The following is a 57,671-nucleotide window of genomic DNA, read 5'->3' on the forward strand; positions in this document are numbered from 1 at the left end:
CCGGATACCGAGCTTCATCGTGACATTGGCGGGCATGCTGATCTTCCGCGGCATCTGCCAAGCGCTGCTCGGCGGCGGCTCTTCGGTCGGCCCGCTTCCGCCCGACTTCAAGGCGCTGAGCTCCGGCTTCATCCCGGACGTCATCGGCCCGCTGACGCTGATCCCGCCGACGGTGAATGCCGCCGGCAAGACCATCGTCGGCAGCGGCTTGACGCTGCACATGACGACGATCGTGCTGGGTCTGGTCGCGGTGCTCGCCTACGCCTATTTCGGCTTCAGGACGCGGCGCAAGCGCGAGCGGCATGGCTATGAGGCGGAGCCTTTCCCGCTGTTCGTCGTCAAGACGCTGGTCGGCAGCGCGCTGGCGCTGTTCCTGGTCTTCCAGTTCGCGAGCTACAGGGGCCTGCCGGTCGTGCTCCTGGTGATGGGCGTGCTGATCTCGCTGTTCGTCTTCGTCACCAAGCGCATGACCATCGGCCGCCGCATCTACGCCATGGGCGGCAACGCCAAGGCCGCGCAGCTTTCGGGCATCAACACCGAGAGGCTGACGCTGCTGGTCTTCATCAACATGGGCGTGCTTTCGGCGCTGGGCGGCCTGATCATCGCGGCGCGCCTCGGCCAGGCCGTGCCGGCGGCCGGTCTCGGCAGCGAGCTCGACGTCATCGCGGCCGTCTTCATCGGCGGCGCCTCGGCGATGGGCGGCGTCGGACAGGTGATCGGCGCCGTCGTCGGCGGCTTCATCATGGGCGTGATGAACAACGGCATGTCGATCATGGGCGTCAATGTCGACTGGCAGCAGGTGGTCAAGGGCCTGGTGCTGCTCGGCGCCGTCATCTTCGACGTCTACAACAAGAACAAGGCCTGAAGGCCGGAAGCGGATTTAAGGAGGCATACGGGTTTCAGATCGCGAAGCTGCCGGCAACCCGTCGGCGCCGAGAGTCCAGCAAGGACCCGGGCTCGCGAACGCAATCCGGACGAAGCGTTTCAACCGTGGCGGGGATTGCTCCGCGCCGCGCCAGTCAAGGCTTGCCCGCGGGCGGCCGGCAAAATGAGAGAGGATTTCAACATGCTGATCTCCCAGATCCTCGACGACGCCGAGACGATCCGCGTCGTCGCCCGCAACGGCGGCGGCAAGACAAGGATCATCAACGGCGCGCGCAGCGTCTATTCGCTGGCGATGGAGGCCGCGCGCACCGGCACCGGGCTCGAAGCGCTGATCGAGCGCAAGGGCTATGGCGAGACGGTCGATCTCGATGCCGCCTACAAGAGGGGCAGGCTGGTGTCGCCGATCAACCACCCCGATCCCGCGCATCTGCATCTCACCGGCACCGGCCTGACGCATCTCGGCTCCGCGGCGACGCGCGATTCCATGCACAAGAAGCTCAGCGAGGGCGGCGAGGAGGAGCTCACCGATTCCATGAAGATGTTCCGCATGGGGCTCGAAGGCGGCAAGCCCGCCAAGGGACAGGTCGGCGTGCAGCCTGAATGGTTCTACAAAGGCAACGGCACGATGGCGGTGGCTCCCGGCGCGCCCCTGATGTCGCCGGCCTTTGCGCAGGACGGCGGCGAGGAGCCGGAGATCGCCGGCATCTATGTGATCGGCGACGACGGCGCGCCGTTCCGTGTCGGCTTCACGCTGTCGAACGAATTCTCCGACCACGTGACGGAGCGGGTGAACTACCTGTTCCTCGCCCACTCCAAGCTGCGCAACGCTTCGTTCGGTCCGGAGATCCTGATCGGCGACCTGCCGGCCGACATCCGCGGCGGATCGCGCATCTGGCGCGACGGCAAGCTTTTGTGGGAAAAGCCGTTCCTGTCCGGCGAAGCGAACATGTCGCACACCATCGCCAATCTCGAGCACCATCATTTCAAATATTCGGCCTTCCGCCAGCCGGGCGACGTGCATGTGCATATGTTCGGCACGGCGACGCTGTCCTTCGCCGATGGCATCAGGACCGAGGCCGGCGATACGTTCGAGATCGAGGCAAAGGATTTCGGCCTGCCGCTGCGCAACCCGCTGGAGATCGAAAAGCCGGTCAAGGTGGCGGTGAAGGCGTTGTGAGAGCGTGACCTCCCCCAAGGGGGAGATCAGCAGTTCAGACCTTAGCGCGCGGCGCGAAAATGCTTGGAGAGCTTCAGGCCCTGCGCCTGGTAGTTCGAGCCGAGATCGGTACCGTAAAGAGCCTGCGGGCGCTGCAGCATGTGCTCGTAGACGAGACGGCCGACGATCTGGCCGTGGTCGAGGATGAACGGCACCTCGTGGCTGCGCACTTCCAGCACCGCCCGGCTGCCGCTGCCGCCGGCGGCGGAATGGCCGAAGCCCGGGTCGAAGAAGCCGGCATAGTGGACGCGGAACTCGCCGACCAGCGGATCGAAGGGCGTCATCTCGGCGGCGTAGAGCGGCGGCACGTGCACCGCTTCGCGCGAGACTAGGATGTAGAATTCGTCGGGGTCGAGCACGAGTTCGCCGGCGCCGCTCTTGTAAATCGGCTCCCAGAAATCGACGACATCCTGCGCGGCACGCTTGTCGACATCGACCAGGCCGGTGTGGTGCTTGCCGCGGTAGCCGACAAGGCCGTCCTTGTCGCCGTCGAGGTCGATGGAGAGCGCGATGCCACCGCCTGAAATATTGGGCGGCTCGGTGGCGACCAGCATCTCGGCGCGGTGAAGGTCGTGCAGCTCGCTCTCCGAAAGCACCGCGTTGCCGGTGCGGAAACGGATCTGCGACAGCCGCGAGCCGGCCCGCACGACGATCGGGAAGGTGCGCGGGCTGACTTCGAGATAGAGCGGCCCGTGATAGCCGGCGGCGATCTTGTCGAACTCGTGGCCGCGATCGGTCATCACCCGGGTGAAGATGTCGAGCCGCCCGGTCGAGCTCTTGGGATTGGCGGAAGCGGACACATTCGAGGGCAGCGCCAAGCTTTCGAGCAGCGGCACGATGTAAACGCAACCCGTCTCCAGCACCGCGCCCTCGGCGAGGCTGAATTCATGCAACTTCAGCCGCTCGAGCTTGTCGGCGACCCGATGATCGGGCCCCGGCAGGAACGAGGCTCGCACGCGGAAGGCCGTGTCGCCGAGCCTCAGGTCAAGGCTGGCCGGCTGGATCTGGTCAGCGTCCAGCGCGCGCGGCGACTTCAGCGCACCGGACTGGAACAGCGCGGAAATATCCTGGTCGGGAAGAATGCCTGTCTGCCGCAAAGTCTTACTCCGCTCTGCTGGTACAAACCTCTTAATGAAGCCGGCAATTGACGCAAGCGCGGCGCGGGTCTAAAGGGTCGTTATCCCGTGGTGATTTGGCCGGTCGGCTTGCAGCCACGTTAAACAAGTCGCTAAAGGACCGTCGAGCCGCAAGGCTATATGGACCGGTTGCGACTTCGCGGCCGGTTTTTTTGTGTCTGGAAGCAGGGCTATGAGCACCAAGAAGCGCAACTGGAAACCTCAGACGGCACTCGTGCATGACGGAACGCTGCGTTCCGGCTTCGGCGAGACATCCGAGGCGATGTATCTCACCCAGGGCTATGTCTATGAGACCGCGCAAGCCGCGGAAGCCCGCTTCAAGGGCGAGGAGCCCGGTTTCATCTATTCGCGCTACGCCAACCCGACGGTCGACATGTTCGAAAAGCGCATGTGCGCGCTCGAAGGCGCCGAGGATGCCCGCGCCACCGCTTCCGGCATGGCGGCCGTCTCGGCCGCGTTGCTGTGCAGCGCCAAGGCCGGCGACCATATCGTTGCGGCGCGTGCCCTGTTCGGCTCCTGCCGCTGGGTAGTCGAGACGCTGGCGCCGCGCTACGGCATCCAGGCGACACTGGTCGACGGCACCGACATCACCAATTGGGAAAAGGCGATAAGGCCGAACACCAAGCTGTTTTTCCTCGAAAGCCCGACCAATCCGACGCTGGAAGTGGTCGACATCGCCGCGGTTGCCAAGCTCGCCAATTCCATCGGCGCGCGCTTGATCGTCGACAATGTCTTCGCCACGCCGCTGCAGCAGAAGCCGCTGCAGTTCGGCGCCCATATCGTCGTCTATTCGGCGACCAAGCACATAGACGGTCAGGGCCGCTGCCTCGGCGGCGTCATCCTGTCCGACAAGAAATGGATCGACGAAAACCTGCACGACTATTTCCGCCACACCGGTCCCAGCCTGTCGCCGTTCAACGCCTGGACGCTGTTGAAAGGGCTGGAGACGCTGCCGTTGCGCGTGCGCCAGCAGACCGAGAGCGCCGGCAAGATCGCGGATTTCCTCGCCGGCCGATCGGAGATAGCCCGCGTCATCTATCCGGGCCGGGCCGATCATCCGCAGGCGGATGTCGTCAAGAAGCAGATGTCGGGTGGCTCGACGCTGATCTGCCTCGACGTCAAGGGCGGCAAGCAGGCGGCCTTCGCCTTTCAGAACGCGCTCGACATCGTGCTGATCTCGAACAATCTCGGCGACGCCAAGAGCCTGATCACCCATCCGGCGACGACCACGCACAAGAACCTGAGCGACGACGCGCGGGCCGAACTCGGCATCGGGCCGGGCACGCTCAGGCTCTCCGTCGGCCTGGAGGACGCCGACGACCTGCTGGAGGACATCGAGCAGGCGCTGAAGGCGGCCAAATAAGACCTGTAGCGGCGACCGTCACTACACAGGACCTTAAAGCGCGTCGCGCTGAAGCGGATTCAGGCGACGCGCTTTGAGGCTTTGTTTCATGCATGTCGTTATCGCAAAACCGATGCACACTTTTGCGCGACATGCATTAGGCAAGCTCTTCCAGTTCGGTCATCGCCTTGGTGCGGATGGTCATGGCGTTGCCGCGCCATTCGACGGCGCCGCCGAACCAGGCGCGCGCCCAGATGGCGGGCAGCATCGCGTCGCGCGTGAGCATCGCGGTGACGCTGCGCGGCGACAGGTACCAGCCCTTCGCAAAGGCCAGCAGGCATTCCGGCAGGTAGGCGATCGCCAGCACGCCCAAGGCCGTCGTGGGCAGGCTGACGCCGGCGCTTGCCGCCGCAATCAGCGCCAGCAGCAGCGGCACCGCGGCGCCGGTCAGGATCTCCGGCGCGAAGAACAGCGGGAAGGTGACGCGGCGCAGCCGCGCCCAGCGCGCCTGGCGCGACCATATCTCGGCGAGCCGGCGCTGGCCGAGCGGCTGCTCGAAAGGCGAAGCGACGAGATTGACGCGCAGGCCCAGGCTGTTGACCAGCTTGGTGGCGGCCGCGTCCTCGGCGATCTCGGCGGCCAAAGCCTGGATACCGCCATTGGCATCGAGCATCGGCTTGTTCCACAGCATGCTCTTGCCTTGGGCGAAGCCGAGCCCAAGCGCCTCGCCGGCATACTGCCAGCGCGCCTGCAGCGTGTTGAGGAAGGCGCATTCGACTTCGGCCCAAAACCCATCCGGCCGCGAGCCGATCGGCGTCGAGCAGACGAGGCCGGTATCCGGGCGCCATGCCGCCATCAGGTGCTGGATATAGTCCTTCGGCATCAGAACATTGGAATCGGCAAGGACCACCCAATCGTGCCGCGCAGCCTGCCAGCCCTTGATGCAGTTGTTGAGCTTGGGGTTGGCGCTGACGCGGTCGTCGCCGATCAGGAGTCGCGCCGGCATCTTCGGATAGCGCGCGATCGCCGCATCGATCAGTTTGACCACCGGGTCTTCGGCATGCGCGACGCAGAAGATCAGCTCGTAGCGCGGCCAATCGAGCGAGAAGGCGCGCTGCAGGGTCTCCTGCGTGAACGGCTCGACGCCGCGCGACGGCACGATGATCGAGACCGGCTGTGCGCCGACGGGCGGCGCAATGACATGCCGCCATTTCAGCCGCGACGCGGCGAGCAGGATACTGGTGAGATTGGACAGAAGAAGGGCTGACGAAGCCAGGCCGGCTGCGATAGTCAGTTCCATCGAGATCTGGTCACTCTCTATCTCTTTGTTTTCACGCAATTCCGGAGGGAAAACTGCTCACACTTTTCCTGGAATTGCTCTCGGCCGCATGCGCCCATTTCATCAGTTACAGAGCGCCCGAGTCGCCCGGCACGGTTTGTGCACACCAACATTGTCATGTGTCACTTAAATGACATTGTTTTTCGGCACGTGCGCTACAAGGCTGGCAGGATGGTCGGCGTTGCGCGTCCAACAGCGAAGCGCAACGAATGTTCCGCAGCGGCAACCGGAGTGGCCCATGTATCGCGCAGTGACGCGCAACATCGAAGTGCTGGTCAGGCCCTTCTATCTGGAGGATCGCTCCGATCCGTCCGAGAACCGCTATGTCTGGGGCTATCAGGTGACGATCGACAACCGCTCCGACGAGTTCGTGCAGCTTGTGTCGCGCTACTGGCACATCACCGATGGTCGGGGCCGGGTCGAGGAGGTGCGCGGCGCCGGCGTCGTCGGCGACCAGCCGGAACTCAATCCCGGCGACAGCTACCAGTACACCTCGGGCTGCCCGCTCTCGACGCCGTCGGGCATCATGGTCGGCCATTACACGATGCGCAACGGCCGCGGCGAGACGTTCGATATCGCCATTCCGGCTTTCTCGCTCGATATGCCGGGGACAAGGCGCACGGTGAATTAGGCGACAGCGTCTTTCTCCCCGTCCACGGGAGAAATGCCCGGAAGGGCAATGAGGGGCAGCGCCAAACTTCTGGGATTTTTTGAGGCAGACGACCGCGTCGCCAGCGTGTCGCTATCACCACCAACCAAGGCGCCGCCCCTCATCCGTCACTTCGTGACACCTTCTCCCCGTGAAACGGGGAGAAGGAAAGGTTCCTACTTCACGAATTCGGCCGGGTCGAAGTCGTATTGCGTCGAGCAGAACTCGCAGGCGACGTGGATGCCGCCGTCCTCGGTCGAGTCCTTGATCTCCTGGGCCGAAAAGCCTTCGAGAATGCCGCGGATCTTGTCGCGCGAGCAGGAGCACTGGTCGGCGACCGGCACGCCGCGAAAGACGCGCACGCCATGTTCGTGGAACAGCCGGTAAAGCAGCCGCTCGGCGCCCACGGTCGGGTCGATCAACTCGGTCGGCTCGATCGTGCCGAGCAGCGCCAGCAACTCCTGCCAGGAATTGTCGGCCGGGTGGTCCGCAACGTCACGCGGATCGCCGTCGCCACCGGAAATATCGGGAACGCGCATGCGCTCCGGCGATTGCGGCAGGAATTGCGCCAGGATGCCGCCGGCGCGCCACTGCTCGCGTGCGCCCGCCGGGCCGGGCGTGACCAGCTTGGCGACCGACATCTTGATCTCGGTCGGGATCTGCTCCGACTGCCGGAAATAGGTACGCGCGGCATCCTCCAGCGAGGTGCCGTCGAGCTGGACGATGCCCTGGTAGCGCTGCGTATGCGCGCCCTGGTCGATGGTTAGAGCCAGGACGCCGTTGCCGAGCAGCGTCTGCTGCGAGGTCTCGCCGGCGGCGGTCAGCGCCTGCAGCCGGTCGGCATCGAAACGCGCATAGGCGCGCAGCGCATGCGGCGTGGTGAAATCGGCCACCAGCATGTCGACCGGACCGTCGGTGCGGGTCTGCAGGATGAACTTGCCTTCGAACTTCAGCGAGGTGCCGAGCAGCACGGTGAGCACGCAGGCTTCCGCCAGTAGGCGGGCGACCGGTTCTGGGTAATTGTGGCGGCTCAAAATAGCGTCGAGCATCGGCCCGAGCTGCACGGTGCGGCCGCGCACATCGAGCGGCGCGACCTCGTAAGGCACGACGTGATCGTCGCCGGCGAAGCCAAATTCACCGAGTTGGGGTTTATGCTCAGCCAAGGTCTGGGTTTCCAACATGACAAAACTCCGGGGCGCAGCCATGCAACCCGATGAGCCGCATGCGTCGAAGCGCGTTCAATTTACGTGATGGCCCGCAAATAGGCATCACATATCCCCAGATCAAGTTGAGCCCGATCGGGCCGGAAGCGGTCAGGTCGGCTCCTCTCAAGCGCCCAGGCACCAAGCCAGCACCGCCTTCTGGGCGTGCAGCCGGTTCTCGGCCTCGTCGAAGACCACCGAATGCGGCCCGTCGATCACCTCGTCGGTGACCTCCTCGCCGCGATGCGCCGGCAGGCAGTGCATGAACAAAGCATCGGGCTTGGCCTTTGCCATCAGCGCCACATTGACCTGATAGGGCAGGAAGACGTTGTGGCCGCGGGCGCGATGCTCTTGGCCCATCGAGACCCAGCTGTCGGTGACGACGCAGTCGGCCTTGTCGACGGCCTCCTCGGCGGACCTGGAAAACCGGACCTTGCCGCCATTGGCTTTCGACCAGTCGACATATTTCTCGAACGGTTCGCTGCCTTCCGGCACCGCGACATTGAGATTGAAGCGAAACCGCGCCGAGGCTTCCAGGAGCGAATGCAGCACATTGTTGCCGTCGCCGGTCCAGGCGAAGGTCTTGCCGGCCACCGGTCCGCGATGTTCCTCAAAGGTCATGATGTCAGCCATGAGCTGGCAGGGGTGCGTGTCGTCGGTCAGCCCGTTGATCACCGGAACGGTGGCGTTCTCGGTGAGCTCCAGCAGCCGGTCATGCGAGGTGGTGCGGATCATGATGGCGTCGACGTAACGCGACAGCACCTTTGCCGTGTCGGCGATCGTCTCCGACCGGCCGAGCTGCATCTCGGTGCCGGTCAGCATGATAGTCTCGCCGCCGAGCTGGCGCATGCCGACATCGAAGGAAACGCGCGTGCGCGTCGACGGCTTGTCGAAGATCATGGCCAGCACCTTGCCATCGAGCGGTTTTGAACGCTCGCCCGCCTTGAGCCTGGTCTTTCGCGCCACCGCGTCGTCCAGCATGATGCGCAGGTCGCCTGCGGAAACGGCGGATAGATCGGTGAAGTGGCGAACACTCATCGGCAGGTTCCAGAAATTATTTGGCGGCTTCGGCCGCAATCGCGTCGGTCAGGCTCTTGGCGCCACCGCGAATGCGCTCCAGCGCCTCGCCGATCTCCTCGTCGGTGACGGTGAGCGGCGGCAGGAGGCGGATGACGTTGTCGCCCGCCGGCACGGCAAGCAGGTGCTGGTCGCGCAGCGCCATGTTCACCTTGGTGTTGGGCATGGCGCATTTCAGGCCGAGCATAAGGCCGGTTCCCCTGATGCCCTCGATGACATCGGGGAATTCATCGGCCACCGCCGCAAGGCCCTGCTTCAGAAGCAGCGCCTTGCGCTGCACGTCCTCGAGGAAGCCGTCGGCCAGGACAATGTCGAGCACGGCGTTGCCGACGGCCATCGCCAACGGATTGCCGCCGAAGGTGGTGCCGTGCACGCCGGCCGTCATGCCGGTCGCCGCCTCGTCGGTGGCAAGGCAGGCGCCCATCGGGAAGCCGCCGCCGATGCCCTTGGCGATCGCCATCAGGTCGGGTGTGACGCCTGTCCATTCATGCGCGAACAGCTTGCCGGTGCGGCCGATGCCGCACTGGACCTCGTCGAAGATCAACAGCAGGCCATGCTTGTCGCAGAGTTGCCGCAGCCGCTTCAAGGACTGCGTCGGCACCGGCCGTATGCCGCCCTCGCCTTGCACCGGCTCGATCAGGATTGCCGCGGTCTCCGGCGTAATCGCCTTTTCCGCGGCGTCGATGTCGTCGAAAGCCACCTGGTCGAACCCCTCGACCTTCGGGCCGAAGCCTTCGAGATATTTGTACTGGCCGCCGGCGGCGATCGTCGCCAGCGTGCGGCCGTGAAAGGCGCCCTCGAACGTGATGATGCGGAAACGCTCGGGATGGCCCTTGACGAATTGATAGCGCCTGGCCGTCTTGATGGCGCATTCCAGCGCCTCGGCGCCGGAATTGGTGAAGAACACCTTGTCGGCAAAGGTCGCTTCGGACAGCCGCTCGCCCAGCCGGCGCTGTTCCGGGATCTCATAGAGATTGGAGACGTGCCACAGCTTGGCGGCCTGCTCGGTGAGCGCCGCCACCAGATGCGGGTGGCTGTGGCCCAGCGAATTCACCGCGATGCCGCCCGCGAAGTCGAGATATCGCTCGCCCTTGTCGGTGATCAGCCAGGTCCCCTCCCCGCGGTCGAAAGCCAGGGGGGCGCGAGCAAAGGTCTCGTAAAGCGCCGAACCGCTCATTATATGCGTCTCCGGAACCGGAAATCAAAAAAGCCGCCAATGCGGCGGCCTTTGCGGCTTATCATGTTTTTCGGCCATGAAGTCAACGAAAACGTCACGCAGAAGCGCGTGGCGAACCTCCGACGCCACGCCGGCTCATAAGTAGACCGGCAAGTTGGGGAAAACCGAAAAAACCGAATCGTGTTGCCCTGGGGACTCTTGTCACCGAGTCAGCGCATAAGGTATTTGTAGTCGAGAAATAACTAGATTTCGTGCGGCGGACCTAATCACCCGGTATATGTGGTGTCGTTTGCCCGGCGGGAGCCGGGTCGGGAACGGATTCTGACTACCGCACGCCTCAGCAGGAGCGCGGCCCCATGAACTGGACTGACGAGCGGGTAGAACTTCTCAGGAAACTGTGGTCGGAGGGCCTGAGCGCCAGCCAGATTGCCGCACAGCTTGGCGGAGTGAGCCGCAACGCTGTCATCGGCAAAGTGCATCGCCTGAAGCTGTCGGGCCGCGGCCGCGCGACGGCCGCCCCGGCGCGCCAGAAAAAGGCGACGCAAGGCGCCACAATGCAGAAATCGGTGACCCGCGCCGCAAGTGCTACGCGTCACGTGACGGCCACCATCGGCGCCACCGCGCTGCAGGTGCAGTTCGACGCAGAGCCGGTCGCGCGCCACTATATCCGACCGGTCGAGAACGTGGTCGTGCCGATCTCGCGGCATCTGCAGCTCGTCGAGCTGACCGAACGCACCTGCAAATGGCCGAACGGCGATCCGCTGTCTGAAGACTTCAACTTCTGCGGCAACGACGCCGCCGAAATGGGACCCTATTGCAAGTATCATTCCCGGGTGGCGTTCCAGCCGGCGGGGGAGCGGCGCAGGGCAAGATAGGGGAATAGGGGAGTAAGGCAGTAGGGGAGTAGGGGAGTAGGGGAAAGAGCGCTTCATGCGCTACGTTTCGCAGTCAGTCGCTCCCTATTACCTACTCCCTTACTGCCCTACTCCCTTACTCCCATATTTCACAGCCACCCATTCTTCTTGAACCGCCAGTACAGGAACGAGCAGATCGCGGCCATCACCAGCAGGATGATTGGATAACCGTATTCCATCTTCAGTTCCGGCATGTCGGAGAAGTTCATGCCGTAGATGCCTGCGAAGGCCGTGGGCACCGCCAGAATGGCGGCCCATGAGGCGAGCTTCTTGGATATTGCGGTTTCCTGGCTCTGCCCGACCAGCAGACTGGCTTCGAAGGCGAAGGCCAGAACCTCGCGCAGTGAGTCGATCTTTTCCTGCACGGTGCGGATATGGTCGGTCACGTCGCGAAACAGCGGATGCATGGCGGCATGGATCTGCGGCAACTCGGCACTGGTCAGCCGACGGCAGACCTCGACCAGCGGCAGCGCCGCATTGCGCAGGCGCAGCAGATCGCGGCGCAGCATGTAAAGCCGCTCGATATCGGAACCGGTCATCGGCTTCAAAAGCACCTTGTCCTCGATCGCCTCGACCTCGTCCTCGATCTGCTCCAGCACCGGCATGTAATTGTCGACGATGAAATCGAGGATGGCGTAGAGGACGAAGTCCTCGCCCTTGGCGAGCGAATGCGGGCAGCTCTCCCAGTGCTGGCGCACGGCGGCGTAGGAGGTCGACGGGCCGTGCCGGACGCTGACGATGTAGCCGGCGCCGACGAACAGATGAGTCTCGCCGAACGTGACGCGGCCGTCGATCAATTGCGCGGTGCGGGCAACGATGAAGAGGGCGTCGCCATATTGCTCGATCTTCGGGCGTGCATGCGGATGCTCGGCATCCTCGATCGCCAAATCATGCAGGTGGAATTGCGCCTGCACCCGGAGCAGCAGGTTGCGATCGGGCTCGAGCAGGCCGATCCAGACGACATGGCCGGGTTTTGCCGCCCATTCGCCGGCTTGTTCGACGGCGATGTCGGCGACGCGCTTGCCGCCCGAATAGACGCTGGATGCAATGATGCCCGACGTTGGGGCCGGGGTCAGGTTCCGAACTTGTTCCATCGCAAACCTCCCGAGACTGCGACTGACAAAATCGCTGTGTCTGGAGGAGCTTATCCTAAATCAGGAAGCCGTTCGAGAGGCGCCGGTTCACTTAGCCGGCACCGTGGCGGGAAGCACGACCTTGTCGGTCTTGTCGCCTTTCGGCCGATCGGCCGGCATCTGGTCGCCGGTGACGATGTAATAGATCGTCTCGGCGATGTTGGTCGCGTGGTCGCCGATGCGCTCGATGTTCTTGGCGCAGAACAGAAGATGCGTGCAGGGCGTGATGTTGCGCGGATCTTCCATCATGTAGGTTAAAAGCTCGCGGAACAGCGAGGTGTACATGGCGTCGATCTGGTCGTCCCGATCGCGCACGAGGCCGATCCTCTCGACCGAGCGCGAGGCATAGACGTCGAGCACTTCCTTGAGCTGCGTCAGCGCCAGATTGGCAAGGGCCTCCAGGCCGCGGAAAAGGCTATTCGGCTGGCGGCCGTCGACCGAGGCCACGCGCTTGGCGACGTTCTTGCCCAGGTCGCCGACGCGCTCGATATCGGCCGAGATGCGGATCGCGCCGACGATCTCGCGCAGGTCCGTCGCCATCGGCTGGCGCCTGGCGATGATGATGATGGCCTTGTCGTCGATCTCGCGCTGTCCTTCGTCGAGGACGAGATCGTCCTGGATGACCTTCTGCGCGAGGCCATGGTCGACATTCACCAGGGCCGCGACCGCCTGTTCGACCATGCGCTCGGCATGGCCGCCCATCGCAGCGATGCGCTTCGATAGGAACTTCAGCTCTTCATCATAGGCACTGGCGATATGGACGGACTGCATGGATATGCCTTCCCGGTTTGTGCCGGCTGGTGCGTTCCCTCAATCCGTCGCTGATACGCGAACCGCATGACAGAAAGAAGAAAATCCCGGTTGGCAACCGATACACGATCAGCGAGCCGGCAAATGAACCGTGAACGCCGCGCCCTTGCCGACTTCCGACTTGATCGACAATCTTGCGTTATGACGGGTCAATATATGCTTGACGATCGAAAGGCCAAGCCCGGTGCCTTTCTGGGTGCGGCTGTTTTCGACATCGACGCGGTAGAAGCGCTCGGTGATGCGCGGGATGTGTTCTTCGGCAATGCCCGGACCATAGTCCCTTATCGTGACGTCGAAGCCCGGCTGTTGGCTATCCTCGCCGCCGGCGATCGATACGGTGACATGCCCACCTGACTGGCCGTATTTGCAGGCGTTCTCTAGGAGATTCTCGAAGACCTGGAACAGTTCGTCGCGATCGCCGGGAACGACGAGCGGCCCGTTGGCGAACTCCCGCTCGATGACGACGCCGTTCTCACCGGCCAGCGGCCCGAGCGAATCGATGACGCTATCGATCGTCTGGCGAAGATCGACCTCCGTGCCCGGCCTCAGATAGGGTTTCATCTCCAACCGCGACAGCGAGAGCAGATCGTCGATCAGGCGGGCCATGCGGCCGGTCTGGTTCTGCATGATCTGCAGGAACTGGTCGCGCGCCGCCGGATCGTTGCGGGCCGGCCCACGCAGCGTCTCGATGAAGCCGGCGATCGAGGCGAGCGGCGTGCGCAGCTCATGGCTGGCATTGGCGATGAAATCGGCTCGCATGCGATCGATGCGACGCGTCTCGCTCTGATCCTTGAACACCAGCACGTAAAGGCCGGTGGCATGGCCGACCGTGGACGCGCTGACCCGATATGTCCGCTCCACCGGCAGCTTCTCGGTGTAGTCGACCGCATCGGCGGCGACCTGACCCGACAGAATGCCGTCGAGCAGCGCCTGCATTTCCGGCGCGCGAAACTTCAATGCCAGCGACATCCCCGGAGCCAGCCCGCCGAAGGCGGCGAAGGCGGCGGCGTTGGCGTGAACCATGGCGGCGGAGCGATCGAATATGATGAGCGGATCGGCGACCGCGGCCGCCAGATACTCGCCGGAGAGCCGCTGCAGCCCGCTTGCCTCGATCGCTGCTCCCGTATCGGCTGGCTGGCGTTCGGCATTTGCCGGCAGCATCGCGGCGGCCGGCAGCGCGGCCAGGGCCAGCATCAGCACATAGACGGAGACGCCGGCGAAAAAATAAACGGCAAGGACCGCGAGAACACCCGCGCCAAGCAGCCAGCGGTTGCGTGACAGCCGCGCCGCCAAGGCCTGCCCCCTGTTGTTTTGTCCCGCGCCCGTCTCTGCCATAGGCCCGCGCCACCCCGCATCCCGTTCGACCGGCCAGCGGCTCGCTGGACCGGCCTGACGCATGGGACCGTGAAAATCAGGATCGATTTTCGCGAAGGTTCATGCGCAAAATCAAAATGCTACAGCGTTTTTGCACCCGAATGCGCGCTGCGCTGCACAGGCTCCATAGCATGAGTCCGCAAACTGGAAAGGTTCGTCTGGATGAAAAAGGCCAAGGAAACGGCTGAAGCGGTGCCGGCCACCGCACCGATCAAGATCAAGATCGGCGGCAAGGAGCGCGAGTTCGACATCGACAATCCGGTGCTCCCGGACTGGATCGAGGACAACAAGCTCACCGCCGGCGGCTATCCTTACGACAAGAAGATGAAAGGCGAGGAGTACGAAAAGGAACTCGAGTCTCTGCAGATCGAACTGGTCAAGGCCCAGGCCTGGCTGCAGGCCACCGGCAAGCGGGTGATGGCGCTTTTCGAAGGGCGCGACGCGGCCGGCAAGGGCGGCACGATCTTCGTGCTGCGGCAATATTTGAACCCGCGCACGGCGCGCAACGTCGCCCTGACCAAGCCGACGCCGACCGAGGCGGGGCAATGGTATTACCAGCGCTATGTCGACCATTTCCCGACTTCGGGCGAGTTCGTCACCTTCGACCGCTCCTGGTACAACCGCGCCGGCGTCGAGCCGGTCATGGGGTTCTGCACGCCGGAGCAGCACGAGAAATTCCTCGACGAGACGCCGCACTTCGAGCGGATGATCTCCAACGAGGGCATCCATTTCTTCAAATTCTGGCTGAACATCGGCCGCGAGACCCAGCTCGAACGGTTCCATGACCGCCGTTGGTCGCCGCTGAAGAACTGGAAGTTCTCGCCGATCGACATCGCCGGCGTCGGCAAGTGGGACGACTACACCAGGGCGCGCGACCAGATGATCGAGCGCACGCACAAGGAGTTCTCGCCCTGGATCGCCGTGCGGGCCAACGACAAGCGCCGCGCCCGGCTCGCGGTGATGCAACGTATCCTGCTTTCCCTGCCCTATGACGGTCGCGACCTCGAAGCCATCGGCAAGCCCGACAAGAAGATCATCGGCGAGGGACCGGAATTCCTGAAGGACTAGTGCTTTTCCCCGTTTCATGGAAACGGCGAAACGCCTATCTCTTTGTTTTTACGCAGTTCCGGACGAATTACAGCGCCGCGCGCCTTTCGGCTCGCGCGGCGCTGAGGTTTTTAAGCCAGGCGCTCAGGCAGCCAGGCGGGCGATCCGCTGCAGCCGCTTCAGCGTGGCGTCATCCTGAAGCGCCTGCTGGAACAGCGTGATCTCGTGGTCGATGCGGTCGCACAAGACGTCCGTGTCGCCCTTGAGCAGGCTGCGCGTCTGCAGCAGGGCCGCCACGGGCTTCTTGGCCAGCTGTTTCGCCCTCGCCAGCGTCGCTTCCTCGGCGCTGCCTTGCATCACGATCTCGCCGACCAGGCCGAGCGCCTTGGCGTCTTCGACGCCCAGCGTGTCGCCCAGGCAAAAGAAGCGGAAGGCGCCGGCATAGCCGAGCTTCTGTGGTGCCAGGATGCTGGTCGCCGCGTCCGGCACCAGGCCGAAATCGACGAACGGCACCCTGAAGGTGCTGCCCCGGGAAGCGATCACCATGTCGCAATGGAACAGGATGGTGCAGCCGACACCGACGGCGTCGCCGTCGACGCAGGCAAGGACCGGCTTGGGGAAGGTCGCCAACATGCGGAACATGTCGGTGACGGCGGCGATCAGCTCTCGGTGCTTGGTGGCGTCGAGGAACTCCGAGAAGTCGCCGCCAAGGCAGAAGCATCCGGCAAGGCCGCGCAGCATGACGACGCGGACCTCGTCATTGACGGCTGCCTCGTGCAAGGTCCTGGCAAGGCTCGCATAGGCATGCCTGTCGAGCACCGGCCGGCCATCATGCGAGGACACGGTGACGACCAGCGTATGGCCGCGCAATTCCGGTTCGGGATGGAAACTCATGACCGCCTCCATCACGAAGCCTGCTTGAGGCCGAGCAGACCGGGATAACCCCGGTTCAGCACCGGCAGGTGGTGGTTACGGCGGGCCCGAACGACATCGAGCGTATGCTCGGTGAAGGTGAGCAGCGTCGCCACGACCTGCTGGTTGCCATAGGTGCGCTGGTAGCCGAGCGGCTTTGCCAGGAAGTGCAGTTGCAGCGCCCGCAGCACCCACATCGGCTCGAACTCGATGATGACCTGATTGACGGAGCGCTTGAGGCCCCATTCGACGAAGCCGGCGATCAGTTCGGTGCCGACCGTCGAGACGCCGCGCTTGCCGTCGCGAAAACCCGGAGCCACCGCGTAGCGGGTCAGTTCCCAGACATTCGGCCCCGAGGGAGACGGTCCCTCACAGAGATCCGACAGCACGTCCGTGAGCAGATGCGGCCGTGTGGTCGGCAGCATCCGCTGGTAGCCAGCCAGCTCGCCGTTGCGGATGACGAGGTGGTGCTCGGCCTCGTCATGATCGAACTGGTCGATCTCGAGCTGGTCCGGACGATCAAGATCGGTCCATCCCATCTCCTCGACGAAGATCTTGTAGCGCAAGCGATGGACCGCCTCCCAGAGGTCGGGACGTTCCATCAATTCCTGAGTGGTAAGGGCAAAAAGCATTAGCCGTCTCCTAGGCTTAAGAGGAAGATACGGCCGTGATGTCCCTTAAAATATTGCGCGAATGCGCAGGCAAGAATTTCTAGGTCGGCACGGCCGACCTAGCTAATATAGCCACGTCTAATCGCCTCCGCGACTGCCTGCACCCGGTTGGCTGCGCCCAGTTTGCTCTTGGCGTTAAGAAGATGTTTCTCAGATGTGTGTTCCGAGATGCCTAAAATTTGAGATATCTCCCATTCAGACTTGCCGACTGCGGCCCATTGCAGGCATTCCCGCTCACGCGCCGTCAATTCTATGTGATCGATGACGCTCTCGGCCTTGGTGTGCAGTTGCATGGCGCGGCCGATCGCATAGGTCGATGCGAGCGACACCATTCCGAATTCCGCATCCGACAAGTCAACGGATTCGCCACCCAGCGAGACCATGACGATCTGGCCGTCGAGCGTGACCAGCGGAAATGCCAGGCCGTCGCGCAGCTTGAACTCGCGGGCGTCGCCCATGACTTCGTCGCTGCTCTTGTCGATCAGGGCGTTTTTTGAAGCGTCCCGCCATTGGAACGGCGCCTGAAGCTGCTTCATGTGACTGACGACCGGATCGTGGTCGACATAGTTGCGCGCCACATAGCGCTCCAGCCAATCGCCGGGCCAATCGCAAAGCATCACATGCTGTTTCTGCCGGCCACGCGGCGTGCCCGGCTGCGGCACGGTTCCCGCCATCAATGCGGTCAGGCCGAAGTTCGAGGTGACGCCGAGCAACCTCTCGCAGACCGCGGCCGCGGTGCCAGCATGCTGCAACTGGTCTATGTATTCCAGAGTTCTGTCAAACAGGCCCATCGCAACATCTACCCCATGTTGCTTCTATTTTTCTCATTGCCGACGGTAGATGCCCGAACACCCCTTCGCCATCAACCTCGGGTCGCAATTGCCTCAGCAAAGCCGGTAGCTTCCCCCTTCCGGCACGCAGGTCACTTGCAAACACGCCGAATCATACGCTTAATTCGGCCGCCTGAAATCAAAAACCGTTGTGCCTGCCCCATTTTCATACGAAAAGCCGAGGAACGGGGACAGGCGCGGAGCCATATCGTGATCTTGCGGTGGATATTTCTGGCCCTGATGTCGCTGGTGGGCGGCGCGTTGCTTCTCGCCGATGCGACTCAGGCGGCGGAGCCGCAGGTGCCGGTGCTGTGGGACGCCAAGGAGCGGCTGCCGAAACCCGACCTCTCCGCGCTGCCGCGGCTCAGATTCCTCACCACCACCGATTTTCCGCCCTTCAACTTCCTCGATGGCGCTGGCCGGCTGTCGGGTTTCCACATCGATCTGGCGCGGGCGATCTGCGCGGAACTGGACGTCGTCGAGAAATGCCAGGTCCAGGCCTTGCCGTGGAACGAACTGGAGGGCGCTCTCCAGAAAGGCGAAGGCGAGGCCATCATCGCCGGCATCGCCGCGACGCCGGAGAGCCGTGAGAAATACGCCTTCTCGCGCTCCTACATGCAATTTCCAGCCCGCTTCATCATGCCCAAGGCAAAGGCCTTCGCCGAGCCGATCCTCGACAAATTGCGCAGCAAGCGGGTCGGCGTCGTCGCCGGCTCGGCGCATGAGAAAATGCTGCGCGATTATTTCAACACCGTCCAGGTGGTGACCTTCGACACGCCGGAAGACCTCTATGCCGACCTCAAGGCCGGCAAGATCGACGCCGCCTTCGGCGACGGCATGCGCTTCGCCTTCTGGCTGGGCGGTTCGGACGCCGCCGGTTGCTGCCGCTTCGCCGGCGGTCCGTATCTGGCGCCCGAATATCTGGGCTCGGGCATGACGATCGCCACCCGCAAGAGCGACACCGCGCTTGCCGCCGCCTTCGACTATGCGCTGCAGGAGATCTCGATCAAAGGCAGCTTCGCCGAGTTCTATCTGCGCTATTTTCCTGTCAGCTTCTTTTAAGTCTGCAGCCTTCTTCAGGTGAGCGTGCGCAGGCGGGCTTTCGCCGCACGCGCGATCGCGGCGACGGTCAGCGTGTCGAGGTCGAGCTTGAGGCGGATGAGCTGCAGCACCCTGACTTCCTCCATACGCATTTCGAGATCGACGGCGGCTACTTCAAAGGCAGCGGCATAAGCAGTGTCGCGCAGCCGCTCGGGTAGCGCTTCGGAGACGCGCGCCAGCACGCCTTCCAGCCCGTCCTTGTCGTGCAGCGCCTTCTGGCAGGCCTGCGCCACCGCAATTAGCCTGTCCTGGTTGAAATCGACGAAGACCGGCCAGGAGCGGACGACATCGCCGATCCGCGCCAGCTCGACATCCGTCATGTCGCGATCGGAAGCCGACGTGATGACCATCAGGTGGATCAGGGCTTCGTGCGGCGTCAGCAAAGGCATTCAAAACTCCTTGAAAGTGAGGCTCGAACGTAAGAGCGCGATTGTGGCGCCGCAAGGAAAACCGCCGCAAATCGTTGACGCTCCGATCTCGCGCGCCTAGAGACCGGTCGACAAACCTTATCCGCCGCACAGACGGCCATGACTGGAACTTTGACATGACGGGATCAAACATCATCGATCTCAATCCCGAGATGCTTGCCGCGGCGGCCGAGAGCAAAGCCTGGCCGTTCGAGGAAGCCAAGAAGATCATCGCCCGCTACAAGGGCAAGGATTTTCCCGAAACCGTGCTGTTCGAGACCGGCTACGGCCCGTCCGGCCTGCCGCATATCGGCACGTTCGGCGAGGTGGCGCGCACGACCATGGTGCGCCACGCCTTCCGCGTGCTGACGCAGGACAAGGTCAAGACCAAGCTTCTGTGCTTCTCCGACGACATGGACGGCATGCGCAAGATCCCGGAGAACGTGCCGGACCGCGCGGCGCTGGAACCCTGCCTGCATATGCCGCTGACCTCGGTGCCCAATCCGTTCGGCGGCGACTATGCGAGCTTCGCCGACCACAACAACGCGATGCTGTGCCGTTTCCTCGATACGTTCGGCTTCGATTACGAATTCGCCAGCGCGACGCAGTATTACAAGGCCGGCCGCTTCGACGAGGTGCTGCTGCGCGCCGCGGAGCGCTATGACGAGATCATGGGCGTGATGCTGCCGACGCTCGGGCCGGAGCGCCAGGCGACCTACAGCCCGTTCCTGCCGATCTCGCCGAAGAGCGGCCGCGTGCTCTACGTGCCGATGATAAATGTCGACGCCAAGGCCGGCACCGTCACCTTCGACGACGAAGGCACGGAGACGACGCTGCCGGTCACCGGCGGCCATGTGAAGCTGCAGTGGAAGCCGGATTTCGGCATGCGCTGGGCGGCGCTCGGCGTCGACTTCGAGATGTTCGGCAAGGACCACCAGACCAACGCCGGGATCTACGACCGCATCTGCAACATCCTCGGGGGCCGCGCGCCGGAGCATTTCGTCTACGAGCTGTTCCTCGACGAGGAAGGCCAGAAGATCTCGAAGTCGAAGGGCAATGGCCTGACCATCGACGAATGGCTGACCTACGCGCCGACCGAGAGCCTCGGCCTCTATATGTACCAGCGGCCGCGGCAGGCGAAGAAGCTCTATTTCGACGTCATCCCGAAGGCGGTTGACGAGTATTACGCTTTCCTTGGCGCCTATCCGCGCCAGGACTGGAAGGAGCGGCTCGGCAATCCTGTATGGCACATGCATGACGGCAACCCGCCGGCTATCGACCTGCCGGTACCGTTCGCGCTGCTGCTCAACCTGGTGAGCGCCTCCAACGCGCATGACAAGGCCGTGCTGTGGGGCTTCATCTCGCGGCACGCGCCGGGCGTGACGCCGAAGACGCATCCGGAACTCGACCGGCTGACCGGCTACGCGATCCGCTATTTCGACGACTTCGTGAAGCCGACCAAGGTCTACCGTGCCGCCGACGAGATGGAGCGCGAGGCGCTGGCCAAGCTTTCCGACGCGCTCGGCGCGCTGCCGCAGGGCGCCGACGGCGAGGCGATCCAGAACGCGGCGCTCAACGTCGCGCGCAAGATCGAGCGCTACCAGGACCACTCCAAGCAGAGCCCGGAAGGCGGGCCAGGCGTGTCGGTCGCCTTCTTCCAGATGATCTACCAGGTGCTGATCGGCCAGGAGCGCGGGCCGCGCTTCGGTTCGTTCGCGGCGCTTTACGGCATCGCCGAGACACGCGCGCTCATTGAGCGGGCGCTGGCTGGTCAGTTGGCGGCGTAACGTCGCCGCCATCGGCCGGCAGGATCGAATCCGGTGCAACCGGCGCCGGATCTGACGCGGCCGGCAGCGCCGGCAGACCGTCAAGCTCAGGCGCCGAGCCGAAAATACCCTTCCTGGCCGTGCGGGCCTTGTTCTCGGCCTCGACATAGGGACCGCCTTGCGCGGCGCGTGCCCAGCCATTCTCGACCAGCCACTGGCCGACGTCCTGATTGCCGATATGGCATTCAGCGGAAATGGTGTCGCGGCCGCCCTCGGGCGGCACGGTGCAGGCGACCGCCCGGCCACGCAGGAAAGCGCGGAAGGCTGTCCTGGCGCGCGCGCCGCAGGCCCAGCTCTTGCCCTCGTCGGCGCAGGTTTCGTCCGCCTTGACGACATCCACGCCGGACACTGCGACCGCATAGCCCTTCGACTCGATCAGCCCGGCGGCGATGGCGACCGGCTGGAACAATTTCGTGCCGTTCCAGTCGCCTGGCATCTTCGTTTTGGGCGGCTTGGGCGGCCCGGCCAGCGCCAGATCGCTGAGCGGCGCGCGCGGTTCCACCCGTTCGAGTTCGTTGTCCGAAAGAGCGGGCGGCGCCACCACTTCGGGATCGATGGCCCTCGAATGAACCGGTGGCTGCGGAGTGGCAGGCGCGGGAATGGCCGAGGTCGCCGGCTCTTCCGGCGGCGTCTCAGTGCCTGGATCTGCAAGCGCGTCCGGATCGATCTGATCCACCGCGATCGTGCTCTCATGGCCTTTGATTGCGCGCCCGCCGGTCACGACGAGCGCCGCCATGACCGGAAGCGCCAGAACCGCCAGGGCTGTTTGAAGAAGCCGCACCGGTCCGGGACCTACTGGCTCGCCCAAATGATGCGCGCCACCCATTCGATATCGCGCGCCGGGATGTCACGGTCCGGGTGGGCGGGGTTCAGCGAAACCAGCACGATCGATTTCACCGTTTGCCGATCGAGCACTTTGGCCATCACCTCGCCGGCGGTGGTCTTGACCACGACACGATCGCCCTTGCGCGTCGGCGCGCCCGGTTCGACGATCAGCACGTCGCCGTTGCGGTAGAGCGGCAGCATGGAATCGCCCTGCACCTGCAGCGCGTAGGACGTCTCGGTCGCCCGCGCCGGAAGCTCGACCAGATCCCAGCCCTGCCCCGCCGGATAGCCGGCATCGTCGAAGAAGCCCCCCGAGCCGGCCTGGGCGAAGCCGAGCAACGGAACCGCGCTGCGATGTTGGGCGACGGAAGCCCCGCCGCGTCCTTCGACCAGTCCGGTGAATTCCTCCAGCGAAGCGCCGGTGGCCTCGATGATCTTGGCCAGCGATTCGGTCGAGGGCCAGCGCGGCCGGCCGTCGGAGGACAGACGCTTCGACTTGTTGAAGGCCGTCGAATCGAGGCCCGCACGCCGGGCAAGGCCGGAAGCCGAAAGCGAATAGCGCTCGGCGAGAGCGTCGATTGCGGCCCATACGCGGTCGTGTGAGAGCACGCGCGCTCTCCTTCAGAACAGGAAAAAATGCCTCAAGCCTGTCTAGCGCGCGACCACACCATTGTCCATCGGCGTGGCCGATGGACATCGAGAAATCTGCGTGGCTTTCGCGTCCTTACGCGACCTATCCGATCCCGGCCAAAGCCTTGGGCAGGCCCTTCTTGAGTTCCTCCGCATTCATGACCGGCACGAAATCCACGGCGGCATTGAAAGCCAGGAAGAACCGCTCGCCGAAATGAGGCATGTCGGAACTGTCCTTTATATCGACGAACAGGTAAGCCGTTCGTTGACCTTTTTCGGCGGTGAAATAGGCGGCCTCCGGCTTAAGGTCCGACAGGGTATGTTCGATGAACTTCGCCATGCTGCCGTCCTTGAGTGCCTTGTTGCCTTCGACGGTCGGAACGGAAATTCTCAACATCATGCGCATGATGATCGCTCCCGTGGTCAACAGTTTTATTAGATAAAACTAATATATCATCCAAATCCTTCGCCAAAAAGCCGACGACGCCCGCGCCTGTAAAATGTGATCCAAGCCGTTGTTGACCCGGCAAGTCGGACTGACCACGTCAGCGCGATCAGGCGGCCTTGGCCTGTTCGCGCAAATTCCGGTGCGAAAGCATGAAGGCCCGCTCGGCTTCGGTCGGCGGGCGTGGACTGGCGGCGTGGCCGAGCGCCGCGACGACCTCGTCGATGTCGAGGAAGCGGCGGCCGCCGCGGTCATAGACGCCGCCGGTGGTCAGGATCAGCGCCGCCGTCTCGCCGCCATCGAGGACGAAACGATGCCTGCCGATGACGGAGGTGCCTTCCCAGGTCTCGATCGATGAGACCACCTCGAAGCGGCGCCACAGCTTGATCTCGCGTACATAGGCCACCTGCAGCCCGCCGATCATCGGCGCCCAGCCATTCTTGCGTGCAAGCGCGATAAGGCCGACGCGCAGGAAGATATCGATGCGGCCGAGATCAGCCAGCATCATGTAGCGGGCATTGTTCAGATGCAGGTTGAAATCGATGTCGATCGGCAGGCAGCGGAAGGCCAGCCGGCTTTCGTCGCCGACCCGATAAGGGCCACGGCTCGCCGCCGTGGCCATGGTGCGGGCCATTCGCGCCCAGACATACATCCCGGCTTCGTTGTCAGGCCGCCTCTCTGACCTCACCCTTCTGGTAGGGGTCGAAGCGCTGGTAGAAGGTCTCGCCCTTCTCGGCCATGTCGAGCAGAAGCTTCGGCGCCTTGAACTCGGCGCCGTATCTCTTCTGCAGGCCCTTGGCGATCTTGACGAAACGCTTGGCGCCGATGCCGTCGATGTAGGACAGCGCGCCGCCGGTGAAGGGCGCAAAGCCGAAGGCGAGGATCGAGCCGACATCCGCCTCGCGCGGATCGGTGACGATGCCCTCTTCCATCACCCGCGCCGCTTCCAGCGCGATGGCGACCAGCAGGCGCTGCTTCAGTTCCTCATAGTCGACCTTGTCGGGGTTGAGCTGCGGATAGAGGTCCTTGAGGCCCGGCCACAGCTTCTTCTTCGCCGGCTTGGCCGGATAGTCGTAGAAACCCTTGCCGTTCTTGCGGCCGAAGCGGCCATGCGTGTCGACCATGGTGTTGATCAACGCCATCTGCCTGGGATCGACGGCCTTCTCGCCGAGATCCCGGATGGTCTGCTTCATGATCTTCTGGGCAAGGTCGACGGCCGTCTCGTCGGTCAGCGCCAGCGGGCCGACCGGCATGCCGGCAGCCTTTGCGGCGTTCTCGATCATCGCCGCGGGCACGCCCTCGATAAGCATCTTGTAGGCTTCCGACATGTAGCGCAGCACGCAGCGGTTGACGTAGAAGCCGCGCGTGTCGTTGACGACGATCGGAGTCTTCTTGATGGCGCGCACGAAGTCGAAGGCGACGGCCAAGGCCTTGTCGCCCGTCTTCTTGCCGAGGATGATCTCGACCAGCATCATCTTGTCGACCGGCGAGAAGAAGTGGATGCCGATGAAATTCTTCGGCCGCGCCGAGTTCTTCGCCAGAGCGGTGATTGGGATCGTCGACGTGTTCGAAGCGAAGATCGCCGACGACTTCAGCACCGCTTCCGCCTTCTCGGTGGCTTCCTTCTTGACGCTCGAATCCTCGAAGACCGCCTCGACGACGAGATCGCAGCCGGCAAGGTCGGCATAATCCGCCGTCGGCGTGATCAGCGACAGGAGCTTGTCCTTGTCTTCCGGCTTGGCGCGGCCCTTCTTGACCTGATCGGCCATCAGGCTGTCGGAATGCGCCTTGCCCTTCTCGGCCGACGGCAGGTCGCGGTCGAGCAGCACCACCGGAATACCGGCGCGCGCGGTGACATAGGCGATGCCGGCGCCCATGAAGCCGGCGCCGAGGATGCCGATCTTCTTGAACTTGGTCTCCGGCACGTCGGCCGGCCGGCGCGCGCCCTTGTTCAATTCCTGCAGCGACAGGAACAGCGAGCGGATCATCGCCGCCGCTTCCTTCGACTGCATGATCTCGGTGAAATAGCGCTGCTCGATCCTGAGCGCCGTGTCGAAGGGCACCAGCAGGCCTTCATAGACGCATTTCAGGATAGCGGCCGCAGCCGGATAATTGCCGTAGGTTTCGCGGCGCAGGATGGCAATCGCCGGCGGCCAGAGATTGGCGCCGGCGGCCGAATAGATCGGACCGCCGGGCAGCTTGAAACCCTTCTCGTCCCAGGGCGCCACCGGCTTCAGCCCGTTCTTGATCATCGCCTTGGCGGCCTCGACGAGTTTCGAAGGCTCGGCGATCTCGTGGATCAGGCCCATCGCCTTCGCCTTCTGCGGCGTCAGGTTCTGGCCGGTGGTCAGCATCTGCAGCGCCTGCTGCTGGTCGGTCAGCCGCGGCACGCGCTGGGTGCCGCCTGCACCGGGGAAGATACCGATCTTCACTTCGGGAAGCGCCATCTTCACCTTGTCGGAATCGGCGGCGACGCGGCCGTGGCAGGCGAGCGACATCTCGAAGGCGCCACCCATGCAGGTGCCGTTGATCGCCGACACAAACGGCTTGCCGCAGGTCTCGATCTTGCGGAACAGGCCGGTCATGTAGCCGGCATTCTCGAACAGCGCCCTGGTCGCCTTGTCGAGATCATTCTCCTTCGCGGCAGCGAAGGTCGCCAGCATCTTCTGCAGCATGGTGATATCTGCACCGCCGGAGAAGCTATCCTTGCCGGAGGTGATGACGGCGCCCTTGATGGCGGCATCGCCGGCCACCTTATCGACGATGTCGTTGAGCTCGCGCATCACCTCTTCGGTGAACACGTTCATCGAGCGGACCGGCATGTTCCAGGTGATCAGCGCAATGCCGTCGGCGTCGGTGTCGAGGGTGAAATTGGTATAGGTCATCTTCTTCTCTCCCCGTCAGACGCGTTCGATGATGGTGGCGGTGCCCATGCCGGCGCCGATGCAGAGCGTGACCAGCGCGGTGTTGAGGTCGCGACGCTCCAGCTCGTCAAGCACCGTGCCCAGGATCATGGCGCCGGTGGCGCCGAGCGGATGGCCCATGGCGATCGCCCCGCCATTGACGTTGATCTGGTCATGCGGGATGTCGAAGGCCTGCATGTAGCGCAGCACCACGGAAGCGAAAGCCTCGTTGAGCTCGAACAGGTCGATGTCCGACTGCTTCATCTTGGCCCGCTTCAACAGCTTCTCGGTGACGTCGACCGGACCGGTCAGCATCAGCACCGGTTCCGAGCCGATGTTGGCGAAGGCGCGGATGCGGGCGCGGGGCTTCAGTCCCATCGCCTTGCCGGCCTTCTTGGAGCCGAGCAGCACGGCGGCGGCGCCGTCGACGATGCCGGAGGAATTGCCGGCGTGGTGGACGTGATTGACCTCCTCGACCTCGGGATGCTTCTGCACGGCGACCGCGTCGAAGCCGCCCATTTCGCCCGGCATGACGAAGGACGGGTTGAGCGAGGCCAGAGACTGCATGTCGGTCGAGGGCCGCATGTGCTCGTCATGGTCGAGAATGGTGAGGCCGTTCTGGTCCTTGATCGGGATCACCGAATTCTTGAAACGGCCGTCGGCCCAGGCTTTCGCGGCGCGCTTCTGGCTCTCGACGGCATAGGCGTCGACGTCGTCGCGGGAAAAGCCGTATTTGGTGGCGATCAGGTCGGCCGAGATGCCCTGTGGCACGAACCAGCCGGGCAGGCCGACGGAAGGGTCCATGAACCAGGCGCCGCCGGACATGCCCATGCCGACGCGCGACATGGATTCGACGCCGCCGGCAATGACGATCTCGTCCGCGCCTTGCGCGATCTTGGCGGCGCCGAAATTGATTGCGTCGAGACCGGAGGCGCAGAAGCGCGAGATCTGCATGCCAGGTGCCTTTGTGTCGTAGCCGGCCTCGAAGGCCGCGGCGCGCGGAATGACGGAGCCAGCCTCGCCGACCGGGTCGACGCAGCCGAAGATGATGTCGTCGACAGTGCCGGTGTCGAGCCCGTTGCGGTCGCGCAGCGCCTCGAGCGTCCTGGCGGCGAGCCTGACCGCCGGCACCTCGTGCAGCGAGCCATCCTTCTTGCCCTTGCCGCGCGGCGTGCGCACGGCGTCATAGACGTAAGCCTCAGTCATTTTCGTGCTCCTTGGCTTTGCCGGCCGCCGCGCTCAGAGAGAGCGCCCGATCAGCAATTTCATGATTTCGTTGGTGCCGCCGTAGATGCGCTGGACACGGGCGTCGCGGTACATGCGGGCGATCGGATATTCATTCATGTAGCCATAGCCGCCATGCAGTTGAAGGCATTCGTCGACGACTTTGCCCTGCAGGTCGCTGAGCCAGTATTTGGCCATCGAGGCGGTCACCGGGTCGAGCCCGCCATCGATGTGGCGGGCGACGCAGTCATTGTAGAAGACGCGGCCGATGGTCGCCTCGGTCTTCAGTTCGGCCAGCTTGAACTGGGTGTTCTGGAAATCGATGACGGCCTTGCCGAAGGCCTTGCGTTCCTTGACGTAGTCGATGGTGAGCGCCAGCGCCCGCTCGATCATGGCGATCGCGCCGGTGCCGATCTGCAACCGCTCCTGCGGCAGCTGCTGCATCAGCTGGACGAAGCCTTTGCCCTCCTCGTGGCCAAGCAGGTTCGAGGTCGGCACGCGCACGTCGTTGAAGAACAGCTCGGAGGTGTCGTTCGACTTCAGCCCGATCTTGTCGAGATTGCGGCCGCGCTGAAAACCCTCGACCTCGTCGGTCTCGACGACGATCAGCGAGGTGCCCTTGGCGCCCTTGTCCGGCTCGGTCTTGGTGACGACGATGACCAGGTTGGCGAGCTGGCCATTGGTGATGAAGGTCTTCGAGCCGCTGATCTTGTAGTGATTGCCGTCCTTCTCGGCGCGGGTCTTGACGCCTTGCAGGTCGGAGCCGGCGCCGGGTTCCGTCATGGCGATGGCGCCGATCAGCTCGCCGGTCGCGAGCTTGGGCAGCCATTTCTGTTTCTGCTCCTCGGAACCGTAATGCAGGATGTAGGGTGCTACGATCGAATTGTGCAGCCCGATGCCGAAGCCGTCGACGCCGACATGGCCGATCGCCTCGATGATGGCGCTCTCATGGGCGAAGGTGCCGCCCGAGCCACCGTATTTCTCCGGCATGGAAGCGCAGAGCAGGCCGGCGGCCCCGGCCTTCAGCCAGCTCTCGCGGTCGAACATCTCGTTCTTCTCGAACTCGTCATAGCGCGGCGCGATTTCTTCCGACATGAAGCGGGACGCCATGTCGTAGAGCATGCCGACTTCGTCCGCCGCCCAGGCGGGCTTCGGCAGGCCAAGAATTTCGGCTGGATTTGTCGCCACGATTTCCTCCGCGTTCCGACAATTGTGGGCCGGCGGTGCCGGTCCGCCGAACCTAGAACGCTTCCGCCGGCAGCGCCATTAGCGTGTCCGCGCCACTCGAGATGCGGGCAAGACGCGTCGCCGTTTCCGGCATGACGCGATCCATGAAGAAGCGCGCGGTCACCAGCTTGGTGTCGTAGAACACCGAAGCGCCGTTGGCGCCTTCCGCGAGCTTCGCCTGCGCGGATTTCGCCATCTGCGCCCACATGTAGCCCAGCGCCACCAAGCCGAAGAGATGCATGTAGTCGGTCGAGGCGGCACCGGCATTGTCGGGTTTGGCCACGGCGTTCTGCACCAGCCACATGGTGGCCGCCTGCAAATCGTTGAGACCCTTCTTCAGCGCCTTGGTGAAGGACGCCATCTTCTCGTCGGCGCGGTTTTCCTCGCAGAATTCGCCGACTTCCTTGAAGAAGGCCTGCACCGCGCGGCCACCATTCTGCGCCAGCTTGCGGCCGACGAGGTCGAGCGCCTGGATGCCGTTGGCGCCTTCATAGATCATGGCGATGCGGGCGTCGCGCACGAACTGGCTCATGCCGTGCTCTTCGATGTAGCCGTGGCCGCCGAACACCTGCTGCGCCATCACCGCATGATCGAAACCCTTATCGGTGAGCACGCCCTTGACCACCGGCGTCATCAGGCCGGTGTAGTCGTCGGCCGCCTGGCGGTCCTTGTCGTCGCCCGAGCGATGCGCGACGTCGGACTTGATCGCCGTCCACAACGCCAGCGCGCGACCGGCCTCGTTGAAGGCCTTCATGGTCATCAGCGAACGGCGGATGTCGGGATGGACGATGATCGGATCGGCCTTCTTGTCCGGCGCCTTGGCGCCCGACAGCGAACGGCCCTGCAGGCGGTCATTGGCATAGGAAACGGCGTTCTGATAGGCGATCTCGGAGACCGAAAGCCCCTGCAGGCCGACGCCGAGGCGGGCCTCGTTCATCATCGTGAACATGGCCTTCAGGCCGCCGTTCAATTCGCCGAGCAGCGTGCCCTCCGCCTCGTCATAATTCATGACGCAGGTCGAGTTGCCGTGGATGCCCATCTTCTCCTCGATCGAGCCGCAGGAGAGCGTGTTGCGCTGGCCGGGATTGCCCGAGGCGTCGAGCTTGAGCTTCGGCACGATGAACAGCGAGATGCCCTTCACGCCTTCCGGCGCGCCCTCGGCGCGGGCAAGCACCAGATGGACGATGTTGTCCGACATGTCGTGCTCGCCGGCGGAGATGAATATCTTCTGGCCGGAAATGCTGTAGGTGCCGTCGCCGTTGGGAACGGCCTTGGTGCGCAGCAGGCCGAGGTCGGTGCCGCAATGCGGCTCGGTCAGGTTCATGGTGCCGGTCCAGGTGCCCTCGATCAGCCTGGGCAGCCATGTCGCCTTCTGCTCGTCCGTGCCGTGGGTGACGATGGCCGCGATCGCGCCTTGCGTCAGGCCGGGATACATCATCAGCGCCATGTTGGCGGAGATCATATATTCGGAGACGGCGGTGTGGACGGCGTAAGGGAGGCCCTGGCCGCCGAACTCGGCAGGCGCTGCAAGCCCCATCCAGCCGCCTTCGCGATACTGGTCGTAAGCATCCTTGAAACCCTTGGGCGTCGTCACCGAGCCGTCGTCATGGCGTACGCAGCCTTCCATGTCGCCGACGCGGTTCAACGGATGCATGACGTTTTCGGCAAGCTTGGCGCCCTCGGCGAGGATCGCCTCGAGCACGTCGGGCGTCGCATCCGAGAAGCCCGGAAGGTTGGAATAGCGCTGATAGCCCAGCACGTCGTTGAGAACGAACAGCGTGTCCTGGACCGGCGCCCTGTAGATCGTCATGCCTTCCTCCACCCTTATAGTGCCGGCCGGCCAGCAAGTTCCTTATCCACGTCCTGGACAGAAGGCCGGGCCAATGTCGATGCCCCGATAGCAAATATTGACGTTTGCGTAAACGTCAACTTCGTCGCAGCCAAAAATTTATGTGAGCGATTCGGCATTGTGGCGACAAAAAAGCCGCGCGCTACAGCCGCGCGGCTCTCCATTTCCGGGATTGTCCCTGTTGAGGGCCAGCGTTCAGCCGGCGGCGCTGGCCTGCGGCGCCGCGGTGCGCTCGACGAGCATCTGGCGCACCGCCGTCATCGACGTGCTCAACTCGTTGATGGCGTCGTCGATCAGCGCGCGCTGCTTCTGCAGGCGGGCGAGCTGCTTCTCCGATTTGTCGAGGGCCAGCCGCAACTGCTTGGTGTTGGTGCCGGTCGGATCGTAGAGATCCATCATCTGCTTGACGTCGCGCAGCGAGAACCCGACCTTGCGGCCGAGCAAGATCAGCTTCAGGCGGGCCTTGTCGCGGCGCGTATAGAGACGGGTCGAGCCGTCGCGATGCGGATTGAGCAGGCCCTTGTCTTCATAGAAACGCAGCGTGCGCAGCGTCACACCGTATTTCTTGGCCATCTCGCCGATGCGGACGAATTCCTCGCCGGCTTCGAGCGGTATGTCATTGGTATTGGCCGCGGCTTCGCCGGGCGAAACAAGTTTCATGGTCACTGGCTTTCCCCTGGTGGCGTCGCGGTCTCGGACCAAGCGTCGCCTGAATGGAAGCGGGGGCGTGCTTCCAATCGTGGTTGCAACAAGTCAATCGCAAGAGGCACGGCTTCGCACCTTTTACGTTTACGTCAATTCTATATCGACAGCCACGGGGTGACGCAAGGGCGTTGTCAAAACGGACCTTTATGCCGCACCTGTAAGGCGCCTCACGATTTATGCGCGGCTTCTTAAGCTTGGTTAACGCCTTGTTTACCACGTTGGGCGAAATGTGCGCATGTCGGTCACCCGTGGTTATCCTGTAGCGAATTCTTCACGGTTTTTCGAAGCGCGGGTGAAAACCCGGGAAGCCCGTCTTCCTCCGCGGCAAAACCGCCCGGCTCGCTTCGTTCCCGACAGGACTTTGGGAAACCGGCCTTTGGCCGGCCATTCTGAACACGGGCGCATCGATGAACAGCAAGCGGTCCTATCTCGATACACTCAACGCCGGCAGGCAACGCCGGCCGCAGCCCTCGCTCGAAGAACTGAACCGCTCGCTCGAAACGCTGGAGCAGCGGCTGGACCGGACGCGCGCCGACATGCCCGATCGCCCCGACCTGCGGCGGCCGGTCGAGCAGCCGCGTTATCCAAGCACGCAGCCTTACGGCCAGCCGCGCTGGTACGAGGATACCTATTCCGCGCAAAGGCCGCTGGACCGGCCGCAGCAGAATCCGGCACCGCAAAATCCCGGCCCGCAGAACCAATGGCCGCAAAATCGCGCCCCGCAAAATCCGACGCCCGCCGCGCCCGCCTTCGGCCAGAGCTACCAGGCGATCGCGCGTGACATCGACCGGGTGCGCGGCCAGGAAGACAGCGTCGCCATGGTCGGCAAGATCGCCGTCGAACTGCGCGGCCTGCGCGAGGAACTGCGCCACCAGATGACCGTCGGTCTGCAGCGCGAATTCGAAGCGTTCCGCCAGGACATCGATCGCGCCATGCAGGCCAACAGCCAGGGCGGCGCTCCGTCGAGCGGCATGCCCGACAAGAGCAGCGCCGAGCTCGGCCTCGAATTCGAGCGGCTTTCGGGAGCCATCCAGACGCTCGCCGAAAAAAGCGACGACCGCAGCGTCAACCTGCTGCGACTGGAACTGGAACAGGTGAAGGGCGCGCTGGACACGCTGGCGCGCGAGGAAAGCCTGCAGAAGGTCGACCGCCGCTGGGACGATTTCGACCGCCGCTGGAGCGCCTTCGAGGACCGCGTCGACGCCGACCAGCGCAAGCGCGCCGAAGGTCCGAGCCTTTCGGTGCTGACCGATCGGCTCGAACAGATCAGCAGCGCCGTCAGCAACCTGCCGGAATCGCTTTCGCTGCGCTCGCTGGAGGAGAAGGTGCGCACGCTTGCCGGCGCGGTCGACCGTTTCGCCGGCCAGCAGACCGCGCGCGGCGGCGAGACGCTCGCCATGATCGACGAGCGGCTGGATGAGATTTCGCGCGCCATCGTCGCGTCGACAGTGGCCGCGCAGGCCAATGCCTTCGATCCCGAAAGCTTCGGCCGGATCGAGAGGCGCATGGCCTCCCTGGCGGTTCAGATCGAAGAGGTCGCACAGTCGCGGCCTGGAGCGGAAGTTCTGGATCGCCTCAGTCTCCTGTCCAGCCGTGTGGATCAGCTGGCCGGCAGGGCGGACCTGCCCGAGCAGGCCATGGAGCGGCTCGGCAAGCAGATCGCCTTGATCACCGACAAGATGGACCGCGCACCGGCCATGCCAGATGCCGACCAGATCTTCCAAGGCCTTGAGCAGCGCTTCGATGCGCTGTCAATGCTGCTTGAGCGCCGCCAGGGCGATGCGATCGAACAGGGCAATATGCTGTTCCGCGATCTTGAGCGTCGGCTGGACGAGGTCGCGGACAGGCTTGGCCAGCGCATGCGCCGGGACGAGAGCGCCGGCATCATGGAGGCGATCGACGCCCGCTTCACCGCTTTGGCCAAGCGCATCGAGACGCGCACGCCCGATCCCGCCAACGAGATGGCGATCCGCGGGCTGGAAAGCCGGCTCGAGGACATTTCCAGCCGGCTGGAATCGTCCGCGCAGCAGGTCGCGGGCATCGATCCGGCACTGATCCGCAGCCTGGAAGCGCAGGTCGCCGGCCTCTCGGCGCATCTTTCCAAGCCCGGCACGCCGCTGCCCGAGTTCGAAGACATCAGCCCGCGCCTCAACCAGATCGAGAAGTCGCTGGCCGGCACGCGCGATTCCATCCTGAGCGTGGCGCGCGAGGCGGCCGAGAGCGCCGTCAAATCGCTTTCCGACTCGACGTCCAGCACGGCCCAGACCAACGCGACCGCCGTTGCCGGCCTCGCCCAGGACCTGAAGACGCTCGAGGCGCTCACCCGGCGCTCCGACGAGCGCAACTCGCGGACATTCGAGGCGATCCACGACACGCTGCTGAAGATCGTCGACCGGCTGGGCTCGCTGGAAACGAGCGAGGCCAGCGAAGCGGTCAGCGAGTTGGTCGATCCGCAACCGGCCGGCAAGCGCGGCGGCCGCGGCGGCAAGATAGCGGTGCAGGACGCGCCTTCGATGGACATCGACCAGCCGCTGCCGCTCACGGGAGACATGGCCAGTCTGGAAGGCCGCGCGGCGGCGATCATGCGCGATGAGCCAGATGCGCCGCGCACGCCCGCGGAAGCCGCGGCCGCAGCGGCCATGGCAGCGCTCGGACCGGACGTGATCGGCGACAAGAGCGAGACGGCCGGCCGCAGGAAATCGATGTTCAGCGGCCTGGCGCGCGCCTTCAAGGGCAAGAAGGATGCGGATACGCAGCCGCTTGCCGGCTCGGCGCCGGTGGGCGACGTGCCAAGCGTCGACATCGACGAGCCGCTCGACCCCAAGGCCGCCAACCGGCCCTTGGAACCAGGTTCCGGCGCGCCGGACCTCAACGCCATCATGAAGCGTGTGCGCGACGAGCGTGGCGGCCAGCCGGCCCGGCGCGCCGAGGGCGACGCCGCCAAGTCCGATTTCATCGCCGCGGCCCGCCGCGCGGCCCAGGCCGCCGCCGCGGAAGCCGACACGCTGAAGCGGCAATCGACCATGACCGGCCCGGTGAAGGCGCTGAGGATAGGCGACCTGCTCAAGGCGCGGCGCAAGCCGATCCTGATGGCGGCGGCGGCGATCATGATGGCGCTGGCGGGCCTGCAGCTGGGCAAGGCCTTCTTGGCCGATCCCGTCGAAACGGCCAACAACCAGCCCGCCCCGATCGTCTCCACGCAGACGGTCGATACGGCTTCGCTCGATGCCACAGCCGCACCGAAGGCCGACACGGACACCGCGCAGGCCGAAAGCACCCCGGCCCGCCCCGTCAGGCAGGCAGAGCCCGTCAAGGACGCGGCGCCGGCCGCTTCCTTCCCCGCAAGTCCTGAAGCTGCCACCGCCATGCCGGCCGAACCGACGCCCGCGCCAGTGGCGCTTGCCGCGCCTGCCGCGCCGGCGCCGGCCCCGATGGCGTCGGCGACGCCGTCCGAACCTGCCGCAGCCGCCACCGCGACGGACACGGATGGCGACACGCAGCCGATGGCCAAGGCCCCAGAGACGGCCAGCCCCGCAGCCGGGAGCCCCCCCGCCGGCGCGCCGGCTGCCACCTCCGCCGACACGACAGGCGCCGTGCCGCCCGCGGCAAGCCAGACGGCCGCGGCCAAATTCGACATTCCCTCCGAAATCGGTCCGGTGGCGCTGCGCGACGCGGCCGCCGGCGGCGACGCCAAGGCGCTGTTCGAGATCGGCTCGCGCTACGCGGAATCGCGCGGCGTGAAGGAAGACATGAAGGCAGCCGCCAAATGGTATGAGCAGTCGGCCGAGCTCGGCTTCGCGCCGGCCGAATACCGTATCGGCAATTTCTACGAAAAAGGCATCGGCGTCGCGCGCGACATCAAGAAGGCCAAGACCTACTATCAACTCGCCGCCGAACAGGGCAACGCCAGCGCAATGCACAATCTGGCGGTGCTGTTCGCCATGGCGGCGGACGGCGTGACCGACAATGAATCGGCGACGCACTGGTTCCAGGAAGCCGCCGACCTCGGCGTCAAGGACAGCCAGTTCAACCTCGGCATCCTGGCCGCCAAGGGCGTCGGCATGAAGCAGGACCTGGAAGAATCCTACAAATGGTTCGCCCTGGTCGCCAAGACCGGCGACAAGGACGCTGCCGCCAAGCGCGACGAGATCGCCAACGCTTTGCGGCCCGAGCAGCTCGAGCGGGCGCGCGCGGCCACGGAATTGTGGAAGGCCAAGCCGCTCAACGCGGCCGCCAACTCGGCCGACGTTCCGGAGTCCTGGCAGGACAGCGCGCCGCAGACCACCGCCAGCATCGACATGAAGAAGGCGGTGAAGAACATCCAGCTGATCCTCAACAAGAACGGCTATGACGCCGGCGGCGCCGACGGCGTGATGGGCGGCAAGACCAAGACCGCCATCATGGCCTTCCAGACCGACAACAAGATGAAGCCGACCGGCGAGATCGACGCGCCGCTCGTCAAGGCGCTCCTGGCGAAGAAATAACGGCAGCCGCGTCGCATACGCGACGCCTTGCCACACATTTGCCTGTTAACTGATTGAGATGGTTTTTGTTTCGGCGCGGCGGCGGGGGTTGAACCCGCCGCCGCGCCGTCGCAAGAAAAAATTGGCTTTTCGGTGCTTTATTGTCCGGGGACGGCACTATGGGCCGACAGACAAACTGATCGAGACAGACGGGTGGGCATCTATCTCCCGATCGCGGAAATTTCCGTCAACGTCTTCGTGCTGCTGGCGATGGGCGCGGCGGTGGGCTTCCTGTCGGGCATGTTCGGGGTCGGCGGCGGCTTCCTGATCACCCCGCTCCTGATCTTCTACAACATCCCGCCGGCGATCGCCGTCGCCACCGGCGCAAACCAGGTCATCGCCTCCTCTTTCTCCGGCGCGCTTTCGCATTTCAAGCGCGGCACGCTCGATTTCAAGCTGGGGGGCGTGCTTTTGGCCGGCGGCATCGTCGGCTCGACGGCCGGCATCTTCGTCTTTGCGCTGTTGCGCCGCCTCGGCCAGTTGGACCTGTTCATCTCGCTGCTCTACGTCGTGTTGCTCGGCACCGTCGGCGGACTGATGCTGGTCGAAAGCGTCAACGCGCTGCGCGCCAGCCGCAGCGGCGCGGCGCCGGTGCTCAAGAAATCCGGACAGCACAACTGGATCCACCGGCTGCCGTTCAAGATGCGCTTCCGCGCCTCGAAGCTGTTCGTCAGCGTCATCCCGGTGCTCGGGCTTGGCGCCGGGATCGGCTTCCTGTCGTCGATCATGGGCGTTGGCGGCGGCTTCATCATGGTGCCGGCGCTGATCTACCTGCTCAAGGTGCCTACCAATGTCGTCATCGGCACCTCGCTGTTCCAGATCATCTTCACCTCGGCCTATACGACGCTGGTGCATGCCACGACCAACCAGACGGTCGACGTGATCCTGGCCTTCCTGCTGATGGCCGGCGGCGTCGCCGGCGCGCAATATGGCGCCAAGGCTGGCCAGAGGCTGCGCGGCGAGCAGTTGCGGGCGCTGCTGGCGATGCTGGTGCTGGCCGTCGCCATCCGCCTTGCCGTCGATCTCTTCGTGACGCCGCCCAATCTTTATTCGCTTTCCGCCGCGGGCCTGAACTGATGGCGGCACGACGAGCATTTGCAGCCGCCGCCTCGTTGTCGATGCTCTTTGCCCTTTCCCCGGCAACCGCGCAAACGCCGCTTGCCGAAAGCATCCAGATCGGCCTGTCGACAGACGCCGTTTCGATCACGGCGGGTTTCTCCGGCGCCGATCTCACCATCTTCGGATCGCTGGAAAATCCCGATCCGCTGGTCGCGCGCCAGGGGCGCTATGACGTGATCGTCGTGCTCGAAGGCCCGCCACGCCCTGTTGTCGTTCGGCGCAAGGACCGGGTGCTCGGCGTCTGGGTCAACCTGGACTCGGAGACGTTCGAGAACGTGCCGGTCTCCTATTCCGTCGCGACGACGCGCCCGCTGCAGGACATCGCCGAGCCTGCCAAATACAAGCAGCTCTCGCTCGGCGCGCAGAACCTCTACATGAAGCCCGCCGACGAGACCGACAGCCCGGCAACCATCGAGGAATTCACGGCCGCGCTACGCGACCGCAAGGCGGCGACGGGCCTCTACAGCGAAAATGTCGGCGGCGTGCAGTTCCTGTCGCAGAACCTGTTTCGCGCCACGGTGCGGCTCGCGCCCAACGTGCCGGTCGGGACCCATAAAGCCCGCGCGTTCCTGTTCAAGAGCGGCATGTTCGTCAAGGAAAGCTCGGCCCAGCTCGAAATCCGCAAGTCCGGCTTCGAGCAATCGATCTTCCGCGTCGCGCACGACTATTCCTTCCTCTATGGCGTGTTCGCCATATCGCTCGCCATGCTGACCGGCTGGCTGGGCCGGCTCATCTTCCGCAAGGATTGATACCCGCGGGAAAAATGGGAAGACCCATTTTCCCGTGAAAAGAGGGTTTCCCTTTTCCCGGTTTTGCGATACATCGCCGCCTCCCAGCCCTAGGGACAAGCACACACATTTCGATTTTCGGCAGAGCGGTCCGGCTTTCCGGACGACGGCGCGCTTCGCGTCGTCGGCAACCCTGCCCCAGGCAACGACAGGAGGCTGCGATGCGATCGGCATTCGGCGGCATCGATTTCGGCACGTCCAATTCCACCGTGGGCGTGATCCGCGACGGCCGGGCGCGACTGGTGGCGCTGGAAGGCGAGCAACCGACCTTGCCAAGCGCCGTGTTCTTCAACTTCGAGGACGGCTACACCTATTTCGGCCGCCGTGCGATCAGCGACTACACCGACAGCATCGAAGGGCGTCTGATGCGCTCGCTGAAGAGCGTGCTCGGCAGTTCGCTCGCCAACGAAAAGACGCGCATCAAGGCGCGCCAGATCGGCTTCATCGACATCATCGGGCTGTTCATCGATCATCTCAAGAAGCGGCTGGAAGAGGACGCAGGCGGTCCGGTCGAAAGTGTCGTGCTTGGCAGGCCCGTGCAGTTCGTCGACGACGACACGGCCGCCGATGCGAAGGCGCAAGGCGAGCTTGAAAAGGCGGCGCGCGCGCAGGGCTTCAAGCACATCGCTTTCCAGTTCGAGCCGATCGCGGCGGCGCTCGATTACGAGCAGAAGGTCGCCCGCGAGGAGCTGGCGTTGATCGTCGACATGGGCGGCGGCACATCCGACTTTTCGATCGTGCGGGTCTCGCCGGAGCGCGCCCGCTCGACCGACCGCAAGGCGGACATCCTGGCCAATCGCGGCGTCCATATCGGCGGCACCGATTTCGACCGGCTGCTCAGCATCGCCCATGTCATGCCCGAGCTCGGCTATCTAACACGGACCAAGGACCACAAGCGCAACCTGCCCGCTGCCTATTTCATCGACCTGGCGACTTGGCAGCGCATCAACCTCGTCTACACAACCAGGGCGATGAACGACCTGCGGCAGATCCGTTACGAGGCCGAGCGGGCCGACCTCGTCGACCGCTTCATCCATGTCGTGGAGCACCGCTACGGCCATGCGATGGCGGGCCTTGTCGAAAGGGCGAAGATCGCGCTGACCGACCAGTCTTCGGCCGAGGTGAAGGTGTCGCTGCCCGGCGCGCGTTTCGCGGCCGAGATCACGCGCGCCGGCCTCGAGGAGACCATTGCCGGCGACATCGAACGCGTGGCCGCGACGGTGAGACAAACGATCGCCGACGCCGGCGTCGATGCCTCGGCCATCACCGCCGTGTTCCTCACCGGCGGTTCGACCGCCATCCCGCTGGCGAAGCGGCAGATTCTTTCCCTGGTGCCGCAGGCCTCCGTCATCGAAGGCGACATGTTCGGCTCGGTCGGCCTCGGCCTCGCGCTGGATGCGCAGCGCAAATACGCGTGAGGGCTGGAGGTTGACTAAGACGCCAGTCACTTCGTCATCCACGGGCGGAGCAAGGAGCGAAGCGACGCGCGCAGACCCGAGGATCCATTCCGTGACTTTGAAGCGTTGCTCCGGTGCAGAATTCTGCTCCGCTGCATTCCACGTCGAAGGTCACGGAATGGATCCTCGGGTCTACGCTCCGCTTCGCGTCGCTCCGCCCGTGGATGACGAAGTTCGGAGGCTTTCGGCTAATCGCGAGCGTTCGCGATGATCAGCATCCCAAGAACATAGTCCGGATGCCGCCTGGGCTCAGCCGACCTTTCCGCCCAGATGCGCCTTCAGCGCCATCTGGGCGAGGCTCGCCTGGCGGTCGCGATGCGTGATCATGGCGAAGTCGCGCTTCGGCAATTCGACCGGCACGGCCCTGAGGCTGCCCTCCGCCAGGGAGCGCGCGACGACGAGTTCCGAGATGATCGTCGCCCCCGCGCCGGCCTCCACGGCCTGACGCACGGCCTCGTTGCTGGGCAGGACGAGGAAAATCTGCAATTCCGCTGGCGGAACCCCCTGACTGAGCGCGAAATCCTCCAGCGCCTCGCGCGTGCCCGACCCGCCTTCCCGGATGATCCAGCGCAACGCCCTGATGTCGAGGTTTCCCGCCCGGGTCATCGGAATCTCGGGATGCGAGCGCGCCACAACCAGCATCGGGCGATCCTCATCGACCGTGGCGCGGCGCAGGATGTCGGACTCGGTGCGGCCCTCGACCAGGCCGAAATCGGCGCGGCCGTCCAGCACATTGGTCTCGACCTGCCTGGTGTTGCCGATCGTCACGCTCAGCTTCACGGCCGGATAGGCTTCGTGGAAGGCAGCAAGGCGACGCGGCAGCCAGTAGCTCGCGATGGTCTGGCTCGCCGCGATCGACAGGCTGCCGGCGACGGTCTGCGAGACATCCTCCAGAACGCCGCGGGCAGCGGTGGCGCGATCCAGGACGGCCTTGGCCTCCGGCAGGAAGCGATGGCCGGTCTGCGCCAGTTCGATGTTGCGGCCGACCCGATTGAACAGGCGCACGCCATGTTGGCTTTCGAGCGCGCGGATGGCGGCCGAGGCCGCCGACTGCGAGATGCCGAGCCGCTCGGCGGCCTTGGTCATATGGCCGTGCTCGGCGACGGCGACGAAGATGCGCAACTGGTCGAGAGTCATGACGCAACTAAGAAGCAAAATCGATCGGAATTACAAGAGCCGCTTGTTAGACGCATCAATGGCTTTGTTCTAAGTTTTTGCCTGAAGTTGGAAAAAATTGGTCGCCAGAGACCAAGAGTGAGAAATGATAGGGCGCTTCAAATCCCTGTTCGCGCATTGGAACCGCCGTCTGAAGCGGCAGTTAGCCGGCGAGCGCTATCATCCCGAACTCCACTACATGCGCGGTCCGGGACCCAAGACGAAGGCCAAGATGGCGAACGGCAAGAGCGTTCGCGGATCATGAGCAAAGCCGCGCCGCGCGGCGCCAATTCCGCCCCCTCGCAGCGGCCGCTGGCCGACAGCCGAGCGCCGGACGAGGGCGACGGCGTCGAGACCTCGCCAAGCGTCTCCGACCGCACCGCCAAGACCACCTGCTACATGTGCGCCTGCCGCTGCGGCATCGACGTCCACATCAAGGACGGCAAAGTCCGCTACATCAACGGCAACAAGGACCATCCGGTGAACCGGGGCGTGATCTGCGGCAAGGGCAGCGCCGGCATCATGCAGCACTACAGCCCGGCGCGGCTGAAGAAACCGCTGCTGAGGACCGGGCTACGCGGCTCGGGCGAGTTCCGCGAGATCGAGTGGGACGAAGCGCTGACCATCGCCACCGAAAGGCTGTCGTCGATTCGGCGCACCGACCCGAAAAAACTCGCCTTCTTCACCGGACGCGACCAGTCGCAATCGCTGACCGGCTGGTGGGCGTCGAAATTCGGCACGCCCAATTTCGCCGCGCATGGCGGCTTCTGCTCCGTCAACATGGCGGCCGGCGGGCTCTACACGATCGGCGGCTCGTTCTGGGAATTCGGCGAGCCCGACTGGGACAACACGAAATACTTCATGCTGTTCGGCGTCGCCGAGGACCATGATTCCAACCCGATCAAGATCGGCCTCGGCAAGCTCAAGGCACGTGGTGTCAAGGTGGTGTCGATCAACCCCTGCCGCACCGGCTACAACGCCATCGCCGACGACTGGATCGGTATCCGACCGGGCACGGATGGACTGTTCGTGTTGGCGTTGGTCCATGAACTGCTCAAGGCCGGTCGCGTCGATCTCGACTATCTGCTGCGCTACACCAACGCGCCGGTGCTGGTCGTGCAGGAGCCGGGGGCCGCCGATGACGGGCTGTTCGTTCGCGACCTGGACGGCAACCCGCTTGCCTGGGACAGGGTGGCGAAGCAACCGGTCAACGCAGCCGGCTCCGAAGCAAAGCCAGCGCTGACCGGCTGCCATGAGGTCGGCGGACAGCGCTGCGTGCCTGTCTTCCAGCTCATCGCCGAACGCTATCTCGACGAGACGTATTCGCCGGACGCCGTGGCGGAGCGCTGCGGCGTCAGCGCGGAAACGATCCGGCGCATCGCGGCGGAGCTGGCGCATGTCGCCTTCGAGCAGACGATCGAACTGCCGATCGCCTGGACCGACTGCGCGAGCCGGCGGCACGAGACGATCAAGGGACGGCCTGTCTCGATGCATGCCATGCGCGGCATCTCGGCCCATTCCAACGGTTTTCATACCTGCCGCGCCATCCATCTGCTGCAGGTGCTGCTCGGCACCGTCGATGTCCCCGGCGGCTTCCGCTTCAAGCCGCCTTATCCGCGCCCGGCGCCGCCGGGGCCGAAGCCATGCGGAAAAAACGTTCGACCGATGACGCCGCTCGACGGCATGCCGCTCGGCTTCGTCTGCGGACCGGACGATCTTCTCGTCGACGACGCCGGCCAGCCCACCCGCATCGACAAGGCCTATTCCTGGGAAGCCCCCCTGGCCGCGCATGGGCTGATGCACTCGGTCATCCGCAATGCCTGGGCCGGCGATCCTTATCCAATCGACACGCTGATGATGTACATGTCGAACATGGCGTGGAACTCGTCGATGAACACCGTCGAGACGATTGCCATGCTGACCGACAAGGACGAGGCCGGCGCCTACAAGATCCCCTTCATCATCTATTCCGACGCCTATTATTCCGAGACCGTGCCCTTCGCCAACCTGGTGCTGCCCGACACCACCTATCTCGAGCGGCACGACTGCATCAGCCTGCTCGACCGGCCGATCAGCCATGCCGACGGGGCCGCCGACGCCATTCGCCATCCGGTGGTGCAGCCGGACCGCGACGTGCGGCCGTTCCAGTCGGTGCTGATCGAGCTCGGCGCGCGGCTTGGCCTGCCAGACTTCGTCGACGAGGACGGTTCGGCCAAATACAGCTGTTATGCCGACTACATCGTCAACCATGAGCGCACGCCCGGCATCGGCCCTTTAGCCGGCTGGCGCGGCAAGAATGGCGGCGTGATCGGCAGGGGCGACGTCAACCCCGACCAGCTGCAGCGCTACATCGACAATGGCGGCTTCTGGCATCACGATTTCTCCGACGACCAGCGCTATTACAAAATGGGCAACCGCGCCTATCTCGACTTCGCCGTCGAGATGGGTTTCATCCCCAAGGCCGAGCCTATTGTCTTCCAGCTCTACTCGGAGCCGATGCAGCGGTTCAGGCTTGCCGCGCGCGGCCATGGAAAAGTGCAGCCGCCGGACGCCGAGCGCGGCCGCATCGAAGCCTATATGGACCCGCTGCCATTCTGGTACGCGCCCTTCGAGGACGACGCCGTCGACCTCGAAAAATATTCGCTGCATGCGCTGACGCAGCGGCCGATGCACATGTACCATTCCTGGGGCTCGCAGAATGCGTGGCTGCGACAGATCACCAGCCAGAACCGGCTGTTCGTCCATCACCAGACGGCCGCCGGTCTCGGCCTTGCCGACGATGACTGGGTATGGATCGAGAGCATCAACGGCCGGGTGAAAGGCCAGATCAAGCTGATCGACGGCGTGAATCCGGACACGGTGTGGACCTGGAACGCGGTCGGCAAGCGGCGCGGCAGTTGGGGCCTGAAGGACGATGCGGCGGAAAGCAATCGCGGCTTCCTGCTCAACCACATTATCGGCGACCAGACATCGGCCGACGCCAACGGCAAGCGTTACTCCAATTCAGACCCGGTCACCGGACAGGCGGCATGGTTCGACGTGCGCGTGCGGATCGTCAAATGCGCGCCGCAGGAAGCCGGCTTCACCGAGCCGCAATTCGAGCGTTTCGCCCAGCCGCCGCATTTCGAACCTTCGCCCGAAGTGCTTCGCTTCGGCGCCGCGTTTCGCATGAACAGGGAAGCCGCCGAATGACCTGCCTTCCCGCCCGGACCGACAAGAAACTCGGCCTCGTCATCGACCTCGACACCTGCGTGGGCTGCCAGGCCTGCGTCACCGCCTGCAAGGAGTGGAACACCGGCGGCCACATGGCGCCGCTGACCGACATCGATCCCTATGGCGGACATGTCGACGGCGTCTGGTTCAACCGCGTGCACAGTTATGAGCATACGACAGAGCTTGGCGGCCGCACGGTGAACTTCCCGCGTTCCTGCCTGCATTGCGAGCAGCCGGCCTGCGTCACCGTGTGCCCGACCGGCGCCTCCTACAAGCGCGCCTCGGACGGCATCGTGCTGGTCGACGAGGATAAATGCATCGGCTGCAAATTGTGCAGCTGGGCCTGCCCCTACGGCGCGCGCGAGTTCGATACCGATGTCGGCGTGATGAAGAAATGCACGCTCTGCGTCGACCGCATCTACAATGACAATCTGGCCGAGGAGGATCGCGTGCCCGCCTGCGTTGCCGCTTGCCCGACCAGCGCCCGGCATTTCGGCGATCTCGGCGATCCGGCTTCGGCGATCTCGCAGCTTGTCGAGGAACGTGGCGGCGTCGCGCTGATGCCGGAGCTTGGCTACAAGCCGACCAACAGATATCTGCCGCCGCGTGCCCGCAGCGAGCGGGCGGCGAAGGTGGACGCACCGGCACTGGAGCCGATCAAGGCCGAGGGCGGCTTTCTCGGCTGGATCGACCGCATGCTTTCGAACTGACCGAACATGCATCCCGCTTTCTCGGTCGTCTTCTTCACCACAGCCACAGGGGCCGGCTACGGCCTGCTGGCGCTGCTCGGCCTGCTTGGCGGGTTGGGGTACATCCCAGCCGATTTCTGGCTGGGCTTTGTCGGCATGGGGTTGGCGCTCGGCCTGATCGCGGCCGGATTGCTGTCATCGACCGGGCATCTCGGCCGGCCCGAGCGGGCCTGGCGTGCTTTTTCTCAGTGGCGCAGCTCGTGGCTGTCGCGCGAAGGCGTGGCGTCGGTCGCTACCTTCGTTCCGGCTTGTATGTTCGGCATCGGCTGGGTGCTTCTCGGCCGCAACGGCGGCTGGGTGGCGATCGCCGGCCTGCTGGCGGCGGCCGGCGCGGTGACGACAGTCTGCACGACGGGCATGATCTACGCCTCTCTGAAGCCGATCGCCCAATGGCACAGCCGCTATACTTTGCCGGCTTATCTCATTTTCGCGGCGATGACCGGAAGCGTTCTCGCCAACGCTTTGCTCCAGGGGTTCAAGCTGGGTTCAATGGCGGTGCTGATCGCGGCTCTGCTTGCCACGCTCGCCGGCTGGGCCTGGAAGCTTGCGACCTGGCGCTACAATGACCGGTTGGATATCCCGACCACGGCCAACACGGCGACTGGTTTGGCAGGCGGCACGGTGCGGTCGATCGAATGGCCGCACACCGAAGAAAATTATCTGCTGAAGGAAATGGGCTTCCGCATCGCGCGCAAGCACAGCGCCAAGCTGAGGCGGATCGCCCAAGGCCTGGCTTTCATCGCGCCGGCTGCCCTGCTTGCCGCCGCGTTCGTCTTGCCGTGGCCCTTCGTGGCGATTGCGTCGGCGCTCGCGGCTATGTCCCAGCTCGCCGGCATGCTCGTCGAGCGCTGGCTTTTCTTCGCCGAGGCGAAGCACACCGTGACGCTCTATTACGGCCGCGAGTAGTCTTTCAGCCCGGCCGCAGCATCGAGCCGGAAATGGCGAAGATGCGCTCGGCGCCGAGCATATAGGCCATCAATGTTTCCAGCCGGAACAGGCCGGAATAGGCGCGGTCGAGCACGTTGAGCGAGCCGGTATAGGCGCCGAAGGCCGGCATGATCATGCGGCCGCCGTCGCCGGCGAAGCAGCGCCGCCTGACGGAGCGGCCGCGCTGGACGATGCGCGCGCAAGGGTGGAGATGGCCGGCGATTTCGCCCTCAACCCACGTCTTCGACGGCTCGTGACGGAAGAGCAGCGAGCCGATGGCGAGTTCCTTGACGGTCTCGCCCGGCAGGTCGGCGGGAGCATCCGGATCGTGGTTGCCGGCGACCCAGAACCAGTCGCGACCGGCCATCATTGCTTCCAGGCGCTCGCGGAAGCTCTGGTGCATGCGCCCGGCACCGCCGCCGTCGTGGAAGGAATCGCCCAGGCTGAGGACGATCCGCGGCTGGTAGTCGGCGATGACCGCCTGCAACCGCAGCAAGGTGGCGCCCGTGTCGTAAGGCGGGATCAGCGCGCCACGCTTCGCGAAAGAAGAGCCTTTTTCGAGATGCAGGTCGGAGACGGCGAGCAGCCGCAGGTCGGGGAAATAGAGCACGCCGCGCCGATCGCAGACCGCGCGCTCGCCGGCGATGCCGACAAGGTCGGCCTCGGCGATCAGCGTTGCGCGCGACAGCGAAAAATTCATCCCCTCCAGGCCTTCTTTCAGTCCGCCATTTCCGGCCCCATGGCCTCTTCAACGAGGGTGGCGGCATCCATTAGCAGTGTTTCGTCCGCCTCGCCATTCACCGGCATCTTGCCGATTTCAAGCATGATCGGCACGGCCAACGGCGATATCTGCTCGAGATTCTTATGCATGATTCGACCGCGGATGCGCGAGAGCATCTCGGCAAGTCTGCTGACATCGAGCAACCCGGTCGCGGCATCGGTACGGGTGGCCTGCAGCAGAATATGGTCAGGTTCATGGCTGCGCAGCACGTCATAGATCAGGTCTGTCGACACAGTGACCTGGCGACCGCTTTTTTCCTTGCCTGGGTGGCGCTTTTCGATCAGGCCGGAAATCAGCGCGCAGTTCCGGAAGGTGCGCTTCAGCAGCCAGCTGTCGGCGAACCAGGCTTCGAGGTCATCCCCAAGCATGTCCTGATCGAACAGCGTGGCCAGCGACGGTTTCCTGTTCTCGAACATCCAGCCCATGTCGGCCAGCGACCAGATGGCCAGCGCATAATCGGTGGCGACGAAGCCGACCGGCTTGGCTCCCACACGATCGAGCCGTCGCGTGAGCAGCATGCCGAGCGTCTGATGCGCAAGCCTGCCTTCGAACGGATAGGCGACGAGGTAATATCGGTTACCGCGTGGAAAAGTCTCGATCAACAGATCGTCGCGTTTCGGCAGCACCGACTTGTCCGCCTGGAACCGCAGCCAATCCGCAACCTGCTCGGGCAGCTTCTTCCAGCGTTGCGGGTCGTCGAGCATGGCCCGCACCTGCTCGGCCAGGTAAGTCGAAAGCGGGAATTTGCCGCCGCCGTAATAGGGAACTTTCGCATCGCTGCCGGGCGCGTTCGAGACGAAGCACTCGTTCTCGCGGATGCCTTCGAAGCGCAAGATCTTGCCGGCGAACATGAAGGTGTCACCGTGGGTCAAGGTCTCCAGAAACGCTTCCTCGATCTTTCCCAACACCCTGCCGCCGCGCGAGGCCGCTCCCCTGCTGCCGGCCTGGACGTAGCGAACGTTGAGCGCCGGCACTTCGATGATGGTGCCGACATTCAGCCTGTATTGCTGGGCGACACCCGGATTTGAAACCCGCCACAGGCCTTCCTTCGTCTGCCGGATGCGGGCATAGCGCTCGTAATTTCTCAGCGCGTAGCCGCCGGTGGCGACGAAGTCGATGACCCGGTCGAATGTCGGCCTGTCCAGGCTGGCGTAAGGCGCGGCCATCCTTACCTCATCAAAGAGCACATCGGCATGGAACGGCGCCCCGCAGGCGCAGCCCAGCACATGCTGGGCCAGCACATCGAGCCCGCCATTGACCAACGGCGGCGTGTCCTGGGCGCCGAGATAATTGGCATCGAGCGCCGCGCGGCATTCCAGCACCTCGAAGCGGTTGGCAGGAATAAGGATCGCCTTCGACGGCTCGTCCATACGGTGGTTGGCACGGCCGATGCGCTGCGCCAGGCGGCTCGCTCCTTTCGGCGCACCGACATGCACGACCAGATCGACATCGCCCCAGTCGATGCCGAGATCGAGCGTCGAGGTGGCGACGATGGCGCGCAACGCATTTTCGCCCATGGCCTTCTCGACGCGGCGGCGCTGAGCGACGTCCAGCGAACCGTGATGGAGCGCGATTGGCAAGGTGTCTTCATTGACGCGCCAAAGCTCCTGGAACAACAGCTCGGCCTGGCTGCGCGTATTGACGAACAGCAGCGTGGTCTTGTGCCGCTTGATCTCGCGGTAGATCTCGGGCGTGGCGTAGCGGGCGGAGTGCCCGGCCCAGGGCACCCGCTCTTCCGAGTCGAGGATTGATATCTCAGGCTTGGCGCCGCCCGTGACGACGATGAGCTCGGACATGGCGCCGGGAGAAGCCTGACTGACCAGCCAACGCCGCAACTCGTCCGGCTCGGCCACGGTGGCCGACAGGCCTATGGTTTGCAATTCGGGCACGATGGCGCGCAGCCGCGCCAGGCCGAGCGCCAGCAGGTGGCCGCGCTTGGAGGTGACCAGCGAGTGCAGCTCGTCGAGCACGACATAGCGCAGATCCTCAAAGAAGCGCGGGGCATCGCCGGCCGCGATCAGCAGCGCCAGCTGCTCGGGCGTTGTGAGCAGTATGTCGGGCGGCGCCAGCTTCTGCCGCTGGCGCTTGTGCGAAGGCGTGTCGCCGGTGCGGGTCTCGATGGTTACGGACAGTCCGATCTCCTCGACCGGCTTGGCGAGGTTGCGCTCGATGTCGACGGCCAAAGCCTTGAGCGGCGAGATGTAGAGCGTGTGGATGCCGCGATGCGCCTGGCCTGGTTTTCGCTTGGGACGGTTGGCTAGCTCGGTCAGCGACGGCAGGAAGCCGGCCAATGTCTTGCCGGCGCCGGTCGGGGCGATCAGCAACACCGATTGGCCGCTTTGAGCCTTCGCCAGCAGCTCGAGCTGATGGACGCGCGGCGACCAGCCCTTTTCGCCGAACCATCTGACGAATGGCTCAGGCAGCAGGACAGCGGCATTCTGCTCGGCAAGGCGCGGCTGCTCGGTCACGCGCAAGAGGTAGCGCGGCGGCGCGCAATCGCCAAGGAAAATCGGAACAAAAGGGGATCAGTTTTCCTCGCCCCGTTACGAGGAGAGGATGCCGGCAGGCAGGTGAGGGGCTGCGCCAATGTCAGAGGTTGGCTTGGTCAGCGCGAGCAATCGCAGGTTCGCGCTACCCCTCATCCGCCCTTCGGGCACCTTCTCCCCGTGAACGGGGGAAGGAAAGATCAGGGCCTGCGAAACCCCGTCGGGCCGCCATAGAGGTAGCCGATGCGATCGACCGCCTCTTTCAGCCCCTCGCGCGAGACCAGCATGGTGTGGCCATTAGCGTGGATCATGTCGCGAGCGTCGGTCATGATCGCGACGTGGCCTTTCCAGAAGACGAGGTCGCCGCGTTGAAGTCCGGCAAAGTCCGGACCCGGCTCGAACGGCGTGCCGACCGATGCCGCCTGCATGTCGGAGTCGCGCAGCACTTGCCTGCCGGCCATGCGCATTGCCAACTGCACAAGCCCGGAACAGTCGATGCCGAAGCCGGAGACGCCACCCCAGAGATAGGGGGTCCCCAGGAAGGTTTCTGCGACGGTGACGTAGTCCTCGGCCCGCTCGGCGATCAGCCGCAGATGGCCGGCGATGATCGCCTGGCCGGAGGGCAGCAACGCATAATGCGTGCCGCGCGTTTCGGCCGAGCCGGTCACTGTCACGGTCGAACCCATCGACAGTTGTCCGCTTATCGGAAAGCGCAGATCCGGTCCGGGGTAGAGGAAAGTGCGCGGCACGGAGACGACGTGCGTCGGCGCATGTTCACGCGCGCCAAGAAGATTATCGGCCACATAGCCGACATAGCCGTCGCGTTCGGCCTGCACCCAAGCCCAGCCTTCGGCATCCTCGAACACCAGCACGTCGTCGCCGAACAGCGCCTGTGTGTTCACGCCCGCATCCGGGCGCGGCGCCTTGCGCAGATCGGCGACCGACACCGTGACCCGTGCCGGGCGGCCGGTGACGAAGCGGTCGGCGGCGACCTCGCCCTTCAGCCTCGCATCGGCAAGGTCGGAGCGGAAGGCATGAAGGCGGGCATCCCTGGCGGTCAAATCGATAAATCCAGTCAAATTCTTTGTTGGAGCATGATCTTATCCGAAAACCGGTTCCCACTTTTCAGGATCATGCTCTAGATGGGCAATTCATGCGCGCGGGCGACGATACCATCGCCGAAGCGCTCGACAAAGAGCGCGCCTTCCACCGTGCGCCGGATCAGCACGTTGCGCTTGTCGAGCTCATCGCGATGGCGCGAGACCAGCTTCAGCGCTCCCATCGTATCCAGCGCGCGGGTGATGACCGGCTTGGTGACGTTGAGCTTGGCGGCCAGCCCGCGCACCGTATGGGGCGGCGGATCGAGATAGATGGTGAACAGGATCGCCGTCTGGCGCATGGTGAGATCCGGCGCGCCGTCGCGCACCTGGACCAGCATCACCTGCTGCCACAGTCGCAAGGCCTGGCTCGGGCGCATCGAGATCGACATCACCCAAGCATGCCGGCAAATTGTTTCGGTTCCGTTTCAGTGACGGCGTTTTGCCGCTTACGCTCCAAAACGCCCGGCGATGACCCGCTCCAGCGCGCGAATGCCTTGCGCCTCGCCGCCGGTCAGGCCGTAGGGGCGGTCGGCCGGGTTCCAGGCGAAGATGTCGAAATGCGCCCAACTGTGGGTCTTCTCGACGAAGCGCTTGAGGAAAAGGGCCGCGGTGATCGATCCGGCAAAACCGTCCGTCGTCACATTGTTGATGTCGGCGATCCTCGAGGAAAGCTTTGCATCGTAGGGGCGCCACAAAGGCATGCGCCACAGCGGATCCTCGACCGCGACCGATGCCGCGGCCAGATCGGCGGCAAGCGTCTCGTCAACGGTGTAGAAAGGTGGCAAATCGGGCCCCAGCGCGACGCGGGCGGCACCGGTCAGCGTCGCCATGTCGATCAGCAACGCGGGCTCCTCCTCATCGGCCAGCGCCAGCGCGTCGGCCAGGATCAGCCTGCCTTCGGCGTCCGTGTTGCCGATCTCGACCGTGATGCCCTTGCGGCTGCGCAACACGTCGCCGGGCCGGAAGGCATTGCCGGCGATCGAATTCTCGACGGCGGGGATCAGCACGCGCAGCCGGACATTGAGTTTCGCCGCCATGATCATGGAGGCGAGGCCCAGCACGTTGGCGGCGCCGCCCATGTCCTTCTTCATCAGAAGCATGCCCGACGACGGCTTGATGTCGAGGCCGCCGGTATCGAAGCAGACGCCCTTGCCGACCAGCGTCACCTTCGGCGCGTCGCCCGGCCCCCAACTCATGTCGATCAGCCGCGGCGCGCCGGTCGAGGCCCGGCCCACGGCGTGGATCATCGGGAAGTTCCGCGCCAGGAGATCGTCGCCATGGATCACGGCGATATCGGCGCCATGGGCGGCCGCCAGTTGTCGGGCGGCTTCTTCCAGCTCGACCGGACCGAGGTCGCTGGTCGGCGTGTTGACGAGGTCGCGCGCCAGGAACACGCTGTCGACGACGCGGCGGACATGCGCGGCGTCGACGCCCTCGGGAAGCGCGAAGCGCAGAGCCTTGCCGGGCTTCTTGCCGTAGCGTGTAAAGACATAGCCGCCCAGGACAAGCGCGAGCGCCGCGAGTTCAGGCTGCGCCGGGTCCGACGCGAAATGCCAGTCGCCTTCCGGCAGCGCCCTTGCGAGCGCCCCGAGGGCAAGGGCGCTGTCGCCGTCGCCGATACCGAACAGCGCGCCGGCAAGGCCGCCGCCCTCGCCCGGCAGGGCCAGCGTGCGCCCTGCCTCGCCGGAAAAACCGTTGGCCCTCGCCCAGGCGATAGCGGGCAGCGGCAACGCCGCGGCTTCAAGGGCGTCCTTTGCCACCAGATAGACAGGCAAGGCGGCTTCCGGCTTCTGCTCGACGAGTTCGACAGGCATGCAATGATCTCCGGCCGAACTGCTGAGTCGGCGCTTCTTAACGGTCCGTTAGGGTTAACAGAATATTTCTGCGGGAGGGAAGACGGCCAGCCAATGGCCGCACAGGAATGGAGACCGGGCGCCGATGCCTACCAAAGCGTTGAACCTTACAGCCAAGCGTCTGATCACCACGGCTTTCATGGCGGCGCTTGCGGCCAGCGTGGCCGGTTGCGGCAGCACCAGCAAGTTCACCACGGGTTCCATCTCCCGCTCCGACAGCAGGCCGCTGGAAACGATGTCGTCCAGCGAATTACGTACCGCCACGTCCAGGCTCGGCCAATCCTACGCCCGCAATCCGAACGACAAGCGCATCGCGATGAACTTCGCGGCGGCGCTGCAGATGGACGGCGACGCCGACCAGTCGCTGGCGGTGATGCGCAAGCTGGCGATCGCCTATCCCAAGGATCGCGAAGTGCTTGCGGCCTATGGCAAGGCGCTTGCCGCCAACGGCCAGTTCGAGCCGGCCCTCGATGCCGTGCGGCGCGCGCAGACGCCCGAATATCCGGACTGGAAGCTGGTCTCGGCGGAAGCCGCCATTCTCGACCAGATGGGACAGAAGGACGAAGCGCGGCAGGACTATCGCAAGGCGCTGGAACTGAAGCCGAACGAGCCCTCGGTGCTGTCCAATCTCGGCATGTCCTATGTGCTCGAAGGCGACCTGCGCACGGCGGAAACCTATATGCGCTCGGCCGCGCAGCAGCCTGGTGCCGACAGCAGGGTGCGGCAGAACCTCGCGCTGGTCGTCGGACTGCAGGGCCGCTTCGACGAGGCCGAGAAGATCGCCTCGCAGGAACTGTCGCCCGAACAGGCGCAGGCCAACGTCGCCTATCTGCGCCAGATGCTTGCCCAGCAGAATGCCTGGAGCCAGTTGAAGGATCAGGACAAGGACAAGGCGAAAGTCGCCACGAACTGACGGACGCTGCCAAGCGCCGACCGCTTCGACAAGAAAGAAGCCGCGCGGGGGTCCGCGCGGCTTTTTTCATTGATGCGAACGGCCCGCCTACTGGCTGGAGGAGCTGTGCTGGTCGCCGAAGATGCCGCGCTGGCTGACCTGGATGCCGGCCGGACCCAGGATGATGGCGAACAGAACCGGCAGGAAGAACAGGATCATCGGCACGGTGAGCTTTGGCGGAAGTGCGGCGGCCTTCTTCTCGGCGGCGTTCATGCGCATGTCGCGGCTTTCCGAGGCGAGCACGCGCAGCGCGTGCGCCACCGGCGTGCCGTAGCGTTCGGCCTGGACCAGGGCCTGCGACACCGACTTCACCGATTCCAGACCGGTGCGGCTTGCCAGGTTCTCATAGGCGATCTTGCGATCCTGCAGATAGGACAGCTCTGCATTGGTGAGCACGAATTCCTCGGCAAGCGCCACCGACTGCGTGCCGATTTCGTCGGCAACCCTGCGCAAGGCCGCTTCCACCGACATGCCGGATTCCACGCAGATCAGCATCAGGTCGAGCGCGTCGGGCCAGGCCAGCTGGATCGACTGCTTACGCTTGGTCGCGCGGTTGTTGACGTAGAGGATCGGCGTGTAGAAGCCGCCATAGGCGACAACGACACAGACGAACAGCTTGATGAAAGCCGGCTGCTGCGGCAGGCCGCCGAGCACGAACAGATAGATGGCCGCCAAGGCAAAACCGACGAATGGCAGGACCAGGCGGAAGAAGAGAAAACGCGTCAGCGGGTTCTGGCCGCGGAAGCCCGCGACCTTGAGCTTCTGGATCGTGCTTTCATCGGCAAGCGCGCGCCTCAGATCCAGGCGGTCGACGATGTTGCGCATGCCGATGGACTGTTCCTCGCGCAGGCCCTTGCGGCGGCGGTCGGCCTCGTTGGCCAGTCGCGTACGCTGCTCGGCGCGCAATTTGTCGCGTTCGAGCGCCACGCTCTTCATGCGCGACTTGAGCGACGTGCCGCCGAACGCCGGCATGAGCGTGAAGACGGTCGCGAACACGGCAATGCCGACCAGCATCGCGATCAGGAAGGAAGGGTCTGTGAGTGTCTTGACGACCTGTTCTGTCACTGGATCCGCGCCCCTAGACTTCGAAGTTCATCATCTTGCGCATCACCAGGATGCCGATCGACATCCACACACCCGAGCAGCCGAGGATCAGGTTGCCGACGTTGGTGGTGAACAGCGGCATGATGTAGTTCGGGCTCGACAGATAGACGAGGAAGGCGACGACGAAGGGCAAAGCGCCGATGATGACGGCCGATGCCTTGGCTTCCATCGACAGCGCCTGGACCTTGGCCTTCATCTTCTTGCGGTCGCGCAGGACGCGCGAAAGATTGCCCAGCGCCTCGGACAGATTGCCGCCGGCCTGCGACTGGATCTGGATGACGATGCCGAAGAAGCCGGCCTCGCTGCACGGCATGGTCTCGGACATGCGCATGGCGGCGTCGGGCACCGACATGCCCATCTGCTGGGAATCGACGATGCGGCGGAATTCGGACCGGACCGGTTCGGGCGATTCGTTGGCGATCAGGCGGATCGCATCGTTGAGCGGCAGGCCGGACTTGACCGCGCGCACGATGATATCGAGCGCGTTCGGAAATTCTTCCAGGAAGGCCTTGACGCGACGTGTGCGGCGAAACGACACGAACCAGCGCGGCAGGCCGAGGCCGCCCACCAGCAGGGCACCGGGCAGAGCCCATAGAGGCGCGCCGAGGAAAAAGAGAACGGCCGTCAGGATGATCCCGCAGACAGCGGAATAGATATAGAAACGCTCGATCGGAACCTGCATGCCGGCTTGGCGGATCTGAGCCTTCAGCGGCGGTTTCTTGACGTTGCGATCGTTGGTCTTCTGTTTCTCGTCGAGCTGCTTCAGCGAGTCCTGGACGTTTTTTCGCCGCTTGACCGCTTCCGCTGCGCGGTCGCGCGTCGCTTTCACCACCGACCGGTCGGTTTCGGCTGTCTTGACGGTCTGAAGCCGCTTGCCGGCCTGCTTCTCGTTGTCGATGCGCGTGAACAGAAAAGCATAGGCCACCGCACCGGCGCTGAAGCCGGCAAGCACGATGAAAGCCAGTACGGTGGTGTCAATTCCGAACATCGACCTGGATCCCCAGGGCATTTCGCCGTTCCAATGAAACGGCGAACCGACCTATTTCTTCGTTTAGACGCAATTCCGGGCGGAAAACCGCTTCACACTTTTCCTGGAATTGCTTCAGACCTCCAGCTGCATCAGTCAGCGCGTTTCTCCATCGCCTCGAGCGCGTTGGCGAGGCGCTGTTCCTCGCCATAATAGCGGGCGCGGTCCCAGAAATGCGGACGGCCGATGCCTGTCGACACGTGCTCGCCGACCAGCCGGCCGCCGGCGTCCTCACCCTTGATGTTGTAGAGCACAAGATCCTGGGTGATGATGACGTCGCCTTCCATGCCGACCACCTCGGTGATGTGGGTGATGCGGCGCGAGCCGTCGCGCAGGCGGGCCGCCTGGATGATCACGTCGATCGAGCCGACGATGATCTCGCGCACCGTGCGCTGCGGCAGTGAATAACCGCCCATGGCGATCATCGATTCCATACGGTTGAGGCATTCGCGCGGGCTGTTCGAGTGGATCGTTCCCATCGAGCCGTCGTGACCGGTGTTCATCGCCTGCAGCAGGTCGAACACTTCCGGTCCGCGCACCTCGCCGACGATGATCCGCTCCGGCCGCATGCGCAGGCAGTTCTTGACCAGATCGCGCATGGTCACCTCGCCCTCGCCCTCGAGATTGGGCGGCCGGGTTTCGAGACGGACCACATGCGGCTGCTGCAGCTGCAGTTCCGCCGAATCCTCGCAGGTGATGACGCGCTCCTCGCGGTCGATATAGTTGGTCAGGCAGTTGAGCAGCGTCGTCTTGCCGGAGCCTGTGCCGCCCGAGATGACGATGTTGCAGCGGACACGCCCGATAATCTTGAGAACCTCCGCGCCTTGCGGCGAGATGGCGCCGAACTTGACCAACTGGTCCAGCGTCAGCTTGTCCTTCTTGAATTTGCGGATGGTGAGCGCAGTGCCGTCGATCGAGAGCGGCGGCGCGATGACGTTGACACGCGAGCCGTCGGGAAGGCGCGCGTCGCAGATCGGGCTCGATTCATCGACGCGGCGGCCGACCTGGCTGACGATGCGCTGGCAGATGTTGAGCAGCTGCTGGTTGTCGCGGAAGCGGACGCCGGTCTGCTCGACCCTGCCGTTGACTTCGATGTAGACGTTCTTGGAGCCGTTGACCATGATGTCGGCGATGTCGTCGCGGGCAAGCAGCGGCTCCAGCGGTCCATAGCCCAGAACGTCGTTGCAGATGTCCTCGAGCAGCTCTTCCTGCTCGGAGATCGACATTGCGAAGTTCTTGATCGCGATGATGTCGTTGACGATGTCGCGGATTTCCTCGCGTGCGCTCTCGGGATCGAGCTTGGCGAGCTGCGACAGGTCGATCGTGTCGATGAGCGCGGAGAAAACCTGGCTCTTGGTGTCGTAATAGGTTTCCGAGCGCTCGCGCTGGACCTTTCTTGGCGGCTCCGGCGCCATAGGCGGCGGCTCGACAGGACGGCGCGCCGGCGGGGCGGCGGGCGGGCTGGAGGTCGGCGCAGCCGGCCGCTCGGCCGTCATCGTCCCCGTCGAAGCGGGCGCGGCGGGAGCAGCTGCCGGCGGACGGAATTCGGGCGTTGCCCGGCTGCCGTCGTCTTTGCCTCTTTTACCAAACATGATCGACTACCCGATGCCGCTCAATCAGCGTCACTTCTTGTTGCGCGAGAGCTTGCCGAGGATCGAGCCCAGGCCTGCCTTCTTCTTTGCCTTGATTTCGCTGCGTCCGGTCAGCACATGCGCTATTTCATTGATGGTGGTGACGACCGGGCTCTTTGCGTCCATCTCGCTCAGCATACGGCCGTTGTTGGCGGCATTGCCGAACAACAGCGGTTCGAAGTTGATCACGGCCATCGGCGTGATGCAGAGCGGTTCGGCGAAATCGGACGCCGCGATCTCGGGCCGTTTCGGTACCCCCGCCTGGTTGATGATCAGCTTCGGCGGAGGATCGTTCGGACGCAACCGCTTCAGCATGTCAACCATGTTCTTGGTGTTGCGAAGATTTGCGAGCTCGGGCGTGGCCGTGATGACGATCTCGTCCGCCTTGATCAGCGTGCTCTTCGTCCACCCGCTCCAGACGTGAGGGACATCGAGGACCAGCAGGGGCGCGCTGCGCTGCGCTGTCTCTATGATCTGCGAGAAGGCCTCGGAGTCGAAATCGTAGACGCGCTCGAGCGTGGAGGGAGCCGCGAGCAGCGACAGATGCTCGGCGCATTGCGCAAGCAGACGGTCGAGATAGACCTCGTCGACCCGCTCGGGCGAAAACACCGCCTCGGCGATGCCTTGCGCCGGATCCTGGTCGAAATTGATGTTGGCGGTGCCGAAGGCGAGATCGAGATCGGCAATGACGACTTCGGACTTGAACAGCGAAGACATAGCCCAGGCTACATTGTGAGCGATGGTCGACGAGCCGACGCCGCCCTTGGCGCCGATGAACGCGATCGACCGGCCGATCGGCTCCGATTCCGGATCGACGAAGATCGACGACACGACGCTGACGATGTCGGTCATCGAGACCGGCGCGATGACATATTCGGAAATGCCGGACCGGATAAGCTCGCGATAGAGCCCGACATCATTGTAGTGGCCGATGACCACGACCTTGGAGGACGGATCGCAATATTCCGCGAGCTGGCCGAGTTGTTCGAGCAACTGCTGCGGTTCGCTGCGCGATTCCAGCAGGATGAGGTTCGGTGTCGGCGCGGACTGGTAGAACTCGATCGCGGTCGGGATGCCGCCCATATGGACCTTGAGATGGGTCTTGGCCATCCGGCGATCCTCGCCGGCGCGCTCGACGGGATTGGCGACCCCCTCGGTCTCGCAGAAGGCCTGGATCGAAATGCGCGGCACGGGACGCAGCGCCTGCATGGCGGCGATGTCCTGCTGCGAAAGGTCGCCGGTTTCCGCAGGCGTGTCGTAGGCAAGATTGCTCATCGTCATGCTCTTTCCGTGACTGCTCTCTTCGTCGTCCGGCGCGGGCTCAGTAGGTCACTTCCGAATTGCCGAGGAACTCGTCCGAGATGCCCCTGCTCCGATAGATGTCGATCACCGCGCCGCGATTTTCGGCGTCGATGTCGGACTGCTTGCGCGGCCCGATCAGATCGTTGGGATTGGCCACCTGGGCCGCGAGGTTGTTCTGGTAGGAGCAGCCGAAGTCGGCATAGTGCTTGTTCTCCGACGTCTCGGTCAGGTCGTCGGGCCAACGGCCGCATTTGTCGGTCTGGGCCCTCACCGCGACAAAGGCGACGCGCACTGGCGCCGACGCCTCGGGCACAGCCGACTGATAGGATGTCATGACGATGCGGTTGCGCTTGACGCCTGCCGCCATGGCGAGCCTGGCAAAATCGCGGCCGGCGGCCCGGGCGGCAAGCTCATTGGCGGACCCGGCCGGCATCGCGATCGTCAGCGCCGGCGCGGCGCTCTTGTCGTAGCCGTCGAGAAAACCGAGCAGCGTATCGCGCTGCGCACCGGTCATGCCGCGATCGCCGGCGCCGACCGGCAGGTCGATCTTCTGGTTCTTCTCAGCGATGACGATCGGATGGGTCGTGCGGTAATCGTCCGGTATCGACCCGACGGTAACGCTATCGCGGTTGGCGCAACCTGCGAGCG

Annotated in this window: 48 protein-coding genes and 1 riboswitch (2 of these 49 only partly in view); of the genes, 16 read left to right on the forward strand and 32 right to left on the reverse strand. The window is 64.3% G+C overall.

What is annotated here, in order from left to right; genetic code table 11:
* Together mmsB and araD1 are read left to right on the forward strand one after the other, a co-directional pair.
* A protein-coding gene (mmsB, locus tag FJ418_RS03970) for a multiple monosaccharide ABC transporter permease (RefSeq protein WP_140863736.1) crosses the window boundary here: on the forward strand, positions 1–865 show its 3' portion. Its footprint begins 428 nt before the window's first position; the window shows 865 of its 1,293 coding nt (coding positions 429–1,293); the start codon falls outside the window, past its left edge; the stop codon is at positions 863–865.
* 201 nt (positions 866–1,066) lie between these two features.
* Complete coding sequence (gene araD1 / locus FJ418_RS03975) at positions 1,067–2,062, forward strand: AraD1 family protein (RefSeq protein WP_140863738.1); 996 nt, start codon at positions 1,067–1,069, stop codon at positions 2,060–2,062.
* A 41-nt stretch (positions 2,063–2,103) separates the two neighbouring features.
* On the opposite strand, the gene FJ418_RS03980 is transcribed toward araD1, so the two are convergent.
* A complete protein-coding gene (locus FJ418_RS03980) occupies positions 2,104–3,198 on the reverse strand; it encodes a 2'-deoxycytidine 5'-triphosphate deaminase (RefSeq protein ID WP_140863740.1) in 1,095 nt (364 codons plus the stop codon).
* 77 nt (positions 3,199–3,275) lie between these two features.
* Positions 3,276–3,353, forward strand: a riboswitch (SAM riboswitch).
* A 56-nt stretch (positions 3,354–3,409) separates the two neighbouring features.
* Here FJ418_RS03980 and FJ418_RS03985 point away from each other — a divergent pair.
* Positions 3,410–4,600, forward strand: a complete 1,191-nt coding sequence (locus tag FJ418_RS03985) for an O-succinylhomoserine sulfhydrylase (RefSeq protein ID WP_140863742.1) — start codon at positions 3,410–3,412, stop codon at positions 4,598–4,600.
* A 136-nt stretch (positions 4,601–4,736) separates the two neighbouring features.
* Here the strand turns inward: FJ418_RS03985 and FJ418_RS03990 are convergent, their stop codons facing one another.
* Positions 4,737–5,879, reverse strand: coding sequence for a ceramide glucosyltransferase (locus tag FJ418_RS03990; RefSeq protein WP_140863744.1), 1,143 nt, complete (start codon positions 5,877–5,879; stop codon positions 4,737–4,739).
* A gap of 277 nt (positions 5,880–6,156) precedes the next feature.
* Here FJ418_RS03990 and apaG point away from each other — a divergent pair, with 277 nt between their 5' ends.
* Positions 6,157–6,549, forward strand: a complete 393-nt coding sequence (gene apaG / locus FJ418_RS03995; protein ID WP_140647374.1) for a Co2+/Mg2+ efflux protein ApaG — start codon at positions 6,157–6,159, stop codon at positions 6,547–6,549.
* A 194-nt stretch (positions 6,550–6,743) separates the two neighbouring features.
* On the opposite strand, the gene FJ418_RS04000 is transcribed toward apaG, so the two are convergent.
* The 3 genes from FJ418_RS04000 to FJ418_RS04010 all read right to left on the reverse strand — a co-directional run bounded on the left by FJ418_RS04000 (position 6,744) and on the right by FJ418_RS04010 (position 10,023).
* Positions 6,744–7,772, reverse strand: coding sequence for an Hsp33 family molecular chaperone (locus FJ418_RS04000; protein ID WP_140863746.1), 1,029 nt, complete (start codon positions 7,770–7,772; stop codon positions 6,744–6,746).
* Positions 7,773–7,895: 123 nt separating this feature from the next.
* Positions 7,896–8,807 (reverse strand): ornithine carbamoyltransferase, encoded by a 912-nt coding sequence (gene argF, locus FJ418_RS04005; RefSeq protein ID WP_140863748.1) that lies wholly within the window; start codon positions 8,805–8,807, stop codon positions 7,896–7,898.
* Between the two features lie 16 nt (positions 8,808–8,823).
* Positions 8,824–10,023: an aspartate aminotransferase family protein gene (locus tag FJ418_RS04010; RefSeq protein WP_140863750.1), complete on the reverse strand. Its 1,200-nt coding sequence runs from the start codon at positions 10,021–10,023 to the stop codon at positions 8,824–8,826.
* Positions 10,024–10,379: 356 nt separating this feature from the next.
* On the opposite strand from FJ418_RS04010, the gene FJ418_RS04015 reads away from it, so the two are divergent.
* Positions 10,380–10,898 carry a GcrA family cell cycle regulator gene (locus FJ418_RS04015; protein ID WP_140863752.1) on the forward strand — a complete coding sequence of 173 codons (519 nt, stop codon included), beginning with the start codon at positions 10,380–10,382 and terminating at the stop codon, positions 10,896–10,898.
* A gap of 128 nt (positions 10,899–11,026) precedes the next feature.
* Here the strand turns inward: FJ418_RS04015 and FJ418_RS04020 are convergent, their stop codons facing one another.
* From FJ418_RS04020 to FJ418_RS04030, 3 genes are all read right to left on the reverse strand, one after another.
* A complete protein-coding gene (locus FJ418_RS04020) occupies positions 11,027–12,031 on the reverse strand; it encodes a magnesium and cobalt transport protein CorA (protein ID WP_140647369.1) in 1,005 nt (334 codons plus the stop codon).
* Between the two features lie 87 nt (positions 12,032–12,118).
* Positions 12,119–12,841 carry a phosphate signaling complex protein PhoU gene (gene phoU / locus FJ418_RS04025; protein ID WP_140647368.1) on the reverse strand — a complete coding sequence of 241 codons (723 nt, stop codon included), beginning with the start codon at positions 12,839–12,841 and terminating at the stop codon, positions 12,119–12,121.
* 108 nt (positions 12,842–12,949) lie between these two features.
* The gene (locus FJ418_RS04030) at positions 12,950–14,215 is read right to left on the reverse strand and encodes an ATP-binding protein (protein ID WP_140863754.1); all 1,266 of its coding nucleotides are present in this window, start codon (positions 14,213–14,215) and stop codon (positions 12,950–12,952) included.
* 201 nt (positions 14,216–14,416) lie between these two features.
* On the opposite strand from FJ418_RS04030, the gene ppk2 reads away from it, so the two are divergent.
* On the forward strand, positions 14,417–15,322 hold the full coding sequence (gene ppk2, locus FJ418_RS04035) for a polyphosphate kinase 2 (protein WP_140863756.1): 906 nt from the start codon (positions 14,417–14,419) through the stop codon (positions 15,320–15,322).
* A 123-nt stretch (positions 15,323–15,445) separates the two neighbouring features.
* On the opposite strand, the gene FJ418_RS04040 is transcribed toward ppk2, so the two are convergent.
* From FJ418_RS04040 to FJ418_RS04050, 3 genes are all read right to left on the reverse strand, one after another.
* Positions 15,446–16,195: an enoyl-CoA hydratase-related protein gene (locus tag FJ418_RS04040; RefSeq protein ID WP_140863758.1), complete on the reverse strand. Its 750-nt coding sequence runs from the start codon at positions 16,193–16,195 to the stop codon at positions 15,446–15,448.
* A gap of 11 nt (positions 16,196–16,206) precedes the next feature.
* Positions 16,207–16,845 (reverse strand): acyl-homoserine-lactone synthase, encoded by a 639-nt coding sequence (locus FJ418_RS04045; protein ID WP_140645276.1) that lies wholly within the window; start codon positions 16,843–16,845, stop codon positions 16,207–16,209.
* Between the two features lie 98 nt (positions 16,846–16,943).
* Positions 16,944–17,675 (reverse strand): LuxR family transcriptional regulator, encoded by a 732-nt coding sequence (locus FJ418_RS04050; protein ID WP_140659408.1) that lies wholly within the window; start codon positions 17,673–17,675, stop codon positions 16,944–16,946.
* Between the two features lie 279 nt (positions 17,676–17,954).
* Here FJ418_RS04050 and FJ418_RS04055 point away from each other — a divergent pair, with 279 nt between their 5' ends.
* Positions 17,955–18,776, forward strand: a complete 822-nt coding sequence (locus FJ418_RS04055) for a transporter substrate-binding domain-containing protein (RefSeq protein WP_140864074.1) — start codon at positions 17,955–17,957, stop codon at positions 18,774–18,776.
* Between the two features lie 14 nt (positions 18,777–18,790).
* On the opposite strand, the gene FJ418_RS04060 is transcribed toward FJ418_RS04055, so the two are convergent.
* Positions 18,791–19,204, reverse strand: coding sequence for a tellurite resistance TerB family protein (locus FJ418_RS04060; RefSeq protein ID WP_140645278.1), 414 nt, complete (start codon positions 19,202–19,204; stop codon positions 18,791–18,793).
* A gap of 155 nt (positions 19,205–19,359) precedes the next feature.
* Here FJ418_RS04060 and FJ418_RS04065 point away from each other — a divergent pair, with 155 nt between their 5' ends.
* A complete protein-coding gene (locus tag FJ418_RS04065; protein WP_140863760.1) occupies positions 19,360–21,009 on the forward strand; it encodes a lysine--tRNA ligase in 1,650 nt (549 codons plus the stop codon).
* On the opposite strand, the gene FJ418_RS04070 is transcribed toward FJ418_RS04065, so the two are convergent.
* From FJ418_RS04070 to FJ418_RS04110, 9 genes are all read right to left on the reverse strand, one after another.
* Positions 20,972–21,829 (reverse strand): thermonuclease family protein, encoded by an 858-nt coding sequence (locus FJ418_RS04070; protein ID WP_348643079.1) that lies wholly within the window; start codon positions 21,827–21,829, stop codon positions 20,972–20,974. The two genes, FJ418_RS04065 and FJ418_RS04070, sit on opposite strands and share 38 nt — an antisense overlap.
* Before the next feature lie 11 nt (positions 21,830–21,840).
* Positions 21,841–22,482 carry a helix-turn-helix transcriptional regulator gene (locus tag FJ418_RS04075; RefSeq protein ID WP_140863764.1) on the reverse strand — a complete coding sequence of 214 codons (642 nt, stop codon included), beginning with the start codon at positions 22,480–22,482 and terminating at the stop codon, positions 21,841–21,843.
* 124 nt (positions 22,483–22,606) lie between these two features.
* Positions 22,607–22,843 carry a hypothetical protein gene (locus tag FJ418_RS04080; RefSeq protein ID WP_246682934.1) on the reverse strand — a complete coding sequence of 79 codons (237 nt, stop codon included), beginning with the start codon at positions 22,841–22,843 and terminating at the stop codon, positions 22,607–22,609.
* A gap of 214 nt (positions 22,844–23,057) precedes the next feature.
* Positions 23,058–23,600, reverse strand: a complete 543-nt coding sequence (locus tag FJ418_RS04085; RefSeq protein WP_140854195.1) for a thioesterase family protein — start codon at positions 23,598–23,600, stop codon at positions 23,058–23,060.
* A 13-nt stretch (positions 23,601–23,613) separates the two neighbouring features.
* Complete coding sequence (locus FJ418_RS04090; protein ID WP_140863766.1) at positions 23,614–25,833, reverse strand: 3-hydroxyacyl-CoA dehydrogenase NAD-binding domain-containing protein; 2,220 nt, start codon at positions 25,831–25,833, stop codon at positions 23,614–23,616.
* A 15-nt stretch (positions 25,834–25,848) separates the two neighbouring features.
* Positions 25,849–27,057, reverse strand: coding sequence for an acetyl-CoA C-acetyltransferase (locus tag FJ418_RS04095; protein ID WP_140645285.1), 1,209 nt, complete (start codon positions 27,055–27,057; stop codon positions 25,849–25,851).
* Between the two features lie 33 nt (positions 27,058–27,090).
* A complete protein-coding gene (locus FJ418_RS04100) occupies positions 27,091–28,263 on the reverse strand; it encodes an acyl-CoA dehydrogenase family protein (protein WP_140863769.1) in 1,173 nt (390 codons plus the stop codon).
* 52 nt (positions 28,264–28,315) lie between these two features.
* Positions 28,316–30,112 (reverse strand): acyl-CoA dehydrogenase, encoded by a 1,797-nt coding sequence (locus tag FJ418_RS04105; protein ID WP_140863772.1) that lies wholly within the window; start codon positions 30,110–30,112, stop codon positions 28,316–28,318.
* Between the two features lie 234 nt (positions 30,113–30,346).
* Positions 30,347–30,811 carry a MerR family DNA-binding transcriptional regulator gene (locus FJ418_RS04110; RefSeq protein WP_140659424.1) on the reverse strand — a complete coding sequence of 155 codons (465 nt, stop codon included), beginning with the start codon at positions 30,809–30,811 and terminating at the stop codon, positions 30,347–30,349.
* A gap of 452 nt (positions 30,812–31,263) precedes the next feature.
* Here FJ418_RS04110 and FJ418_RS04115 point away from each other — a divergent pair, with 452 nt between their 5' ends.
* The 4 genes from FJ418_RS04115 to FJ418_RS04130 all read left to right on the forward strand — a co-directional run bounded on the left by FJ418_RS04115 (position 31,264) and on the right by FJ418_RS04130 (position 38,704).
* Entirely contained in the window at positions 31,264–35,340 is a 4,077-nt protein-coding gene (locus tag FJ418_RS04115) for an SEL1-like repeat protein (RefSeq protein WP_140863775.1), read from the forward strand.
* Positions 35,341–35,532: 192 nt separating this feature from the next.
* Complete coding sequence (locus FJ418_RS04120) at positions 35,533–36,456, forward strand: sulfite exporter TauE/SafE family protein (protein WP_027169296.1); 924 nt, start codon at positions 35,533–35,535, stop codon at positions 36,454–36,456.
* Complete coding sequence (locus FJ418_RS04125; protein WP_140782189.1) at positions 36,456–37,247, forward strand: TIGR02186 family protein; 792 nt, start codon at positions 36,456–36,458, stop codon at positions 37,245–37,247. Before FJ418_RS04120 ends, FJ418_RS04125 begins: the two co-directional genes overlap by 1 nt.
* A 200-nt stretch (positions 37,248–37,447) precedes the next feature.
* Positions 37,448–38,704 (forward strand): Hsp70 family protein, encoded by a 1,257-nt coding sequence (locus tag FJ418_RS04130; RefSeq protein ID WP_140863778.1) that lies wholly within the window; start codon positions 37,448–37,450, stop codon positions 38,702–38,704.
* Positions 38,705–38,992: 288 nt separating this feature from the next.
* On the opposite strand, the gene FJ418_RS04135 is transcribed toward FJ418_RS04130, so the two are convergent.
* Complete coding sequence (locus FJ418_RS04135) at positions 38,993–39,880, reverse strand: LysR family transcriptional regulator (RefSeq protein ID WP_140854183.1); 888 nt, start codon at positions 39,878–39,880, stop codon at positions 38,993–38,995.
* 279 nt (positions 39,881–40,159) lie between these two features.
* Here FJ418_RS04135 and FJ418_RS04140 point away from each other — a divergent pair, with 279 nt between their 5' ends.
* From FJ418_RS04140 to FJ418_RS04150, 3 genes are read left to right on the forward strand one after another with little or no spacing between them, the layout of a single operon-like run.
* Positions 40,160–43,090, forward strand: coding sequence for a molybdopterin oxidoreductase family protein (locus FJ418_RS04140; protein ID WP_140863781.1), 2,931 nt, complete (start codon positions 40,160–40,162; stop codon positions 43,088–43,090).
* The gene (locus FJ418_RS04145) at positions 43,087–43,821 is read left to right on the forward strand and encodes a 4Fe-4S dicluster domain-containing protein (RefSeq protein ID WP_140863784.1); all 735 of its coding nucleotides are present in this window, start codon (positions 43,087–43,089) and stop codon (positions 43,819–43,821) included. The genes FJ418_RS04140 and FJ418_RS04145 overlap by 4 nt, the downstream gene beginning before the upstream one ends.
* Positions 43,822–43,827: 6 nt before the next feature.
* Positions 43,828–44,766 carry a DmsC/YnfH family molybdoenzyme membrane anchor subunit gene (locus FJ418_RS04150; RefSeq protein WP_140863787.1) on the forward strand — a complete coding sequence of 313 codons (939 nt, stop codon included), beginning with the start codon at positions 43,828–43,830 and terminating at the stop codon, positions 44,764–44,766.
* Positions 44,767–44,770: 4 nt separating this feature from the next.
* Here the strand turns inward: FJ418_RS04150 and pdeM are convergent, their stop codons facing one another.
* The 5 genes from pdeM to FJ418_RS04175 form a co-directional block, all read right to left on the reverse strand.
* Positions 44,771–45,487, reverse strand: coding sequence for a ligase-associated DNA damage response endonuclease PdeM (gene pdeM, locus FJ418_RS04155; protein WP_140863789.1), 717 nt, complete (start codon positions 45,485–45,487; stop codon positions 44,771–44,773).
* 17 nt (positions 45,488–45,504) lie between these two features.
* A complete protein-coding gene (locus FJ418_RS04160) occupies positions 45,505–48,036 on the reverse strand; it encodes a ligase-associated DNA damage response DEXH box helicase (RefSeq protein WP_140864076.1) in 2,532 nt (843 codons plus the stop codon).
* Between the two features lie 218 nt (positions 48,037–48,254).
* Positions 48,255–49,115, reverse strand: a complete 861-nt coding sequence (locus FJ418_RS04165) for an NlpC/P60 family protein (protein WP_140863792.1) — start codon at positions 49,113–49,115, stop codon at positions 48,255–48,257.
* 77 nt (positions 49,116–49,192) lie between these two features.
* Positions 49,193–49,543 (reverse strand): MarR family winged helix-turn-helix transcriptional regulator, encoded by a 351-nt coding sequence (locus FJ418_RS04170; protein WP_140863794.1) that lies wholly within the window; start codon positions 49,541–49,543, stop codon positions 49,193–49,195.
* A 57-nt stretch (positions 49,544–49,600) separates the two neighbouring features.
* A complete protein-coding gene (locus FJ418_RS04175) occupies positions 49,601–50,968 on the reverse strand; it encodes a leucyl aminopeptidase family protein (RefSeq protein ID WP_140863796.1) in 1,368 nt (455 codons plus the stop codon).
* Between the two features lie 124 nt (positions 50,969–51,092).
* On the opposite strand from FJ418_RS04175, the gene FJ418_RS04180 reads away from it, so the two are divergent.
* Positions 51,093–51,920 carry a tetratricopeptide repeat protein gene (locus FJ418_RS04180; protein ID WP_140863797.1) on the forward strand — a complete coding sequence of 276 codons (828 nt, stop codon included), beginning with the start codon at positions 51,093–51,095 and terminating at the stop codon, positions 51,918–51,920.
* Positions 51,921–52,007: 87 nt separating this feature from the next.
* On the opposite strand, the gene FJ418_RS04185 is transcribed toward FJ418_RS04180, so the two are convergent.
* The 5 genes from FJ418_RS04185 to FJ418_RS04205 all read right to left on the reverse strand — a co-directional run.
* Positions 52,008–53,024 carry a type II secretion system F family protein gene (locus FJ418_RS04185; RefSeq protein ID WP_140645301.1) on the reverse strand — a complete coding sequence of 339 codons (1,017 nt, stop codon included), beginning with the start codon at positions 53,022–53,024 and terminating at the stop codon, positions 52,008–52,010.
* Positions 53,025–53,037: 13 nt separating this feature from the next.
* On the reverse strand, positions 53,038–54,051 hold the full coding sequence (locus tag FJ418_RS04190; protein WP_140863799.1) for a type II secretion system F family protein: 1,014 nt from the start codon (positions 54,049–54,051) through the stop codon (positions 53,038–53,040).
* A 131-nt stretch (positions 54,052–54,182) separates the two neighbouring features.
* Positions 54,183–55,682, reverse strand: coding sequence for a CpaF family protein (locus FJ418_RS04195; RefSeq protein ID WP_140863801.1), 1,500 nt, complete (start codon positions 55,680–55,682; stop codon positions 54,183–54,185).
* Between the two features lie 30 nt (positions 55,683–55,712).
* Positions 55,713–56,996, reverse strand: coding sequence for a CpaE family protein (locus FJ418_RS04200; protein ID WP_181166846.1), 1,284 nt, complete (start codon positions 56,994–56,996; stop codon positions 55,713–55,715).
* Positions 56,997–57,042: 46 nt separating this feature from the next.
* Positions 57,043–57,671, reverse strand: the 3' portion of a protein-coding gene (locus FJ418_RS04205; RefSeq protein ID WP_140863804.1) for a CpaD family pilus assembly protein. It continues 103 nt past the right edge of the window; the window shows 629 of its 732 coding nt (coding positions 104–732); its start codon lies beyond the right edge, outside the window; its stop codon occupies positions 57,043–57,045.

The sequence above is a fragment of the Mesorhizobium sp. B2-8-3 genome (assembly GCF_006440815.1).
Classification (GTDB): Bacteria; Pseudomonadota; Alphaproteobacteria; order Rhizobiales; family Rhizobiaceae; genus Mesorhizobium.

What these genes read in the sequence shown, in the direction of transcription:
- araD1 (WP_140863738.1), top strand. Translation starts at nt 1,067, where the DNA reads ATGCTGATCTCCCAGATCCTCGACGACGCCGAGACGATCCGCGTCGTC.
- FJ418_RS03985 (WP_140863742.1), top strand. Translation starts at nt 3,410, where the DNA reads ATGAGCACCAAGAAGCGCAACTGGAAACCTCAGACGGCACTCGTGCAT.
- FJ418_RS03990 (WP_140863744.1), bottom strand. Translation starts at nt 5,879, where the DNA reads ATGGAACTGACTATCGCAGCCGGCCTGGCTTCGTCAGCCCTTCTTCTG.
- apaG (WP_140647374.1), top strand. Translation starts at nt 6,157, where the DNA reads ATGTATCGCGCAGTGACGCGCAACATCGAAGTGCTGGTCAGGCCCTTC.
- FJ418_RS04000 (WP_140863746.1), bottom strand. Translation starts at nt 7,772, where the DNA reads ATGGCTGCGCCCCGGAGTTTTGTCATGTTGGAAACCCAGACCTTGGCT.
- argF (WP_140863748.1), bottom strand. Translation starts at nt 8,807, where the DNA reads ATGAGTGTTCGCCACTTCACCGATCTATCCGCCGTTTCCGCAGGCGAC.
- FJ418_RS04010 (WP_140863750.1), bottom strand. Translation starts at nt 10,023, where the DNA reads ATGAGCGGTTCGGCGCTTTACGAGACCTTTGCTCGCGCCCCCCTGGCT.
- FJ418_RS04015 (WP_140863752.1), top strand. Translation starts at nt 10,380, where the DNA reads ATGAACTGGACTGACGAGCGGGTAGAACTTCTCAGGAAACTGTGGTCG.
- FJ418_RS04020 (WP_140647369.1), bottom strand. Translation starts at nt 12,031, where the DNA reads ATGGAACAAGTTCGGAACCTGACCCCGGCCCCAACGTCGGGCATCATT.
- phoU (WP_140647368.1), bottom strand. Translation starts at nt 12,841, where the DNA reads ATGCAGTCCGTCCATATCGCCAGTGCCTATGATGAAGAGCTGAAGTTC.
- FJ418_RS04030 (WP_140863754.1), bottom strand. Translation starts at nt 14,215, where the DNA reads ATGGCAGAGACGGGCGCGGGACAAAACAACAGGGGGCAGGCCTTGGCG.
- ppk2 (WP_140863756.1), top strand. Translation starts at nt 14,417, where the DNA reads ATGAAAAAGGCCAAGGAAACGGCTGAAGCGGTGCCGGCCACCGCACCG.
- FJ418_RS04040 (WP_140863758.1), bottom strand. Translation starts at nt 16,195, where the DNA reads ATGAGTTTCCATCCCGAACCGGAATTGCGCGGCCATACGCTGGTCGTC.
- FJ418_RS04045 (WP_140645276.1), bottom strand. Translation starts at nt 16,845, where the DNA reads ATGCTTTTTGCCCTTACCACTCAGGAATTGATGGAACGTCCCGACCTC.
- FJ418_RS04050 (WP_140659408.1), bottom strand. Translation starts at nt 17,675, where the DNA reads ATGGGCCTGTTTGACAGAACTCTGGAATACATAGACCAGTTGCAGCAT.
- FJ418_RS04055 (WP_140864074.1), top strand. Translation starts at nt 17,955, where the DNA reads ATGTCGCTGGTGGGCGGCGCGTTGCTTCTCGCCGATGCGACTCAGGCG.
- FJ418_RS04060 (WP_140645278.1), bottom strand. Translation starts at nt 19,204, where the DNA reads ATGCCTTTGCTGACGCCGCACGAAGCCCTGATCCACCTGATGGTCATC.
- FJ418_RS04065 (WP_140863760.1), top strand. Translation starts at nt 19,360, where the DNA reads ATGACGGGATCAAACATCATCGATCTCAATCCCGAGATGCTTGCCGCG.
- FJ418_RS04080 (WP_246682934.1), bottom strand. Translation starts at nt 22,843, where the DNA reads ATGGCGAAGTTCATCGAACATACCCTGTCGGACCTTAAGCCGGAGGCC.
- FJ418_RS04085 (WP_140854195.1), bottom strand. Translation starts at nt 23,600, where the DNA reads ATGTATGTCTGGGCGCGAATGGCCCGCACCATGGCCACGGCGGCGAGC.
- FJ418_RS04090 (WP_140863766.1), bottom strand. Translation starts at nt 25,833, where the DNA reads ATGACCTATACCAATTTCACCCTCGACACCGACGCCGACGGCATTGCG.
- FJ418_RS04095 (WP_140645285.1), bottom strand. Translation starts at nt 27,057, where the DNA reads ATGACTGAGGCTTACGTCTATGACGCCGTGCGCACGCCGCGCGGCAAG.
- FJ418_RS04105 (WP_140863772.1), bottom strand. Translation starts at nt 30,112, where the DNA reads ATGACGATCTACAGGGCGCCGGTCCAGGACACGCTGTTCGTTCTCAAC.
- FJ418_RS04110 (WP_140659424.1), bottom strand. Translation starts at nt 30,811, where the DNA reads ATGAAACTTGTTTCGCCCGGCGAAGCCGCGGCCAATACCAATGACATA.
- FJ418_RS04115 (WP_140863775.1), top strand. Translation starts at nt 31,264, where the DNA reads ATGAACAGCAAGCGGTCCTATCTCGATACACTCAACGCCGGCAGGCAA.
- FJ418_RS04125 (WP_140782189.1), top strand. Translation starts at nt 36,456, where the DNA reads ATGGCGGCACGACGAGCATTTGCAGCCGCCGCCTCGTTGTCGATGCTC.
- FJ418_RS04130 (WP_140863778.1), top strand. Translation starts at nt 37,448, where the DNA reads ATGCGATCGGCATTCGGCGGCATCGATTTCGGCACGTCCAATTCCACC.
- FJ418_RS04135 (WP_140854183.1), bottom strand. Translation starts at nt 39,880, where the DNA reads ATGACTCTCGACCAGTTGCGCATCTTCGTCGCCGTCGCCGAGCACGGC.
- FJ418_RS04140 (WP_140863781.1), top strand. Translation starts at nt 40,160, where the DNA reads ATGAGCAAAGCCGCGCCGCGCGGCGCCAATTCCGCCCCCTCGCAGCGG.
- FJ418_RS04145 (WP_140863784.1), top strand. Translation starts at nt 43,087, where the DNA reads ATGACCTGCCTTCCCGCCCGGACCGACAAGAAACTCGGCCTCGTCATC.
- FJ418_RS04150 (WP_140863787.1), top strand. Translation starts at nt 43,828, where the DNA reads ATGCATCCCGCTTTCTCGGTCGTCTTCTTCACCACAGCCACAGGGGCC.
- pdeM (WP_140863789.1), bottom strand. Translation starts at nt 45,487, where the DNA reads ATGAATTTTTCGCTGTCGCGCGCAACGCTGATCGCCGAGGCCGACCTT.
- FJ418_RS04170 (WP_140863794.1), bottom strand. Translation starts at nt 49,543, where the DNA reads ATGTCGATCTCGATGCGCCCGAGCCAGGCCTTGCGACTGTGGCAGCAG.
- FJ418_RS04175 (WP_140863796.1), bottom strand. Translation starts at nt 50,968, where the DNA reads ATGCCTGTCGAACTCGTCGAGCAGAAGCCGGAAGCCGCCTTGCCTGTC.
- FJ418_RS04180 (WP_140863797.1), top strand. Translation starts at nt 51,093, where the DNA reads ATGCCTACCAAAGCGTTGAACCTTACAGCCAAGCGTCTGATCACCACG.
- FJ418_RS04190 (WP_140863799.1), bottom strand. Translation starts at nt 54,051, where the DNA reads ATGTTCGGAATTGACACCACCGTACTGGCTTTCATCGTGCTTGCCGGC.
- FJ418_RS04195 (WP_140863801.1), bottom strand. Translation starts at nt 55,682, where the DNA reads ATGTTTGGTAAAAGAGGCAAAGACGACGGCAGCCGGGCAACGCCCGAA.
- FJ418_RS04200 (WP_181166846.1), bottom strand. Translation starts at nt 56,996, where the DNA reads ATGAGCAATCTTGCCTACGACACGCCTGCGGAAACCGGCGACCTTTCG.